The organism is Lentzea sp. NPDC059081 (genome assembly GCF_042738015.1).
Classification (GTDB): domain Bacteria; phylum Actinomycetota; class Actinomycetes; order Mycobacteriales; family Pseudonocardiaceae; genus Lentzea.
Window position 1 is genome coordinate 181,647 of sequence record NZ_JBHYGW010000001.1, and the last position, 55,871, is coordinate 237,517.

A 55,871-nucleotide genomic window follows, 5' to 3' on the forward strand; every position below is an offset into this window, starting at 1 on the left:
ACCACCTCCACTCAGATCCCCCGTGAGTTGGGCGGGTCCAACGAGTTTGGTTGGGCGCCGACCCGTTCCCTCCGGGTCCGCGACCGAGGAGCGGGTGCCGGGGCGACCGCCCGGCTGTCACCTGGGCGGGGCGGGCGATCACGGCAGCTGGGGTGCTGCCGGGTCCCCGGTGCTCCTCGGCGGGACGTCCCGTGCGGCGTCCGGCCATCCCCCCAGGGAAGGCCGGACGGTGCACGGGTGTCCACTGCCGCCGGCGGGCTTCGTCGCCCCCGTTCCTGTGGTGGCCACGAGTTGCTCCGCCGGCGCGACGGCCCGTCCTCCCGTTGGTCTCCCCTTGGGCCGTCTGCCGCTACGGTGCACGGCCGTTCGTGCGCATTCCTTGCAAGGTTTCTGCATTGCGCTGGTCAAGCCGATATTCGTGTCGCCTGTGGTTCCGCCCGTGCCGGGGCGGAGCGAGGGGGGCGGGGCTATGACGGTCGAGCTGGGTGTGCTCGGTGAGGTGACCGCGCACGTGGACGGGCGGGTCGTGGACCTGGGGCCCGCGCGGCAGCGGTGCGTGCTGGCGGCGCTGGCGGTGGACGCGGGCCGGGTGGTGCCGGCGGACCAGCTGGTGGAACGGGTGTGGGGTGCGGACACCCCGAGACGGGGCCGGGCGACGTTGCAGAGCTACGTCTCGCGGTTGCGCGGCGCCCTGCCGGTGGACGGCCCCGGGATCGTCCTGCGGTCCGGGGGCTACGCGCTGGTGCTGGACGGTGCGGACCACGTGGTGGACCTGCACCGGTTCCGCGAGCTGCGTGCCACGGCCCGCGGTGCGACCGGCGGGCAGGCGGTGGCGTTGCTGACCGAGGCCGTGGCCTTGCGGCGAGGAGAACCGCTGACCGGCCTGACGGGGGAGTGGGCCGAGGCCGTGCGCGACGAGCTGCTGCAGGAGCTGCTCGCCGCGGACCAGGACCTGGTCGACGCCCGGTTGCGGGCCGGCGACGGCGAGGACCTGCTGGCGGAGCTCGCGGCCCGCGCCGCGCGGCACCCGCTGGACGAGCGCACGGCCGGGCAGTACCTGCTCGCCCTGCACCGCAGCGGGCGGACCGCCGACGCACTGCGGCACTACCAGCGGCTGCGCGGGAGGCTGGTCGAGGAGCTGGGCGCCGACCCCGGCCCGCGGCTGCGGGAGCTGCACCAGCGGATCCTGGCCGCGGACTCGACGTTGTCCGTCGCGCCTCCCGCGGCGCCCCCGGCGGTCGTGCCGCGGCAGCTGCCCGCCACCCCGGCGCACTTCACCGGCCGCGCCGACGAGCTCGCGTCGCTGACCGCCACGCTCGACGAGTCCGGGCCCGACCGGACGGTGGTGATCTCCGCGATCGGCGGCACCGGCGGCATCGGCAAGACCTGGCTCGCCGTGCACTGGGCCCACCAGCGGCTGGACCGGTTCCCGGACGGCCAGCTCTTCGTCGACCTGCGCGGGTTCAGCCCGGCGGGCGCGCCGATGGCGTCGGCCGCCGCGGTGCGGGGGTTCCTCGACGCGCTGGGCGCGGACCCCGGCAGGATCCCGGTCGACCCGCACGCGCAGACGGCGTTGTTCCGCAGCCTGGTCGCGGGCAGGCGGATGCTGATCGTGCTGGACAACGCCGCCGGTACCGAGCAGGTGCTGCCCCTGCTGCCGGGCGGCAGCTCGTGCACCGTGCTGATCACCAGCCGCGCGACGCTCACCGGTGTGCTCACCCGGCACAGCGCGCACCACCTGGCCCTCGGGACGATGACCGACGACGAGGCCCGCGCCGTGCTGGTCCGCCGGCTCGGCGCGGACCGGGTCGCCGCCGAACCGGACGCCGTGGCGGAGCTGATCGGGTTCTGCGACGGGTTGCCGCTGGCGCTGGGCATCATCGCCGCCCGCGCGCACACGCACCCGAGCGTGCCGCTGGCCGAGTTCGCCGCGGACCTGCGGGAGCTGGGCATGGCCGTGCTGGAGGAACCCTCCACCGGGGTGCCCACGGTGCTGTCGTGGTCATACCGCGTGCTGACTCCTGAGCAGCAGCGGGTGTTCTGCCTGCTCGGCGTCGCGCCCGGCCCGGACATCGGCCTGCCCGCCGTCGCCGCGCTGACCGGTCTGCCGGCGACCCGTGCCGCGCGGGTCCTGCGCGACCTCCAGGACGCGTCCCTGCTGAACCGCGGGCCGAACGGGCGGTTCTCGATGCACGACCTGATCCGCCGCTACGCCACCGAGGTCGCCGAGGAGCAGCCGCGGGAGGACGCGTTGCGCCGCGTCGTCGGCTTCTACCTGCACACGGCCAACGCCGCCGACCAGCTCCTCGACCCGCGCCGTGAGCCCCTGGAGCTCGACCCGCTCGACGCCGGCTGCCTCCCGCAGCCGGTGCCGGGCTTCGCGGCGGCCGTGGCCTGGTTCGACACCGAGCACCTGAACCTGCAGGCCGCCCAGCAGACCGCCGCCGCCCACCTCTGGCACCGGCAGGTGTGGCAGCTGGCCTGGACCCTCGGCATCTACCAGCTGCGCCGCGGGCACCGCCGCGACCGGGTCGCCGTCTGGCAGGCGGGCCTCACCGCCGCCGGCCACCTCCGCGACCCGGCGACCGACCTCCTCGTCCACCGCCAGCTCGGCAACGCCTACACCGAGCTGGGCTGGCACGACGAGGCGGTGGACCACCTGAACCGCGCCCTCGCCCTGGCCCGGCGGCAGGACGACCCGGCCGGAGAGGCCCACACCCACCGCATGCTCGCGTGGGCGTGGGGCCTGGCCCACGACGACGAGCGGGCACTCGACCACTCCACCAGCGCACTGGAGCTGTACCGCGCCATCGGCAACCCCACCTGGGAAGCCCACATGCTCAACTCGGCCAGCTGGTACATCGCCCGGCTCGGCGACCACGACCGGGCCCGCGACCACTGCCACACCGCGCTGAAGCTCTACCACCTCAACCCCGACCCCGACGGCGAGGCGGCCACCTGGGACACCCTGGGCTACATCGACCACAGCAGCGGCCTGCACGCCGAGGCCGTCGGCCACTACCGCCGGGCCCAGGCCCTGCTCCGCGACTTGGGCGCGCTCGTCCAGGTGGCCGGCACCCTGGAACGGCTGGGCGAACCGCACGCGGCACTGGGCCAGCACGCCGAGGCCCGCGCGGTGTGGCGCGAGGCGCTGGAGCTGTACCGGGACCAGGGCCGCGACGACGACGCCGCCCGCGTGCAGCGCCTGCTCGACGGCGCCGACCCGTCCGGCGAGACGCAACCACCGGCGTGACAGCCGTTTCTGTGCCTACTATCCGACGTGGACAGTCGACGTCACCGGGAGGTCGGACCTTGGCGCGCCACACGTTCACCACGCTGATCGAGCTCAACGGCAAGACGGCGACCGGCTTCCGCGTGCCCGCGGCCGTCGTCGAGGCGCTGGGCCAGGGCAGGAAGCCGAAGGTGCTGGTGACCATCGGCGCCCACACCTACCGCAGCACGGTGGCGGTGTACGACGGCGACTTCATGCTGGGGGTGAGCGCCGCCAACCGGGAGGCGGCGGGCGTCAGCGCCGGCGACACCGTCGAGGTCGCGCTGGAACCCGACCTCGCGGAACGCACGGTCGAGGTGCCGGACGACCTGGCGGCGGCGCTCGACCGCCGTCCCGGCGCCCGTGCCGCGTTCACCGCCCTGTCGTACAGCAACCAGCGGCAGCGGGCGGAGGCGGTGGCGGCGGCCAAGCAGCCGGAGACCCGTGCGCGGCGGATCGAGAAGATCGTCGCCGAGCTCTCCTGACACGCCTCGGGCGGTGGCCCCCGGACGAACCGAGGACCACCGCCCGAGACCGTCAGCCCACCCTCACCTGCGAGGTGCGGCCGCCATCAACGCCATCGCACCCTTGGCGAGCGCGATTCCCGTTGCCGCGACACGGCTTTCGTTCAGCGGTGCCGCCGGGTCCGACACCATGACGCTGACGACCAGCGAGCGGCCGTCGGCCGTGCGCGCCAGGTAGTTCAGCGTCAGCACGCCGGGTTCGCTGCCGCCCTTGAACCAGACCTCCGGGAACGCCGTCCGGTCGAGGCGCAGACCGCCGTCGTTGAGCGACAGCGCGTGCGCGATCTCCGGCTGGTTCTGCGCGCGCAGGCCGGAGTAGGCGCGGCAGATGTCGTCCGGCGAGCCGAACCACTCGATCCTGTCGATCTCGCGCGGCTGCGTCCAGGCGGTCAGGCCCGTGAGCGGCAGCCGTTCGAGGCCCGCGACCGCCGCCGGACGCGCCCAGCGGGGGAGCGCCAGGTAGGCGTCCATCCTGGAGGTGTCCTTCGTGGCCTTGAGCTCGAACATCGCCTTGGTCGTCAGGAACGGGACGTTCGCCGACGGCCGCTGGTTGCCGAACGCGACGAGCTGCCGCTCGACGGCGCCGCGGCCCAGCCGGTGGATCAGGTGGTCGGTCGCCGTGTTGTCGCTGATCGAGATCATCTTGTCGGCGTACTCGGTCAGCGGCAACGGCGTGCCGGCCGGCTGGTTCTGCAGCTCGCCGGACGGCAGGCTCTTCCAGTCGTCGCGGATCGCGAGCGTGTCGGTCCACGACGCCCGGTGCTCGGCGACGGCCTTGCCCAGCGCGCCCAGGACGTAGAGCTTGAAGCCCGAGCCGAGCGGCCGTTGCACGGTGTCGTCGACCCCGTGCACGTCCCGGCACCGGCCGTCCGGCTGGATCTCCGAGGCACCGAACGAGACCCTGCTCCCGAGCGCCGCGAGGCGGCTGTCCAGCTCCGCCCACGACGTCGGCACCGGGGCGTCCGGCGTCGCGCGCAGGCCGTCGACCAGACCGGCCTGGTCGACGTGGAGGTCCAGGAGGTAGTCGTTCACCGGGCTGCTGACCGCCGCCTGGACGTGCTCGGGCGTCTCGGTGACGACCCGCTTCACCTGCAGCCTGCCGAGTCCGGTGAGCGCGGCGTTGACTCCCGCCGGGCCACCGGCCGCGTCGAGCAGGACCTGTGCCACGTGCTGGCGCACCTCGTCCTCGGCCACCGGCACGCGTCCGGTGGCGTCGACGACCCATCCCAGCTGTTCCCCCGCCGTGGGCACCTCGGCGGCGTGGGCGGCCGGAGCCACCAACGCCGCGAGGAGCACGGCAACACCCACTACTGCTGTTCTCATCGTTCCCCCGTTTCCAGAGCTCACACTGCTTCGGGTGGGCGGATCAACAGCCCCGCCACCCGTCCGTCGGCGCGGTAGGTCACCTGCACGACCCGTTCGCCGGCCTCGAACGCCAGTGGCACGTGGACGAGCGTGTACTCACCCGCGGACCACGCGTACGGCGTTCCCGACCTCTCGAAACTCCCGACCGACCCGGCCACCTGGGCCCACGCGACGCTCAGCTTCTCCTCGTCGATCTCGGCGCGCATGGGCTCGTCGAAGTCCTGCATCACCTCATGCCACCGGCACGCGACGACGTCGGCGACGAGCCCTTCTGCGCGCTGGACCGCGTCGGGCAGCTGCAGCACCGCCAGCGACGCTCCCGTCGTCGGGTCGGTCGGCCGGCCGAACCGCTGGAACGCGGCCTGCCGGCTGGTGCCCAGCAGGTCGCCGATCTCCTGCCAGGTGTGCCCGGCCTCCCTGGCCGCCTCGACCGCCTCGCGCAGTGTCGCCTCCGCGTCGCGGACTCTCCGCAACGCCTCGCTCACCGCGGCCAACGGCCCGTCGGGCACGGTGTCAACAATGGATTGACGCGGACGAGTTGTCAAGTCATCGTTTACGTGCGCCCGCTGCCGGCGGGCGGCGCTCCGGCAGGTGGCGTTGCAGTACCGGCGGTTTCGGCCAGCGCCAACGCGAGGAGGAAGCGGCGAGCCGCAGGCTTCGCAGTTCATGAGCGTGAGTCTAGCGCACGGAATTCCAAAGCGTGCCGGAGTGTGTGGCACGAAATAGTGCTGGCTGGTGCCGCGGCCACGAGAGCAGGGCTGAACTGCGCGACGAGGCTGGGCGTATCCCTCGATGAGCGGCGCGCACCGCCGCACCGGTGCACCCGACCGAGGAGAGCGGATGAGTCCCTCAGCCCAGATCGCGTTCCGCATCGCCATCGCGTTCCTGGTGGTCGGCGTGACCGGTGCGTCGGTGGCCGCGGTGGTCGGTCTGGTGCTGTCCAACGCCGTGTCCTCGGCCGTCGCGAAGGTGTCGCTGTGCGCCAGGGACGGCGTGGCTCCGGCCGGTGGTGACGACTACCTCGCGCAGAACAACGTGTGGAACGCGGAGACGTCGCAGTGCGTCACGGTCGGGGACCAGTCGTTGCGGATCGACAGCGCCGCGCACGACCTCAAGCCGGGTGGTGCGCCCGCTTCCTCGCCGTCGTTGTTCCGGGGCTGCCACTGGCAGGAGTGCACCGACGTCGGCGACCTGCCGGTCCAGGTGTCGGCGATGCCGCGCATCACCAGCGACTGGGCCAGCACGCAGGTCGACAGCGGAATCTACAACGCCGCCTATGTCGTGTGGTTCCACAGCGGGCCCGTCGCCGACGGCACGCCCGACGGCGCGGAGATGGTGATCTGGCTCCGCAGCCGCGGCGGTGTCCGGCCGGGAGGGTCCCTGCTGGCCGGCGAGGTGCCGATCTCGGGCGCCCGCTGGAACGTGTGGCTCGCCCGCGACCAGGACCGCGTCCGCATCACCTACGAACGCGTCGGCGAGGTCACCGAGGTCAGCGGCCTCGACATCAGCGCGTTCACCGAGGACTCCGTCGGCAGGGGACAGGTCTCGCTGGACTGGTACCTGGTCGCGGTCGAGGCCGGCTTCAACCTGTGGAGCGGGGGAGCCGGCAACGCCGTCGAGAAGTTCTCCGTCTCCGTCGACGGCCGGCCGTGATCACTCCAGCACGAACGTCGCGTCCGTTCTGGCCTGCGCGTCGCTCGCTGCCTGGAGGTTGAGCAGCCCGTTGGCGTTGCGCAGGTAGAGGCCGGGGAAGTTGACCGACTCGAACGACACCGCCGAGCTCGCGGCGAGCCCAGCGCGTTGCAGGAAGCTGGCGTCGTTGCGGAACAGAGTGCTGCCGTCGTTGCGCTCGACCCACAGCTCGTTGTTGCGGTGCCGCAGGTAGTAGCCGGGGAAGTTCGTCGACTCCAGCGACACCGTGCCGGAGCCCGTCAGCCCCGTGACGACCTTGAACTGCGAGTCCGCCAACGGGGACACGGTCGCCTCCACCCGTGCCCGGTACTCCCAGTGCCGCACGAAGCGGTCCGCCGCGGCGTACGAGCGGAGCCGGACCGGGGTGGCGCCGTCGGGCACCGGGATGCCGAAGTCCGGTGTGCCGTCGGACTTGTAGTAGACCTTCTGCACGCGGGTGCGGCGGTTGGGGTCGTTGAGCGGGTCGCCGCTGATGTCGCGGTAGTTGCGGTCGTGGTAGACCATGACGTCGCTGCTGCCGTCCTCGGACACCGTGAACGAGTTGTGGCCGGGCCCGTACTGCCCGGTCGCGTCGTTGGTCGTGAACACCGGGTTCGCGCTCTTGGTCCACGACGCGGGGTTGAGCAGGTCCGCGGACGCCGGCGCGGTCAGCATGCCGAGGCAGTAGTTCGCGTCGGTGGCGCTGGCCGAGTAGGTGAGGAACACCTTCCCGTTGCGCTGCAACACGGTCGGGCCCTCCGCCACCTTGTAGCCGCGGGTCTCCCACGAGAGCGTCGGCACCGTCAGCCGGGTCACCGTGCCGGTGATCGTCCACGGCGTCGAGCCCGTCCTGGCCAGGTAGACGTTGGAGTTCGTCGAGATGCCCGGCTCCTGCTGCGCCCACGTCAGGTAGCGGATGCCGTTGTGCACGAACGTCGACGCGTCCAGCGAGAAGGTGTCCCAGGGCGTCGTGATGCGGCCGCGCTCGGTCCACGTGCCCGACAACGGGTTGGAGCCCGAGCTCTCCAGCACGTACATCCGGATGCGCCAGATGTCGTCGCTGCGCCCCGCGGCGAAGTAGACGTACCACTTCCCGTCGATGAAGTGGATCTCCGGAGCCCAGATGTGGGCGGCCATCTCGCCGCTGGGGTGCTTGCGCCAGATGACGGTCTCGGCCGCCGAGGCCAGTCCCTGGATCGTGGTCGCGCGGCGCAGGACGATCCGGTCGTACTCCGGCACGGTCGCGGTGAAGTAGTAGAAGCCGTCGGTGTGCTTGAAGACGTGCGGATCGGCGCGCCGTTCCGCGATCGGGTTGGTGTAGCGGGCCGCGGGCGTCGCACTCGCTTGAGGCATGGGCATCCACGTCAGGACGAGCACCAGCACGGCCAAGCGCAGGAGAGCGTTCCTCATCGACTGTCCTTTCAGGCCAGTGGTGCGGTGACGGTGAAGGACGCGTCCCCGGCGAACGCGGCGTCGGAGGTGCGCCAGTCGACCCGCAGCTCGTAGTTCTGGTGGCGGAGGAACCGGCCGGGGTGGGAGTAGGACTCGAACGACGTGCTGCCGCCTCCGGCGAGTCCGGCCCGGCCGCAGAACGTGGCGTCGCGGGCGAAGGTGGCGTCACCGGTGCCCGTGTCGAGCCGGACGCGGAACCCGTAGTGCCTCAGGTAGCGGTCCGGGTAGTTGACCGACCGGAGCGAGTAGCAGCTCGCGTTCGCCAGTCCGGCCACCACGGTGAAGGTCGCGTCCTGGCGGGTGGTGAGGGCACTGGATGCGCTCACGGACTCCAGGTAGCCGAGGTTGTCGCGGTGGCGGACGTACCGGTCGGGGACGTTGACCGACCGCAGCGACCGCGTGCCCGTCGGCACCGCCGTGCCGTCACCGGAGTCCTCGCGCAGCACGGTGAAGTGCCGCGCGGTGCCGGAGAGCCCGGTCAGCTCGACCTTGCCGCCGAAGCTCGTGAGGTCCGTGCTGTCGGCGTGGAAGTACCGTCGCTGGCCGTATTGGTCGAAGTAGATCCGCCACCGGCCGTCCGGCAGCCGCACGAGCGCGGGTCCTTCGAGCCCGGCGCCCCAGCCCGCCCAGTCGCCCGTGCCGACGAACGTCCACGGCCCGGTCAGCGACGGGGCGGTGGCGTGCTCGACGTACTTCGTCGTCTCGTTCTTGAGGAAGTTGTGGTAGGTGCCGCCGGCCTTGACCAGGAAGCTGTCGATGTAGTTGGCCGGGATGCCGAGCGCCACCGGGCTGGTCCACGACGACAGGTCCGCGTTCGTCGCGGTGATCCGGTAGGGGCGGAACTGCCCGGCCGTCCCGGTGGTGGACGCGGAGAAGACCACGTGCACGCTGCCGTCGGAGTCCCTGAACCACTCCGGTGCCCACGTGCTGCCGGTGGTCCCGTTCAGACCCACCCGCACGGTGCGCAGGAACGTCCAGTTCACGTAGTCCGCACTGCGGGCGAAGCCGATCGTGTCGCCCGTCCAGTTCGTGGTGTGGACGATGTAGTAGTAGCCGTCGGTGTGCCGCAGGACGCTGGGATCGCGGATCAGGCCCGACGGCGGGGTGTAGGCGTTGGCTCTGACTTGGGTGAAGCCGGTCGCGTTCGCCGAGTCGTAGACGTACATGTTCGACTCGCTGCTGTTCGTGAACGCGGTCATCAGGTAGTGCGGCACGGGTCCGGCGGCCGACGCGGCGGGACTGGCCGCCACGACGAACGCGGTCACAACGGCGATCGACGCGAGCCTTTTCGGTACACCGAAGGCACGCGGCAGGGAGAAACGCATGGGACTCCTTGCGCCAGTGAGAGGGGTCCGCAGGGTTAGCGTTAACACTATGTGGCACTGCTGTGCAGCAGGGCAATGCTGGCGCCACCAAAGAATCGAAGTGAGCGATAACACTCAGGAGCGCGCGTGAAATTCGCTGTCGAATTCGATTCGAACGCTATTCCTGGAGATCGGCGAGGCGTGCGGCACGGACGTCCGCCGGCAGTGCCTCCGCCAGTTCGCGCAGCAGTGGCAACGGGACCGCCGAGTAGGCCGCGAAGCGGTGGTACGGCTTGATCATCGGGTGGAAGCGCTCCGGCAGGCCGCCCGACCGGGCCAACGCCGTGAGCGCGGTGCCGATGCGCAGGGCCGGGACCTTGAACGCGAGATCGTAGCCGTCCACTTCGGACACTGCCCGCAGCCAGTCGTCGAGGAACGCCTCGGCCTGTGCGCGGTGACCGCCGAGCGCGTCGGCGAAGACCGAGCACAGCGTGAGCTCCACGGCGTCCTCGTGCGCCCGCCGGAGGGTGAGACTGGTCGACTCCTCCTTGCCGCCCGGCCGGCGGGGTGCGAACACCTCGCCGAGCGCGGACCAGGCGTCCACTTCGGACAGAGCGGCGAGCGCGGACTCCCGGTCGTCCGCGGCGAGCAGGCCGTCCTCCAGCACGAACCACAGCAGGCCCCGGGACGTCCGTCGGCTCAGTTCACCGGTCGCGATGCCGAGCAACCGCTGCACCGCGCCGATCGTTCCCGGGACGTCGACCCACAGGTAGCCGATGTCCGCGCCGGTGATCGTGTCGGGCGAGGAGCGAAGCGCCGTCTCCAAGGTCGTGCGCTGGGCCGCCGTCAGCTCCTCCGGTGCCAGCGGCCGGTAACCGTCGCCGCTGGGACGGAACTGCCGCGCCATCCGTTCGAGCAGGCGAACGTGCAGGTTCGGCCGCTGGTTCCCCTGCGCCGCCAACAGTTCGTCGTCCTCCGTGCCGAAACTCCAGGCCGCGGCGGCCAGGTCGGCGAGGTCCGGCGTCCACGCGTCGACCACGGGGTACTCGCCCTGCGCGAGGTGATGCAGCAGCGCCCGCGAGTAGTCGTCGGCGAATCCCGAGTAGACCACGCACGCGGCGGCAGCACCTCGCACGTGCAACGAAGGGCTGTTCATCATCAGATCCCGTGCCGTGGCAACGTGTTCCACCCTGGCGTCGGTCCGCCTCGCACCGCCCGGCGTGACACCGTTGTCCCGTGCGGCGAGGAACGCGTGCGCCAGGCAGAGGCCCGCGGTCGCGTCCGCCGTGAGCTCCGGCAGCTCCTCCGGCTCCCGGCCCAGCAACACCAGCAGCCGCAACGCCTCGTCGTCGCCGGTGCGCTTCCACATCGCCTCGACGTCGCCGGCGAACTCCGCGACCTCTCCCGCGTACTCGGTGCCGATCCTGGCGGCTTCGTCGGGCCGCGTCACGAAGTGCGTCTCACCGACCGCGATCCTGGCCAGGAACTGCAGTGCCGCCGGGTTGTCGCGGCGGACGAGCTCGGCCAGGAACGGGATCGCGGCCCGGGACGCCGTGTAGACCGAACCCTGGTGCGTGGTGGCGGAGTACAGACCGTAGGCGCCGAACATCTGGTCGCCCTCGTCGTCACTCGTGAGCGCCTCGATGAACAACGGCGTCTGGTCCGCCGTGTCGTACGCGTCCTCGAGGGCCGCCCAGTCGACGTCGGCCATCCCGGCGGGCGGAGCGGTGGCGCCGCGCAACGGCGGGCGCTCCTCGTCGCCCCAGTCCGGCTCCGCGTACTCCGGCAGCTCGAAGGCGGGCAGGTCATCGGCGTTGAACACGGTTACGTCCCACCAGGTCGAGGAGATCGGTGGAGGCTAGCAACCGCCCCGAACCGTCCGTGTGACCACGTTCCCGGACGCCGGTTCAGTCGCTAGGGTCAGGTAACTGATCAAGGGGGAATTGGCGTGAGGACCTGGAAGATCACGGCCGCGCTCGTCCTGGCGGCGGCGGCGGTGGCCGCGGGCCTGCCGGCGCAGGCAGGCGAGCTGGGTGCACTCGGCTTCGGGACGCAGGTCCCCGTGAGGGTGACCACCGGCATGTACGCGGCCCCCGGCCTCAGCACGCCCCGCGTCGGCACGGCCCAGGTCGGCGACAACGTGGCGGCGGTGTGCCGCCAGCAGGACAGCAACGGGCAGCTGATGGTGCTCGGCATCGACCGCACCGGCCGCACCGGCTCGCAGTGGTCCAACACCGCGGGCTTCATCTGGCCCTTCGACCTGGACAACGTCCCGACGAGCCTGCTCACCTGCACGGCCTTCCGGTCGTACCCCACGCTGCGGGACACCGGGCTGTACTCCGCTCCCGGCCTGAGCACGCCGAGGCCCGGCACGGTCTGGGCGGGCGAGAGGTTCTTCGCGATCTGCAAGATCCCCGACAGCAACGGCCGGCGCATGGTGCTGGGTGTCGCCGAGTCCGGGCGGGCCGGAGTCCAGTTCGCCAACACGGCGGGCTACGTCTGGGACGACGACATCAACAAGTCGGAGTTCGGCACCGATAGCCTGTCCGACTGCGGCGTGAGCTGATCCGTCGGCGGCACGCAGCCGATCGCTGGTGCTCACGCCGCGGCGCGAGCACCAGCACTGGGACGCGTCCGCGGTGAAGCCCCATGCGCCGCTGCCGACGGCGGACGTGCCGTCGCCGAGCTTCTCCTTGCCGACCTGCCAGGTGTCCACGACGTCGAAGAAGTCGTTGACGTCACGCACATCGGGATCAACGCCGCACCGCACCCGCGATACTCGGCAGGGTGAGTGCCTTGGTCAACGCGGTCACGGTGGCCACGGTCCCGGTGGGAGCGGTGATCGGCACCGCGCTGGCCGGCCTGATGGGGCTGACCTCGGCGATGCTGGTGCTCGCGGCGGTCGCGGCCGTCACGCCGGCCTTCTACTGGACGCGCGGGTTCCGCGCCGTCACCTGACACCCTCGCACTGACGCGGAGTGGGCACGGCGAGCTCTCCGCGCAAAGCCTCCAGAACGGGCTGCCGCACCACCAGAACGGGACACGGCGCGTGATCCATCGCCGCCCTCGCAACAGTTCCGCGAGTCTGACCGGAACCGACCACGACCAGATCGGTGTCGGTGCACCGGGCGATCACCTCGAGAGGATGCTCGGGAACCACCATCGCACGGTGTGCGAACCCGCCCAGCACGGCCGCGGCGCGGTCCAGCACGTGGTCGATCCCGGGGACGGCCGCGTGCAGGACGAGGAGCCGGGCGCCACGTCGCCGGGCGAAGTCGGCGGCGTGGCGCAGCACCCGGCCGTCGCCCGGTCCGCCGCTGACCAGTGCGGTCACGTGGCGGTGCCGGGCGTCGATGGCTGCCGTGGTGCCTCGTACGACCACGGTGTCGCACTGCGTCGTGAGCTGCCCGGTGCCGCGGTGGCCGACCACCACGAGCTGGGCGCGGAAGTCGTCGTGCGGGCGGTGGATCTCGAAGCCGGTGCCGATCGACTGGGCGTGGGCGGCCGCCCACCTCAGCGCGTTCTCGTCACGTCTGGCGCCGTCCTGGATGATCACGACTGGGTGCATGCGTAGACGATGCGTGCTTGCCCCCGTTCGGAGCAGAGCGGGAAGGGACGTCTGTGCCGGGACCAAAGTCCTGTCGCGACGAGGCTGGTCGGCCGAAAACAGTGCGGGCGTGACCGATGGCCGGCGAGCCCGTGCAGGTGAACGCTCACTGCTGAGCGGCGAGGGCATCACCGAGCGGCGTGCGGCGGTAGAGCACCGACCGGCCGGACCGCGCTTTGCTCAACAACCCCGCCCGGCGCAGGACGGTCAGGTGGTCACCGACGGCGCTGGGCGCCATGCCGAGGCTCCTGGCGAGCTGCGTGGTGCTGGCCGGGTCGTCCAGCTCGGCCAGCAGCTGGGCGCGGGAGCGGCCGATCAGGTCGCCGATCGCGCCGGGGTCGGCCGGTGTGGTCGGCTCCCACAGCGCCGAGATGCCGCGGGCCGGGTAGACCAGCGCCTTCGGCCAGGGGCGTTCGGTGTAGGCGGAGACGTTCGGCCACACGAACACGGACGGGATGAGCAGCAGGCCGGCGCCTTTCAGGTCGATGGTGGCGCTCGCGTACCGGAGCTGGATCTCGATCGCGCCGTCGTGCCAGCGCGTGCGCGGGTCGAGGCCGGCGATCGCGGCCGCCCAGCCCTCGCGGCTCAGCAGGCCGGCGCGGTGCACGACGTCGCGTTCGCAGATCGCCCGCAGCCGCGGCCAGTCGTCGGCGAGCAGCTCGTGCCAGGCGATCTCCAGCACGTCCGCGATCCTGGCGACGACGTGGCGGCCGCGCAGGACCGAGAGGACCCGCTGGTCGTCGGTGGGCCGGTGGCGCAGGCATTCTGCGATTTCCTCGCGGGCCAACGACAACGGGGTGGCGCGCACCCTGGCCAGGTCGTCGTCGACGGTCTGGGCGAGGCCCTGCGGGGGTGGTGCGACGAAGTCGGCGCCGTACTGCGGCGCGCAGAGCGCCAGCACGGCGTCCAGCTCGGTCTCCGCGCGCAGCCGCCGGTAGACCGGGCGCAGCCGCTCGGACCAGTCGCGCGGCAGCGGCCTGCCCGCGCGGCCGGAGAGCCTGCGCAGCAGCTTGTCCAGCTCCAGCAGGGGAGCGATGGCGAACCTGCTCGCCAGCAGGTCGCCGGCACCGGCGGTGAACCTCAGCACGGACCGACCTTACGTCCAGGAACGGATCTGTGGCGGTCGGGAGGACCGGCGTGGACGCTGGGGGCATGTCCGTCCACGACACTCGCGCGACCTTCGCCCACGTGCTGACCCGCCCGGTCTTCCGGGAGCTGCTGGCCACCCGCGTGATCGCCATCGCCGCCGACGTGCTGCGCACCGTGGCCCTGTCGACCACGATCTTCACGACCACCGGGTCACCGCTGCTGGCGGCGCTGGCGTTCGGGCTGGCGTTCGTGCCGCAGGCGTTCACCGGGGTGCTGTTCGGGGCTCTCACGGACCGCGTCCGCCCGCGCACGCTGATCGTGGGCTCGTACCTGGTCTCCGGCACGGCCACCGGCCTGCTCGGCCTGGTCACGCCGCCCACCTGGGTCGTGCTGACCGTCATCACGCTGATCGGCTGTCTCGGACCGGCGCTGAACGGCACCTCGGGCCGGCTCGTGGCCGACGTGCTCGACGGGGACGCGTACGTCCTCGGCCGCTCGGTGATGTCGATGGCGATGTCGTTCGCACAGCTCGGCGGGCTGGCGGTCGGCGGGCTCGCGGTGGCCGCGTTCGGGGTGCCGGACGCGCTGATGATCAGTGCCGCCGCCGTGCTGGGGTCGGGGGTCGTGGCGAGGCTGCTGCTGCCGGACCTGCCTGCCGCCCCCGGCGACGGGAACGTGGTGCGCCAGGGCCTGACGGGGACGCGGCAACTGCTGGCGGACCGGACGACGCGGACGTTGCTGCTCGCCCAGTGGCTGCCACCCGCGTTCGTCGTCGGCGCCGAGAGCCTGCTCGTCTCCTACGCCCTCGACCGCGGCTTCACGACCGGCGCTGCGGGCCTCATGCTCGCCGCCCTGCCGGTCGGCATGATCGTCGGGGAGTTCCTGGTCGCGCGCTTCCTCGCCCCCGCGACCCGCCAACGGGTCGTGCCCGCGCTGATCGCGTTGCTCGGCCTCCCGTTGCCGGGACTCGCGTTCGACCTGCCCGTCGCCGCCTGCTGCGCGTTGCTCGTCGTCAGCGGGGCGGGGTTCGCCTACGGCCTGGGCATCGCGGCGCCCTTCCGCGACGCCGTGCCCGAGGAACGGCGCGGCCAGTCGTTCACCGTGCTGTCGGCCGGGCTGATGACCGCGCAGGGCCTGGGCCCGGCCGTCTGGGGAGCGGTCGCCGAGGTCGTCCCGATCGGTCACGCCATCGCGGCCGCGGGTGTCGTCACGGTGCTGACCGCGGTCGTGTTCCGCTCGGTGCCGGCGGGACCGCGCGTCAGTCCGCCTCCTGGTCGGCCAGGGCCTTCTCCAGCCACTCGAGGATGATCTCGACCGCCTGGTCCGGCGGCGCCATCGCCGGGCCGACCGTGAACGAGCGGCGCCACAGCTCGTAGATCTGCCTCTCCTCCGGGTCGACCACGACGTGCCCGTCCGCCCGCAGGCTCTCCACGTGCCGCCGGGTCGGCGCCTTCGCCCACATCGCCGGGTTCAGCTGCGGGAAGAACAGCGACGGGCCGGACGCGGCCAGCAGCGCCGTCTGGCCGGGGGTGGCGGCCAGGCCGAGCGCGGCCGACGCGAGCATGTTGGCCGTCGCGGGCAGCACCACGATGCCGATGGACCGCTGGGCGAGCTCGGTCGGGTTGAGGGACGGGTCGTCGCTCGTGAACACCTCGTCCGCGTGCCACGCGACCACCTGGGGTGACACGAAGCGCTGGGCGCTGTGCGTGAGCAGCACGCGCAGGCCGAGGTCGAGCTCGTTGCCCAGCCGCATGAGGTACGCGGGCAGGCCGATGGCGGCGTTCGAGCCGCACGCGATGATCGTGAGTGCGTCGTCTCGCATGCCCTCAGCGTGCCGCCGGGCCAATGGGTCGTCATGCGTGTGAAGCCCCCATTCCACGTCGTCGGTGGCGGGCAAGTTGCGGACCGCGCCCCCATGTCCCCGGCCGCCGCGGGTGACAGCGTCGACACCGGAAAGCCCATCGACACAACGGTTGGGAGGTGCCGGCAATGAAGAAGATCTCGGTTCGCAAGGCGGATGCCATCAAGTTGACCTCCGCTGCCATCTGCGACTACAGCCCCGGCTGCTGCTGAGCCGGCTGGCACGAGGGAAGTGAGGCCCGCGCACGGTGTCGCACCGTGCGCGGGCTGTGCCCCACCGGTTGCCCGACCACCCAGGGAGAGTCCGAAATGGACGAACCGTCCATCGCGTTCCACCCGCTGTCGTTCGTGCCCCAGCGCGACGGCGTCATGGTGGGCCGCGCCGACACGAACACGTTCGTCGCGCTTCCCGACGACGGCGCGGAACTGTTGCGCCGCATGGTGGACGGCGAGTCTCCGGAACAGGCAGCCGGGTGGTACCGGTCCACGTTCGGCGAGACCGTCGACCTGGACGACTTCGTCGGCACGCTCACGGAGCTGGGGTTCGTCCGGGCCCCCGGCGAACCGGCCGCCGAACGGCCCTCCGTGCGCTACCGCAGGCTCGGCCGGGCGATGTTCAGCCCCGCCGCGTGGATCGCCTACGCCTGCCTGGTGGCCGCCACGGGGGTCGCGATGGTGCGGCAGCCCGAGCTGCGCCCGAACCCGGACCACGTGTTCTTCCTGCCGTCGTTGATCGCCGTGCAGGTCATCCTGGTGCTGAGCCAGATCCCCGGACTGCTCGCGCACGAGTGGTTCCACGTCATGGCGGGCCGCCGGCACAACCTGCCGACCAGGCTGCGGGTCGGCAGGCGGTTGTTCTTCGCCGTGTTCGAGACCGAGCTCAACGGCCTGCTGAGCCTGCCGCGGTCGCAGCGCCACGTGGCGTTCCTCGCCGGGATGCTCGGCGACGTCCTCATCGCGGCGGCACTGACGCTGGCGGCGGCCGTCGAACCCGGCCACTGGCTGGCGCAGCTCGCACTGGCCGTCGCGTACCTGACCCTGATCCGGCTGGCCTGGCAGCTGCTGATCTTCCTGCGCACCGACCTGTACTACGTGCTGACCACGGCCCTCGGCTGCACGAACCTGACTGGCGCCGCGAAGGCCTGGCTGCGCGACCGGGTGCGGCGGCTTCGAGGGGTGCCGCCGGTTCCGGCCGACGCCGACGAGTGGTCCGACCGCGACCGCCGGTACGCGCCGTGGTTCGCGCTGCTGACCGTGGTGGGCACCGCGGCACTGCTGGGGGTGCTCGCCATCGCCGCCGTCCCCGTGTTCGCGGGGTTCGCGGTGCGGCTGCGCGACGGGCTGGAACACGGCCTCGCCGACCCGGTCAAGTTCTGGGACTCCGCCGCCTCACTGGCCGTGCTGTCCGTCCAGTTCGGCGTGTTCCCCCTGGTCGCGGGCCTGCTGTCCCGCGCGGGCAAGCCCGCCCCGAACCAGGAATCCGTTACCGCCCAAGGAGTGTCGTGATGTCCACCCATGAATGGCACGTCGGCGCGCGCCCCCGGACCGGGGCGGCGCTGGAGGTCGACTGCCACCGCCTGCTGCGCGGCCCGTACACCGGTGTCGGCACCCTGCTGCGCCGGTTCGTGCCCGAGGCCCACGAGCGGTTCCGCGACCTGGTGCACCGCCACGCCATCGAGATCCTGTCCATCGCACCGGAGCTGCGCGCGACCGTCGACGCACCACCGGAGACCCTCGCCTCGGTGTCCGCACCGGAGGAGCAGACCCGGATCTACCCGGCACTGCGCACCCGGCGGCTCTCCCACGGCATCGTGGACTTCCTGGCCGCCTGCGGCGCACCGGAGCGGTTCGGCCGGCTGGAGCTCGTGTTCACGAACCTCGACGAGGCCGACCACACCGACCAGGAGTGCCTGAGCCTGCTGCTGCGCCGGATCCCGTCCGACCGCGCCAGGATCACCGTGCACACCCGCGGCGACAGCGGACTGACCGAGGAGCTCACGACCGTGCTGTCCCGGCACGCCCGCCGCCTCGACGTCCCCGTGCCGACCGTGCCACCGGACGACCGCGACGCGGAAACGTTGCTGCAGGCGTACATCGACGCCGACGGGACGTCCGCCGACCCCGCCGAGCTGGCCGCCTACACCGCCGCCGACCCGGTCCACCGGGCCGCTCTGCACGACAAACGCGCCGCCGAACTGCGCGAGCGCGACGAGATCACGTTGACGCTGGGCGCCATCCCGTACCACGTGGAGCACGGCAGCGACCCGGCCGGCGCCGGCGGTGACGCGTTGCTGGAAGCCTTGCAGTACGCGGTTTCCATGGGCTTCCACCACGCCGTCATCGACTACGGCGCGCGCGGCCGGGCCATCGTCGACCCGAAGACCCAGATGGACGTGTACTGGCCGCTGACCGGCCGGTCGGCGACGGCGCTGGCCGCGACCGGGCGGCCGGAGATGGCGGAACCGCTGTACATGGACGTGCGCCGCCGGTACGCGGTGCCGATGGTGCACCTGGTCAACAGCTACGCGATCGCCATGCTCTACACCCGGCACTACGGGCCGGAACGCCGCGACTACGTCAAGGCCCGCACGTACGTGAACACCGCCATCGCGATCGCCACCCTGCTGCCCGACCCGGTGCAGCGGGCGTTCCTGACCGCGTTCAACAGCAACGGGCTGGCGCTCATCGAGATGCGCGAGGGCAACCTGGAGGAGTCGCTGCGCATCGTCGCCGAGGGGCTCGAGCTGGTGAGCACCGCGGTGCCGGAGGACACCCACCGCCTGCACAGGTCGGTGCTGGTCTACAACATGGCCAGCCTGCAGTCGCGGATGGGCAGGCTGGAGGAGGCGCTCGACGGGTACACCGCGGTGCTGGTCGCCGACCCGAACTGGCAGGACTACTACTTCGAACGCGCCGACGTGCGCCGCCGGCTCGGCGACCTGACCGGTGCGCTCGCCGACTACGACGCGGCCGAGCTGGTCACCCCGCCGTTCTGGGAGCTGCACTTCAACCGGGGCGGGCTGCGCGCGGAGGTCGGGGACTTCGCCGGCGCCGTCGCCGACCTGGAACGCGTGGTCGACCTCGAACCGGGTGAGGTGCAGGCGTGGGCGAACCTGCTCGCGGTGCTGCTGGAGTCCGGTGACGTGGCCGGAGCGCTGCGCCGGGCCGACGACGCGCTGCACGTGCACCCGGACGAGCCCTGGCTGCTGTGCCTGAGCGGTCAGATCGCGCTGGAGGCGGGCGCGGTGGAACGGGCCGCGCGCGACGTCGACGCGGCGCTCGTGCTGGACGGCGACCTGGTGGAGGCACTGGCCTGCCGCGCGGGGATCGCGTTCGACCGCGGCGACGCCGAGGCCGCGGTCCGCGACCTGAGCAGGGCGATCGAGCTCAGCCGGACCGACCCCGACCTGTACTTCAACCGGGCGGAGGCGTTGCGGTCGGAGGGCCGCTGGGACGCCGCGATCGGCGACTACACGCGGGCGCTGGAGCTGCCCGGTGCCGACCGCGGCGCGATCCTGGCGAAGCGCGCCGACTGCTACGGCGCGGCGGGCGACCCCGGGCGCTCGCGGGCGGACCTGGCCGCCGCGCAGCTGGTGCGCACAGCCGAACCGGCGCTGTCGTGACCACTGTGGACGATGCGGCCGACACCGGCCCGGCCCTGCGGCGCTTCATGCGGCGGTGGCCGGGCGGTGTCGCCGTGGTGACGAGCGCGGCGGGCACCGAACCGGTGGGCTGCACCGTGAGCGCGTTCCTCTCGGTGTCACTGCGCCCGCCGCTCGTGCTCGTCTCGCTGGCGGAGGGCAGCCGCACGCTCGCCGCCGTCGAGCGCCAGGGCCGGTTCGGCGTGAACGTGCTCGCCGCGGCCCAGAGCGACCTCGCCACCAGGTTCGCCGCGCCGACCTGCGACCGGTTCTCGGACGTGCCGTACCACTGGGAGCACGGGGTGCCGGTGCTGGAGGACACGGTGGCGGGCGCGGTGTGCCTGGTGGACCGGATCGTCGCCGCCGCGGACCACGCGCTCGTGCTCGGCGCGGTGCACCACTGCCGTCAGGACGACACGACGCGCCCGGTCGTGTTCTTCGCCGGCTCGTACTACGGCCTGTCGCCGTGAGCGTCGGGGCCGACGGCGAGCAGCGCCTCGGCGCGGTGGTTGAGCGCGTCCCGGTTGGGCAGGCCGAGCTTCATCAGCAGGTTGGCCACGTGCTTCTCCACCGTGCGCGGGGAGATGTGCAGGAGCTGGGCGATCGTGCGGTTGCCGGGGTGGCTGATCACCAGCCGCAGCACCTCGTACTCCCGGACGGTCACCCCGCGCCTGCGCACCGCGGCGGGGATCTCGGCGGCGCCATCCCGCCTGCGCGGCACCGGGACGCCCCACCGGCGCAGCAACGCCCGTGCCGCACCGGCGACGGCCGTGACACCGGCGGTGTGGAAGAACGTCTCGGCCTCGCGCAGCCAGTCGACCGGCTGTCCCCAGCCGTCCCGGTGCGCGGCCTCGGCGACCAGTCGCAGGGCCAGCTGCCGGGCCACCGGGAAGGGTGCCGCGGCTTCTTCGGCCTCGGTGAACGCCGCCATGGCCTCGGCGGCACGCTGGTTCCTGCCCAGCACCACCGCCCGCGCGAACAACGCGAACTGCCGGTCCCACCGCGCCCACGGCAGGTCCGGCGCACCGGGACGGCCGGCCACCGCGTCGACGAGTGACCTCAGCCCACTGCCGCCGGGACATCGGCTCCGGTCTTCCGCCAGCAACGCGCCGAACGCCTCCACCAGGCGGAAGGTGAACGGGGACAACGGAGATCCGTTCTCGGCAGCCGGGTGCGGCCGCACCTGCCGGCCCTGGTGCGCCGCGAGCACCGCGCCGACGAGGTCCAGCGCGTCGAGGGTCTCGCCCAGCCCGAGTGCCTCCGCGTCGGTGCGACATCGGCCGGCGGCCCGCTCGGCCTCCGCGTGATGCCCGCGCAGCACCAGGTCCAGTGCCAGCACCGCGGTCGCGGAGCACCTGACCGCCGCGGCACCCTGCCGGGCCGCGGCGCGCACGACCTGGTCGAGACGGGCCGTGATGCCCTCGGCGAGCCAGTCGCCGGTGCCCAGCCGGAGCTGGGCGACCAGTGCCCAGTGGTCGAGCCGGTGCCGCCCGGCCAGCTCCGCCATCCGCTGGTGGTGCCAAGTGGCCTGCTCGCGCGCCGGGGCCAGTGAGCCCAGGACGTCGAGCGCCTGGCAGGCGGCGTCCGGGAAGCCCTGGCGCAGCGCGGCTTCCAGTGTCCTGGCGGCGAGGTCAGCGCCGTCGTGCGGCGTCAGCCGGGCCGCGAGGGCGTCGACGGCGATCCCGTCGTCGTCCGGCTGCGTCCCGAGCACCTCGCGGGCAGTCGTCAGCTGCGCCGCGGCTTCCGCGTGCAGCCCCGCGTCGACGGCGGATCGCGCCAGCGCCAGCCGCAACCGGGCGACGACGGTGCCCGGCAGACCGGCGCACGCCAGGTCGTCGACCTGACCGCCGAGCCGCAGGGCGTCCGCCGGTCTGCCCGCCCGGAACAGTGCCGTGAGCAGGCTTTCCAGCAGCACGGCCGCGGTCTCCGCGTCCTGCGCCGGAACGTCGTCGGTCTCCAGCAACCGGTACGCCCGCGCCAGCAGGTCGGCGGCCCGGCCGGGACGGTTCGACGCCAGGCACCGGTCGCCGGCCCGCGCGAGCAGTCCGACGGCCCGGTCCAGCAGATGGCGGGCCCGCAGCAGATCGGTGAGAACGTCAGCACCGTCGGGCAGATCGATCATTGGACGCCCCTCAGCTCCCACGGCGCTCCCCACGCCGCGAGGCCACGTTCTCAGCCGCCGTCGACAATCCGTCGACAGTCCGTCGAGAACGCCTCTGTCACCGAGACGTCCGGTCCCCTGACCGGCTACCTGTCCTCGCCCTGCACGAGCATCGGTCCGACCTCGAGATCGGACTGCAGCAGCCCGTACGTCTTCATCAGGTTGGCGACGCGCTGCAGCCGGGTGGCGTCGAGCGAGGTGGGGAACTGGCCGAGGTGCACGAGCTTGGCGGTGTCGCGGTCGACCCCGGCGTAGTCGGGGAGCAGGGCCAGGACCGTGGCGCGGTCGGAGCCGGCGCGCTGACCCTTGGCCATCGCGCGCTGGAACGCCGCGACCGTGTTCGGGTACTCCTTCGCGAACTTGCCGGTCGTGCCGTAGCCCGCGATCGGGATGCCCTCGGTGGGGCCCGACGCCGCGTCGAGGATCGTGACCTGGCCGGAGTTGCGCTGGGCCTTGGTGATGAACGGCTCGCTCATGAACCCGGCGTCGACGGTGTTGCGCTCGATCGCCCCCTCCATGTCGGGCATCGGCATCGGCTTGAGCGTGACCTTCCTCGGGTCGATGTTGTTCGCCTCCAGCACCGCCTTCGTGGTCAGCTCGGAAATGTTGTTCAGCGTGTTGATGGCGATCGTCTTGCCCACCAGATCGTCCATCGTCTTGATGGGACCGTTGCCCTTCACGAGGACCATGAACATTCCCGGCTTCGCCTGGTAGGCGTCCGAGATCAGTTTCAGGCCGCCGACGCCTTTCGCGGTCTCGCCCGCCTGCGTCGCGATGAACGAGACCCAGTTGCCGAAGGTGATGTCGAGTCCACCCTGGATCAGGCTGGGGATGGCGGCCGCGCCGCCCTGGACGGTGACCGTCTCGATTTCGAGACCCTCGTCCCGGAAGTACCCGTTCTTGATGGCGATGTGCAGGGGAGCGACGTCGACGACCGGCAGCACCCCGATCTTGATCCTGGATTTCTCGACCGGCTTCGGTGAATTGCTCGCGACCGGTTGTCCGGCGCCGGGCGAACCACAGCCCGAGATCGCCGCGAAGAGGGTGAGAGTGGACAGGAGCCCGGCGGTGCGGCGCCTACTGATCATGTCAGCTTCTCCAGGTGGAGTGCATTCGTCGATCAATTCGGGGCTTTCACCAGCATCCTTGCACGACAGTCAAGAAGGGTTTGCCGAAGCATTTACCGGGTGTTATCAATTCCGCACAACGCCGAAGCTGTTTATTCCACATTGGAGGTAAATGTGGCCTGAGCGGAAATGTGTGCGGCCCTTTGTCAGAACGGGTCGTTGCCGAACCGCGCCTGGACGTCCACGGTGCTGCGCGGCGAGTCCCCGAGCGTCAGCCGCGACACGATCCGGTACCGGTCGCCGCGGTAGATCGAGTGCACGTACTCCACGTACCGGCCCTCGGCGTCGGTGGTCAGCCGTTCGAACAGCAGCGCGGGCGCCAGTTCCGGCACGCCGAGGATCGTCGCCTCGGACTCGTTGGTCACGGTCGGCTCGATCGACTGCACGGCCTCGCTGACGTGCACGCCGTGCTCGCGCAGCCGGTCGTAGAAGTCGCCGGACTCCATGTCGTGCAACGTCAGCGAGGGCGCCACGAACGCCGGGACGTGCAGGTGCTCGACGGCCATCGGCTCGCCGTCGACGAGGCGCAGCCGGGCGATGTAGTGGATCTCGGCGGCGGGGGAGAGGTGCAGGCGGCGGCCGACCCTGGCGCCGGCCGGGATGCGGGCGTGTTCGAGCACGCGGGACGACCACGTGCCGCCGGCCCTGGGCAGCGACATGGCGCCGGTGGCGGACACCATCTCCTGGGTGATCTTGGCCCTGGCGACGAACGTGCCGCGGCCGTGCTGGCGCACCAGCAGGCCGGTGTTGACCAGTTCGTCCACGGCGGACCGGACGGTGGGGCGGGACACCGAGAGTTGCTGGCACAGCACGCGTTCGGCGGGGATCGGCGCCCCCGCCGGGTGGGTCTCGATGAGTTCGAGCAGGTAGTCGCGGACCTGCTCGCGCTTGAGGATCGCCTCGCCCATGCCACTCCGCTTCGTCGGCGCCCAGTATGGCATACCACTGGTAAGTAACCAGTCTGTTGAAGATCGGGAGCGCTCTCGTGCGTCCAACCTGGGTATTGACCTGACAAGTGGTCTATGCCACTTTCTACCTCACCCAACGGACCTGACCAATTGGTCATATCCCAGCGAGAGGTGAGTCGTGTCGCGCTCCGCTGCCTTACTCGTCCTGGCGCTCGCGCTGTCCGCCTGCGGCACCTCCGCGGGAGGGGGTGATGAGAAGCAGGAGATCACCGTGTGGCTGATGAAGGACACGGCCACCGACGACTTCGTCCAGAAGTTCGAGAGCGAGTTCGAACGCGAGCACGCGAACCTCGACGTCAAGATCCAGATCCAGGAGTGGAACGGAATCACGCAGAAGGTCACCAGCGCGCTGGCCAGCACCGACCCGCCCGACGTGATCGAGGTCGGCAACACCCAGGTCGCCCAGTACGTGGCCAGCAAGGGCGTCACGGACCTGTCCGGGAAGAAGTCCGAGCTGCAGGGCGACGACTGGATCCCCGGCCTGTCCGAGCCCGGCGCGGTGGACGGCAAGCAGTTCGGCGTCCCGTTCTACGCGGCCAACCGGGTCGTGATCTACCGCAAGGACCTGTTCGAGGCAGCGCAGGTCACCCCGCCCAAGACGCGTGACGAGTGGATCACCGCCACGACCAAGCTCGACCAGGGCGACCAGCAGGGCATCTACCTGCCCGGCCAGAACTGGTACACGCTCTCCGGCTTCGTCTGGGACGAGGGCGGTGACCTCGCGAAGCAGGACGGCGGCAGCTGGAAGGGCTCGCTGAACACGCCTCAGGCGTTGGCGGGTATGGACTTCTACAAGAAGCTGCAGGCGCTCGGCGACGGCCCCAAGGACTCCGACGAGGCCAAGCCCCAGCAGACCGACGTGGTCGCGGGCGGCAAGGTCGCGCAGTTCATCGCGGTGCCCGGCGCGGCCAAGCTCGTCGAGAAGGCCAACCCGGAGCTGGCCGGCAAGATCGGCTTCTTCCCGATCCCCGGCAAGACCGCGGACAAGCCCGGCGCGGTGTTCACCGGCGGGTCCGACCTGATCATCCCGCTGTCGTCGAGCCGGCAGGAGGGCGCCTACGAGGTCGTCAAGGCGCTGGCGGGCGAGAAGTGGCAGGTGGAGCTCGCGAAGGCGATGAACTACGTGCCGAACCGCAAGGGGCTCGCCGCCTCGGTCGGCGGTGACCCCGGCACGGCCGCGATGGCGACCGGAGCCGCCAACGGGCACGCCACCCCGAACTCGCCGAACTGGGGCGCGGTCGAGGCGCGCAACCCGATCAAGGAGTTCCAGACCGCCGTGCTGACCGGAACCGACCCGAAGGCGGCGGCCGAGAAGGCCGACGCCGTCATCACCCAAGCGTTGAACTCCGGCAAATGACGCTCGTGGCCGAACGGCCGGTGCGGGAGACCGCGCCGGCCGCCCCGAAACGCCGCCGGCGGCCGGTGCTGCCGTACCTGCTGATCGCGCCCACGATGGTCGCCACCGCGTACCTGCTGCTGTACCCGCTGGTGCGCAACGTGATCATCTCGCTGCAGGAGTTCGGGCTGCCGCAGCTCGTCCGCGGCGACGCGAGGTTCGTCGGGTTCGCGAACTACCTCCGCGTGCTGTCCGACCCGGAGTTCTGGTCCGTGGTCCGCAGGACGCTGTGGTTCACCGCGGTCAACGTCGTGCTGATCATGGTGCTGTCCACCCTCGTCGCGCTGCTGCTCGTCCGGCTCGGGAAGTGGTTGCGGTTCCTCGTGATGGGCGGGCTGGTGCTCGTCTGGGCGACGCCGATCATCGCCGCCACCACGGTGTTCCAGTGGCTGTTCCAGTCACGCCTGGGGGTTGTGAACTGGGCGCTCGTGGCACTGGGGTTCGAGGAGTACCGCGACTACACGTGGTTCGCCGACGGCGACGCGACGTTCGGCATCCTCGTGACGCTGATCGTGTGGCAGTCGATCCCGTTCGCGGCGCTGTCGCTGTACGCGGCGATGATCACCGTGCCGCAGGAGCTGTACGAGGCCGCGCGCATCGACGGCGCGGGGGCGTGGCGGGTGTTCTCCACCATCACGTTCCCCATGCTGCGCGCCATGTTCGGCCTGATCACGTGTCTCGAGGTGATCTGGGTCGTCAAGGCGTTCGTGCAGATCTGGGTGATCAGCCAGGGCGGTCCGGGGCAGGCCACGACGACGTTGCCGGTCTACGCGTTCCAGGTCGCGCAGTCGTTGCAGCGCTACGACCTGGGCGCCGCGGTGTCGATGCTCATGGTGCTGCTGCTCGTGCTCGCGCTGCTGGCGTACTTCCGCCAGCTCTACCGGCAGGAGCAGGAAGCATGATCGGCCGGATCTCCCGCACCACGGCGGCGCTCGTCATCTTCGTGGTCTCGGTGTTCCCCGTGTACTGGATGCTGCTCACGGCGTTCAAGCCCACGAAGGACATCCAGAGCGCGACGCCGACGTTCTTCCCGGCCTCGGTCACGTTCGAGCACTTCGGCACGGCGGTCGCGGCCAAGGGGTTCTTCTCCTTCTGGCGCAACAGCCTGCTGGTCGCGGGCGGCGCGGTGCTGCTCGCGCTGCTCGTGGCGCTGCTGGCCGCGTTCGCGGTCGCGCGGCTGCAGTGGAAGGGGCGCAAGGCCTTCATGCTCATGGTGTTCGTCGCGCAGATGACGCCGTGGGAGGCGCTGCTGATCCCGATCTACGTGATCGCCAGGGACACCGGCATGCTCGACACGCTCTGGATGCTCACGCTGGTCTACTTCATGATGACGCTGCCGTTCACGATCGTGACGCTGCGCGGGTTCCTCGCGGCGATCCCGGTCGACCTGGAGGAGGCGGCGCAGGTCGACGGCTGCTCGCGCGGCCAGGCGTTCCGCAAGGTCGTGTTCCCGCTGCTCGCGCCGGGCCTGCTGGCGACGTCGCTCTTCGGGTTCATCACGGCCTGGAACGAGTTCGCCTTCGCCAACGTGCTGATCATCAAGAACCAGGACGACCGCACGCTGCCGGTGTGGCTGTCGTCGTTCAACAACACGTTCGGCACCGACTGGGGCGCCACGATGGCCGCCTCGACGCTGTTCATGCTGCCGGTGCTGCTGATCTTCGTCGTGCTGCAGGGCCGGGTGACGACCGGCATCGTCGGAGGGGCGGTGAAGGGATGATCGTTCCGCTGCCGAGCAGGGTCGTGCGGCGCAGCAGGGGGTTCACGCTCGACGCGGACACGTCCGTGCGGGTCACACCCGGCGCGGAGAAGGCGGCGCGGCTGCTGAGGAGCCTGCTGCGGCCGGCCACCGGGCTGCCGTTGCCGATCAACGACCAGGGCCAGGTCCTGATGGCCCTCGACGCCAAGCTCGTCGGGCTCGGCGCGGAGGGCTACGCGCTCACCGTCAACGAGCACGGCGTCATGCTCCGCGCGGGAACGGCGACCGGTCTGGCGCACGGCGTGCAGACCATCCGCCAGCTCCTGCCGGCGCAGGCCCTGCGGTCGAGCCGGGTGTCCGATGTGGACTGGACGCTGCCGGGCGTCGACATCAGGGACGTGCCGCGCCTGCCGTGGCGCGGGTTCATGCTCGACGTGGTGCGGCACTTCCAGCCCGTGCCCGTGGTGCGGCGGTTCATCGACCTGATGGCCCTGCACAAGCTCAACGTCCTGCACCTGCACCTCACCGACGACCAGGGCTGGCGCATCCCGGTGCCGAGGCACCCGTTGCTGACCACGGTCGGCGGCTGGCGCACCGAGACCAACGGCGACGGCACCCCGCACGGCGGCACCTACACCCGCGGCGAGCTGGAGGGCCTCGTCGCGTACGGGGCCGAGCGCGGCGTCCGGGTCATGCCGGAGATCGAGATGCCCGGCCACGCCCGTGCGGCCCTCGCCGCCTACCCGGACCTCGGCATCACCCCGGAACCGCTGCCCGTCTGGACGACCTGGGGCATCAGCGATGCCGCGTTCGGCCTGCACGCGCTCGGTTTCATCCGCGAGGTGCTGGACGAGGTGCTGGAGATCTTCCCCGACGAGCACGTCCACCTCGGCGGCGACGAGTGCCTGCTGCCACCGGACGTGCACGGCAAGTTCCTCCGCCAGGCGGGCGAGCACCTGCTCGGCCGCGGGCGGATCCCGGTGGCGTGGGAACCGACGGGCGACCTCCGCTCCGTCGTGATGCCGTGGAAGGACGAGACCCAGGCCGCCGCGGCGCTCGACCGGGGCCAGCCGGTGGTGATGGCCCCGCACACCTCCACCTACCTCGACTACCCGCGTTCGGACGGCCCGCACGAACCACCCGGCCAGCCCGGGTTCGTCGTGACCACCCGCGACGTCTACGACGTGCCGCTGCCCGACGGCGTGCTCGGTGCCCAGTGCCAGCTGTGGACCGAGCACATCAGCACCAGAGAACACCTGGAGTACATGGCTTTCCCCCGTCTCATCGCGCTGGCCGACACCCTCTGGTCCCAGCGTCCCGAGTGGGAGGGCTTCACCACCCGGATGCGCCTCCACTCGTCCAGGCTCGCCGAACTGTCCGTCCCTGCAGATTTGAGGAGAGAATCTTGCGAGCGCTCATAGCCGCGTCGTGCGCGGCGGTCTCCGTGATCGCGCTGGCGGTCGCCCCCAGTGCCTTCGCCGCCGACGCCATCACCGCCCAGTACCGGACCAGCGCGTCCGGTGCGACGGCCGACCAGGTCGAGCCGTGGCTCAAGCTGGTCAACAACGGCACCACCAGCGTGCCGCTGTCCGACCTCAAGGTCCGCTACTACTTCAAGAGCGAGACCCCGGACGTGGGGTACCGCTTCGCCTGCTCGTGGGCGGTCCTGAACTGCGGCAACGTGACCGGCCAGTTCGGCACGCTGACCGGCGGCCCCGCCGACCGCTACCTGGAGGTCGGCTTCACCGCCGGCGCCGGCACCCTGAACCCCGGCGCCGACACCGGTGACCTCCAGCTGCGCTTCTACCGCACGAACTGGAGCACGATCACCCAGTCCGACGACTACTCGTTCCGCACCGACACCAGCTACTCGGCGTGGAACAAGATCACCGTCTACCGCGGCGGCACGCTGCTGTGGGGCACCGCGCCCGGCGGCACCGGCCCGACCACCACGACGACCTCGTCGACGCCGCCGAACCCCAACGGCCCCAAGATGTTCGACGACTTCGCGTACACCAGCTCGAGCGACTCGCGGATCAGCCAGCGCGGCTGGACCGTCCGCTCGGGAGGCGGCGGCCCCGGCGTCGGCGGCGCCGTGTGGGACCCGTCGCGCGTGACGTTCCCGACCGTCGACGGCCAGAAGGTCCTGCGCCTCGACTCGTGGAACAACGGCTCCGCGGCCAAGCAGACCGAGCTGTTCCACCAGCGCAAGTTCTTCGAGGGCACCTACGCGGCCAGGGTGAAGTTCGCCGACACCCCGGTCTTCGGCCCGGACGGCGACCACGTCGTGGAGACGTTCTTCACGATCACCCCGCTCGACGCGCCGATGGACCCGAACTACGGCGAGATCGACTTCGAGTACCTGCCCAACGGCGGCTGGGGCGAGACGTCGAACATCATGTACGAGACCACGTGGGAGACCTACCAGAACGAGCCCTGGGTCGCCGACAACATCCACGGTGAGCAGCGCCAGAGCTACAACGGCTGGCACGACCTGGTCTTCCAGGTGGCCAACGGCCGCGTGAAGTACTACATCGACGGCACGCTCGTGGCGGACCACGGGGACAAGTACTACCCCGAGACGCCGATGTCGATCAACTTCAACCTGTGGTTCATCTCCGGTGGGCTGCAGGGGTCGTCGGCCGAGCGGGCTTACCAGCAGGACGTCGACTACGTGTACTACGCCAAGGACCAGGTGCTGAGCCCGGCCCAGGTGAAGACCGCCGTGCAGGACTACCGCACGGCCGGTGTCACGCACGTCGACAACGTGTGAGTCGTTTGCGTTGAGGTGACCGCGCGGGCGCCCCGGGAGCTTCCGGGGCGTCCGTTCGTCGTGCTGTCAGCAGGGGATCCAGCTGAGCTTGTCCCGGTTGAGGTAACTGGCGTATGTGAAGCCCGCCCGATACCCGTTGGAACGGTCCACCACGAGCTCCCATCGGGTGGAGGACTCGCTGACCCGGTAGTAGCAGAGCGCGTAGAGGTTGCTGCTGCGGTACACCGGTTCGTACGCCCAGTCCTCGTGCGGGGCGAGGTGCACCCAGGCGACGTCCAGGGTCAGGTCGGTCTCCGTGCCCACCTGGTCGCAGTGGTCGAAGGCCGTGTAGGTGAGGTTGTAGGCGTGCGTCCAGCCCGCGAACTTCTGCCAGCCGTCGTACACCAGTTCCCAGCGCTCGTCGTCGGTGCCTCCGGCGTAGCAGTACGTCCGGTGCCCGTTGCCGGGGTAGGTGTTGAGATGCTCGCCGTTGTACGGGTTGGGCCGGAAGCGGATCCAGGTCGGGTCGTACTTGACGTCGGTGTGTCTCTCCATGGCGAGGCCGACCGGCTCGTCCTGCGCGGGGCTGGGCCGTGCGGTGACGAGCAGCGTCGCGGCCGCGGCCATGAGGGCCAGCGCGGATCTCAGTGTTCTTCTCACCAGAGTCCCCCCAAGTTGTTTGAGTCCAACAGTAGGGCGAAACGTCCTGGTATGTCGGCAGTTCGCCAGATCCACCAGAACGGACCAGGTGCCGGCGATCCCGTGTCACGGGGACTGGCAGGATTGCGCGGGTGCGCGTGCTCATGCCCCTGCCCGACCGCGACTTCGACGTCACCGAGGTGGCCGTCCCCTGGCGCCTGCTGACCGACGCCGGCCACCAGGTCGTCTTCGCGACCGAACACGGCGGCGACCGGGCCGAGGCGGACCCGTTGCTGCTCACCGGTGTCCTCTTCGGACAGCTGGGCGCGGAGGACGAACCGAAGCGGTTCTACGCGCAGCTCCTGGAATCGGCCGAGTACCGCGCGCCGATCGCATGGGAGGCCATCGAGCCGACCGACTACGACGGGCTCGTCCTGCCCGGTGGCCACGCACCGGGCATGCGGCAGTACCTGGGCTCGACGCTCCTGCAAGGCAAGGTGGCCGAGTTCTGGGCGCTGGACCGTCCGGTCGGCGCCATCTGCCACGGGCCGCTGGTGCTGGCACGGGCGGGTGTGCTGGAAGGACGCCGCACCACCTGTCTGCCGAAGTACATGGAGCGCTCGGCCTTCTACCTCACGGCGTGGCGGCGTGGCCGGTACTACCGCACGTATCCCGACTACGTGCAGGACGAGGTGGAGGCGGCCGGGGCGGTGGTCGAGCGCGGGCCGGTCGAGTTGTCGCGTCGTGGCACGGCGGATGACGACACGCCGGCGTTCGTGGTGACCGACGGGAAGTACGTGTCGGGGCGCTGGCCCGGTGACGCTTACCTGTTCGCCCGGACGTTCGCGGGCCTGCTCGGCTGACCTGACTCCGCTCGGCTGAGCCAGGCCTGCCGTCCCACCGCGCGCCGCAGTGGCTAGCTTGCGGCATGTCGTTTAGACCGTCTGGGTTCTTCCCCTCGTACACGCAGGCCGACGCGCCTACGTGAAGCGGCTGGCTGGTGTGCCGGTTCGGCTAAGACCAGGACATGTCCGGGCTGGGCGACGTGCAGAGCCCCGCACCCGTGCAGCGGTTCGTCGAACGCGAGCGACTCGTCTGTGGCGAACGGGGCGCCGCCGCCCAGGAGATGATCAACCGGACGCTGGCGGGGATGCCGGCGGACGAACCACCGCAGCTCGAACCCGGTGCGGAGCAGGAGTGACGGTCAGCGGTTGGTGACGACCTCGCAGCCGACCTGCTGACCAGGGCCCGCCGTCGCACTGGTCAGCTCTTTGACGCCGTCGAGCAGGATCCGGCACGTCAGCGCCTGGTCACCCCGGGGCGTGGCGGTGACCTGCGCCTTCTCGCCGGCGTTGATGACGACCTCCACCTGCCACGGCACCGGGTTCGTGGTCGTCACGGTCCGCGGCCTCTCGTAGCGGTCGCGGTCGGGCGACTCGGCGTAGGACAGGTCGGCCGACGTCTCGGCGGGCTGTGCCGACACCTCGTAGGTGATGGCCCAGGCCTTGCCGATGAGCGTCGACCAGCCTCCCATGCTGTTCACCAGGACGACGGTGCCACCGCCGACCACGGCCACCACGGCGACGATGACGAGGAGCGTCTTCACGGGACCGACGCTATTGCAGGGACCAGTGCGCCTGCGTCATTCGGCGGAGTGACGCGCGGGTCATTCCCCGGAACGACGGCGGCGTCACTTGAGCAGCAGGCGCACCGTCAGCTCGAGCCGGTTCGCCACGTCGGTCGCCGTCGCGCGCCGCGTCACCCACGCGACCAGGTTGGACAGCCACACGTCGCCGATCACGCGGGCGATGGCCTTCTGCTCGTCGGTCGGCGGCTCGCTGCTCATCGCCTTCGTGAACATGCTCTCCATCAGCCACGAGACGCGGTCGATCTCGGCGCCCGCGGAGGCGTCGGCGAAGGTGAACGCGCGCGTCATCGCCTCGGTGAGGTGCGGGTTGCGCTGCAGGCCGCGGGTGATGCGGCCGAGGACGAACAGGACGCGCTCGTAGGAGCTGTCGCCGGGGACCGTGGTGCGGTCCATCTTCTCCTGGGCGCGTTCGAGCTCCACGGCGAGGCTCGACACGAGCAGGTGGACCTTCGACGGGAAGTAGCGGTACAACGTGCCCAGCGCGACGTCGGCGCGGTCGGCGACGGCGCGCATCTGGACGGCGTCGAAGCCGCCCTTGGACGCCAGCGCGATGGTCGCGTCGACGATCCGCTTGCGCCGCTCGCGCTGGGCAGCGGAGCTGAGTTCCTCGCCCGCCATCAGCGCGTCCGTGCGCGACTTCGAAGGTGACACGGAGTTGATCCTCCTGAAACGTGTTACAGCAGCCTTCCCATAGTACTCGATCGGTTTCTCGGGCATGATCTGTTGCTGGAAATAGAACACGTTCTATAAACTTCTTCATGTACTGGAGGAGGCAGCGTGCCGATCGCCACGACCGGGGAACAGCGAGCGTTGCGGGACAGCGTGGACGCGGCCAAGGGCGAGTGGGCGGATCTCGTCCGGGTCGGGTTCTTCGAGGTGACGCGGGAGGGCGGCACGGTCGCCGATCTCGCGGTGATGCTGGAGAGAGCGGCCGAGAACCTGGTGCCGGGACCGGTGCTGCCCACGGCGCTGGTGTCCGTGCTGGACCCCGGGTTCGAGGGCGTGGCGGGGTTCGGGTTCTCGTCGCGGCACGTGGTCGGCGCCGCCGAGGCCACGCACGTGCTGGTGAACGCGGACGGGTGGCGGCTCGCGCCGGTCGGTGAGGTGACCGAACTGGACTCCGTCGACCTGTCGCGGTCGCTGGGATCGGTGCAGGTCGGCGCGGGACGGGAGGTCGCCGATCCGACGGACCTCGCGGTCACGCTGATGGCCGCCGAGGCGAGCGGGGTGGCGACCTGGTGCCTGAACACCGCCGTGGAGTACGCGAGACAGCGCCGGCAGTTCGGGCGTGTCATCGGGTCGTTCCAGGCCGTGAAGCACCTGTGCGTGGAGATGCTGTGCCGGGCGGAGCTCGCCGGTTCGGTCGTGTGGGACGCGGCGCGATCGGTCGGCGAGGACGAACATCCGCTGGCCGCGGCGGTCGCGGCGGCGATCGGGTTCGACGCGGCCGTCCGCAACGCCAAGGACTGCATCCAGGTGCTCGGGGGCATCGGGTTCACCTGGGAGCACGACGCGCACCGCTACCTGCGGCGGGCGTTGGCGTTGCAGCAGCTCGCGGGTGGTGTCGCGCGGTGGCGCCGGCGGGTGGCGGAACTGGCGCTGGCCGGGGCGCGGCGGTCGCTGCACGTCCAGGTCGAGTCCGACGCCGAGGTGAGGGCGTTCGCGGAGGAGATCGCCGGGCTCGACCCAGTTGCCCAACGGGAACGCCTGGCGGACGCCGGTTTCCTCGTGCCGCACTGGCCGAAGCCGTACGGGCAGGACGCCGACGCCAAGCGGCAGATGGTGATCGACAGCGAGTTCGCGCGAGCCGGGGTGCGCAGGCCCGATCTGATCATCGGCGGCTGGGCGGGGCCGACGATCCTCCGGCACGGCACTGCCGAGCAACAGGAACGGTTCGTGCGCCCGACGCTCAGCGGTGAGCTGACCTGGTGCCAGCTCTTCAGCGAACCGGAGGCGGGCTCGGACCTGGCGTCGTTGCGCACCAAAGCCGTCCAGGTCGAGGGAGGCTGGCGGCTCACCGGCCAGAAGGTGTGGACGTCGCTCGCCCACCAGGCCGACTGGGCGATCTGCCTGGCCCGCACCGACACGACCGTCCCCAAGCACAAGGGCATCACGTACTTCCTGGTCGACATGCGGTCCCAGGGCGTCGACGTGCGGCCGTTGCGGGAGATCACCGGCGACGCGCGGTTCAACGAGGTCTTCCTCGACGACGTGTTCGTGCCCGACGAGTGCGTGGTCGGCGAGGTGAACGACGGCTGGCGGCTCGCGCGCACGACCCTGGCCAACGAGCGCGTCGCGATGGGGTCGTCGCTCGGCGAGGCCCTGGAACGGGTCCTGGACTCCCCGGCCGCCGCCGACCACGACGAACGGCTGGGCGCGCTGGTGGCCCAGGGGATCGCCGTGTCCCTGCTGGACCTGCGGGCCAACCTGCGGGTGCTGGACGGGCAGGAGCCGGGCGCGGAGTCGAGCGTGCGCAAGCTGGTCGGCGTGCGGCAACGGCAGGACGTCGCGGAGCTCGCCGTCGACCTGCTCGGCCCGGACGCGGCCGTGAGCAACGACCTGGTGCACGAGTTCCTGCTGACCCGGTGCCTGAGCATCGCGGGCGGTACGACCCAGGTGCTGATGAACCTCGCCGGCGAACGGATTCTCGGTCTACCGAGGGAGCCCTGATGGATTTCGAGCTCGACGAGACCCAGCGGGAGATCGCCGCGCTGGCGGCGGACGTGCTGGGCAGGGAGGGCGACGCGCCCTGGAAGGCACTGGGGGAGGCGGGGTTGCTGGCCCTGGCCGTTCCGGAACGGCTCGGGGGCGACGGGCTCGGCGTGCTGGAGACGGCCGTGCTGCTCACCGAGGTCGGGCGGCGCGCGGCGGACGTGCCGGCGCTCGCGACTCTCGCGCTGGGAGTGCTGCCGGTCGTGCGGCACGGGACACCGGAGCAGCAGGACGCGGTGCTGCCGCTGGTGACCGAGCAGCACGGCGTGCTGACCGCCGCGTTGAGCGAACCGTCGCGGCCGCTGCCCGCGGAGCCGCAGACCACGGCGGGGCCGGACGGCGTCGTCGGCGTGAAGATCAACGTGCCGTACGCCGCGGAGGCGCTGCGGATGCTCGTGAGCACCGACAGCGGTGTCTTCCTCGTCGACCCGGCGCAACCCGGTGTGTCCATTGCGGACGGAACCGTCCGGTTCGAGGGCGCCCGCGGTGAACTGCTGGCAGGGGCTGACGAGGACATCCGCCGGCTGGCCCTCGCCGGGGCCTGCGCGGTCGCGGACGGCGTGCTGGCCGGCGCTCTCGACCTGACCGTGAAGCACGTCGGCACCCGGCACCAGTTCGGCAAACCGCTGGCGACCTTCCAGACGGCGGCGGCGCTGGTCGCGGACGTCTACATCGCCTCCCGCACGCTGCACCTGGCCGCGTTGACGGCCTGCTGGAGCCTGCAGGACGACGACCTCGACACGGCCGCGTACTGGCTCGCCGCAGAAGCCCTCCCGGCCGTCCACACGTGCCACCACCTGCACGGCGGCCTCGGTCTCGACATCACCTACCCGATGCACCGGTACTACGGCACGGCCAAGGAGCTGACGCGGTTCGTCGGCGGAGTGGAGCACCGCTTGGGGGCCATCGATGTTCATTGACCTGACGGCAGAACAGCGCGAGCTGCGGGACGAGCTGCGCGAGTACTTCGCCGGCGTCATGACCGACGACGAACGCGAGGCCATGCTCACCGAACGCCACGGCGAGACCTACCGCGCGCTGGTCCGCAGGCTCGGCCGCGACGGACGGCTCGGCGTCGGCTGGCCGAAGGAGTACGGCGGGCACGGGTTCGGGCAGGTCGAGCAGCAGATCTTCGTCAACGAGGCCGCACGGGCGGACGTGCCGCTGCCGTACGTGACGCTGCAGACCGTCGGGCCGACGTTGCAGACGTACGGAACCCAGGAGCAGAAGGACTTCTTCCTGCCGAAGATCCTCAGCGGCGACCTCCACTTCGCCATCGGCTACACCGAGCCGGAGGCGGGCACCGACCTGGCTGCATTGCGCACCAAGGCGGTGCTCGACGGCGACCACTACGTCGTCAACGGCCAGAAGATCTTCACCACCGGCGGGCACGACGCGGACTACGTCTGGCTGGCCTGCCGCACGGGCGCGCCGGACTCGCGGCACAAGGGCATCACGATCCTGATCGTCGACACGACCGACCCCGGCTACTCGTGGACGCCGATCATCACGTGCGACGGCGCGCACCACGTGAACGCCACCTACTACAACGACGTGCGGGTGCCCACGTCCCGCCTCGTCGGCGAGGAGAACAGGGGCTGGCGCCTGATCACCACCCAGCTCAACCACGAACGCGTGATGCTCGGCCCGTCCGGACGCATCGGCGCACTGGTGGAACGCGTGCACAGCTGGGCCGCCGAGCGGAAGCTGCTCGACGAACCGGACGTGCGTCGCGCGCTGGCGGAGGCACGGGCCGTGGTGCGGGTGAACGAGCTGCTCAACTGGCAGGTCTCGAGCGGGGAGCTGGAGGTCGCGGACGCCAGTGCCACCAAGGTGTTCGCCGCCGACCGCACCCAGCGCGTCGGCAGGCTGCTGGAGGAGCTGGTCGGCCGGCACGGCGCGCCGGAGGAGCTCGTGCACTGGCTCGACGTGCAGGCACGGCGCAACCTCGTGCTGACGTTCGGCGGTGGCGTGCAGGAGATCCAGCGCGAGCTGATCGCGAACATCGGCCTCGGTCTGCCCAGGGTGGTGCGATGACCGACATCGAGAAGGAGGCCGCGCGCGTCGCCGAACAGGGCGAGTCGGCACCGCGGCTGGCCAGGGACCCGGTCAACCAGCCGATGATCAACAACTGGCTGGAGGCGATCGGCGACGAGCACCCCGGCTACGACGGGGTCGCGCCACCGGCGATGGTGCAGGTGTGGACGATGGCCGGCCTGCACGGCCAGCGCACGCTCGACGACCCGCTCGGGCAGATGATGAAGATCCTCGACGAGGCCGGGTACACCTCCGTCGTCGCGACCAACAGCGACCAGACCTACCACCGGTACCTCAAGGTGGGCGAGCAGCTGTCGGTGACGACGAGCCTGGAGGACGTGACCGGGCCGAAGAGGACGGGACTGGGCGAGGGCTGGTTCGTCACGACCAGGAGCACCTGGTACGTCGGCGACGAGCCGGTGGCGGAGATGCGGTTCCGGGTGCTGAAGTTCCGCCCGGCGCAGCAGAAGGCCGAACCGGAGCCCGAAGCGCCGAAGGCGCAGGCCATCCGCCCGTCGGTCAACCGCGACACCGAGTACTTCTGGGAAGGCACCCGGCAGGGCGAGCTGCGCATCCAGCGCTGCGGCGGCTGCGGCCTGCTGCGCCACCCGCCAGGCCCGATGTGCCCGGAATGCGGTGCCACCAAGCCGAAGTACCTCGTCTCGGACGGCAACGGCGTGGTCTACAGCTACGTCGTGCACCACCACCCGCAGGTGCCGGGCAGGCAGACGCCGTTCGTCATCGCCCTGGTCGAGCTGGACGAGGGCGTGCGGATGCTCGGCGAACTGGACGGGGAGCCCGCCGTCGGGCAACGGGTCGAGGTCGTGTTCACGAAGGTCGACGAGGAGTTGACGATGTTCAGCTGGAGGCCCCGTGCGGATCGGTGACTCCCTGCCCGAGTGGCACGTCGAGGCGACGCCCACGTTCGTGATCAGCACCGCGCTGGCCACGCGCGACTTCCAGGACGTCCACCACGACCGCGATCTCGCGGTCCAGCGCGGGTCCAAGGACATCTTCATCAACATCCTCACCACGACCGGGCTCGTGCAGCGGTACGTGACGGACTGGGCGGGACCGGAGGCGTTGGTGCGGCAGATCAACGTCCGGCTCGGCGCGCCCTGCTTCGCCTACGACACGCTGAAGTTCTTCGGCCAGGTCGTCGAACGCGAGGAGCAGGACCTGACCATCGAGGTCGTCGGCAGGACCGACCACGGCGACCACGTCACCGGAACCGTGAAGATCGAGGTGCCCGCGTGAACGCCGCCATCGTCGGGATCGGCGCCACCGACTTCTCCAAGGACTCCGGGCGCAGCGAGCTGCAGCTGGCCGCCGAGGCCGTGCGGGCGGCACTGGACGATGCCGGGCTCGCACCGTCCGACGTGGACGGACTGGTCAGCTTCACGATGGACACCAACGCCGAGATCGCGGTCGCACGCGAGCTGGGCATCCCGGAGCTGACGTTCTTCAGCCGCGTCCACTACGGCGGCGGCGCGGCGTGCGCGACCGTGCAGCAGGCGGCGATGGCCGTCGAGACCGGCGCGGCGAAGGTGGTGGTCTGCTACCGGGCGTTCAACGAACGGTCCGGGCACCGGTTCGGCCAGGTGCAGACGGCGGCCGCCGCGAACATCGACAACAGCTGGTCCTATCCGATGGGGCTGGGCACGCCGGCGGCGATGGTCGCGATGTTCGCCCGCCGGTACATGCACGAGTACGGCGCGACGTCCGAGGACTTCGGCCGGATCGCCGTGATCGACCGCAAGCACGCGGCGACGAACCCGCACGCGTGGTTCCACGACCGGCCGATCACCCTCGACGACCACCAGGCGTCGCGGTGGATCGCCGAGCCGCTGCGACTCCTCGACTGCTGCCAGGAGAGCGACGGGGGAGTGGCGCTGGTCGTCACCTCGGCCGAACGCGCCCGCGACCTGCCCCGCAAGCCCGCGCACGTCAAGGCGGCGACGCAGGGCAGCAGCGTCGACCAGTTCACGATGACCAGCTACTACCGCGACGACCTCACCGGCCTGCCCGAGATGGGCGTGGTGGCACGGGGACTGTGGGGGAGGTCAGGCATCGGACCGTCCGATGTGGACGTGGCCGTGCTCTACGACCACTTCACGCCGTTCGTGCTGGTCCAGCTGGAGGAGCTGGGGTTCTGCGGCAAGGGCGAGGCCAAGGACTTCGTCGCGTCCGGCGCGCTCGAACTGGGCGGGTCGCTGCCGCTCAACCCGCACGGCGGTCAGCTCGGCGAGGCCTACCTGCACGGCATGAACGGCATCGCCGAGGGCGTCCGGCAGATCCGCGGCACCGCGGTGAACCAGGTCGCGGACGTCGAGCACGTCCTGGTCACCGCCGGCACCGGTGTCCCGACCAGCGGACTAGTGCTCGGCCAGGGATAGCACCGCGTCCGCGAGAACGGGACGGTCCCCGGCGGAAGTCGTCACCAGCAGCCGGGAACCGTCCCGCCACACCCGTGAGGTCAGGGTCTCGCCGGGGAACACCACACCGGCGAACTTCGCCCCGAACGAGGCCACCTGCTCCGGCCCGTCCAGCACCGCGTCGATCACGGCCTTGCACACCACGCCGTACGTGCACAGCCCGTGCAGGATCGGGCGGTCGAACCCCGCGCGGAGAGCGAACTCCGGATCCGCGTGCAACGGGTTCCGGTCCCCGCACAACCGGTACAGGTAGGCCTGCTGCGGCAGGGTCGGCGTCTCGATCACGAAGTCCGGCTCGCGGTCCGGCACCTCGACCTTGCCCGACGGCCCGCGATCGCCGCCGAACCCGCCCTCACCGCGGGCGAAGATGCTGGACCGGGTCGCGAACAGCGCGGTCCCGTCCGGGGTCACGGCCGTCGCCTCCTGGACGATCACCGCCGCCTTCCCCTTGTCCCACACGTCCGAGATCCGCGTCCGCAGCACCGCCTCTCCCTCGGCGGGCAACGGCGCGTGCACGGTGATCTCCTGCGTTCCGTGGAGCACGCGAGCGAGGTCGATGTCGACGCCGGGGAACGACACGGCAGGCGGCGCGGTCTCGTGGAACCGCGGCGCGACGACACCGAACGTCGGCAGCACCCGCAGACCGTCCTCGTAGACGTACCGGAGCTCCGTGGCGCCCAACGCCAGGTGGTAGAGCAGCACGTCGGACTGCGACCAGGAGAACTTGACCTCGGGCAGCTCCGCCCCGATCGCGACGGACGGGTCGATCGGCATCCAGCACCCCTCACTCGTAAGTGATCTTCACCGTGTCGGTGACCGGGACCGACTGGCAGGCCAGCACGATGCCGTCGGCGATGTCCTCGGAGTCGAGCACGTCGTTGTTCAGCATCTTGACCTCGCCCTCGACCAGCCGGCACGCGCACGCGCTGCACGCGCCCTCCCGGCACGAGTACGGCGCGTCGAGCCCCTTGTCCAGCAACAGGTCGAGCAACTTGGTCCTGGCCGGCCACGGGAAGCGGTGCTCCTCCCCGTCCAGCGAGACCTCGACCACCGCGTCCGGCCGGTCGTCGACCGCCGGTTCGACTGCCGGTTCGACGGCGGCGAACGGATCGCTCGACAGCGACACGAACTTCTCGATGTGCACGACCGGAACATCGTGCAGCACCTTGCGCACGGCCTCCATGAACGGTGCCGGTCCGCACACGAAGGCCTCGTCGCAGGGGTGGACGAATGCCCGCAACCCGTGCGGCAACCCCTGCACCGACTCCAGCCAGTGCACGACCGTCAACCGGTCCGGGTACGAGCGTGCCAGGGAGTCCAGCTCGCGCGCGAAGATCACCGAAGCCTCGTCCCGGTTGGCGTAGAACAGGAACACCCGCCCGGAACCCTCGGCCAGCACCGTCCGGATGATCGACATGACCGGGGTGATGCCGCTGCCCGCGGCGAAGGCGAGCAGCGACCCGTCGAGTGACGACGGCGTGAACACCCCGGCCGGCGCCAGCACGTCGAGCTCCATGCCGGCCCGCACCTCGGAACACATCCACAGCGACCCGTACCCGTCCGGCGTGCGCTTGACGGTGATCTTCAACGGCTCGCCCGGCGCGCTGGACAGCGAGTAGCAGCGTGCCACCTCGCCAGCCCGCACGGTCAGGAACTGGCCTGGTCGCGGGGAGAAGTCCGCACCCGACAACACGAACGAGCGCGCGTCGGCGGTCTCCTCGATCACCTCGTCGACCCGCAGCCGGTGCACCTCAGCCATCGGCGACCTCCAGCGTCCCGTCGCGCACGGCCTTCTCGATGCTGTCGCGCAACCTCAGGCAGGTCCGCACGAGCGCCGCGCCGCGCCCGCACAGCTCGGGGCAGTCGCGGGTGTCGGAGAGCCACTGCACGCTCGTGTGCTGCGGGCTGTTCTTCTTGACCAGCACCCGGTTCCCGCAGTCGCACCCGACAGGCATCATCCCGCCGCTCAGGAACTCGTCGCGCTCGTTCACGGCAGAGCCGATTCCTGGGACTCCCGCCGGGCGAGATTCTCCGCGACCTCCTTCTCCCACACCTCGACCGCGCGGCTCGTGTCGACCTCGAACTCGAAGCGCCGCACCATGTCGTCGCTCACGTCCTCGACGTCCACGTAGAACTGCTCGTACCAGCGCCGCAGCTGGTAGACGGGCCCGTCCTCCTCGCACAGCAACGGGTTGTCGATGCGCGACTTGTTCTGCCAGATCTCCACGTCCTGCAGGAACCCGACGCCGATGCCGCGCGCGAACTTCGCCGCGATCTTGTCGGCGTGCACGTCGTCGACACCGGGCAGCTTCTTCACGATCGCGCCCCACTGCAGCCGGAACGAGTTCGGCGAGATCGGGTAGTGGCAGTTGATCAGGACGGTCTCGATCTCCAGGCCCTTGTAGTCGTTCCACAGGTAGTCGATCATGTACGACGGCCCGTGGTACGCGGCCTCCGACCGCACTTCGACGTCACCGGTGTAGTTCGAGCCCATCGCGACGTCCGGGCGTCCGCGCGTGGTGAGGAACTGCGACGCGACGTGACCTTCCATGACGTTCTTGAAGTACGTCGGGAAGGCGAAGTGGATGTAGAAGAAGTGGGCCATGTCGACGACGTTGTCGATGATCTCGCGGCAGTTCGCGCCGTCGATCACCACCGAGTCCCAGGTCCAGTTGCTCCACTCGGTGGAGAACGCCGCGTCGATGCGCGGGATCGTGACGTTCTCGGGTGGTGGGTTGCCTTGGGGGTCGTTCCACACGAAGAGCTGCTTGTTCTCTTCGAGGGTGACCCACGACCGAGTGCGCGCCCGCAGCGGAACCCGCTTGGCGTAGGGGATGTCGACGCACTTGCCGTTGCCCGACCAGCGCCAGTCGTGGAACGGGCAGGCGATGGTGTCGCCCTTGATCGTGCCCTGGGTGAGGTCGCCGCCCATGTGCCGGCAGTAGCCGTCGAGGACGTTGAGCTTGCCGTCCTCCGACGCGAACACCACGAGCTTGGTGCCGAACGCCTCGATGGCGTGCGGCTTGCCGTCGCGGAAGCTGGAGGCCAGACCGAGGCAGTGCCAGCCGCGCGCGAACCGCGCCGGGGGCGCGCCGGTGTCGATCGTGCGTACGGCGTCCTGCGTCATGACGTTCCTCCAGTGATGTCGAGTCCGGCGAGATATCCGAACGTCATCGCCGGTCCGAGGGTGGCGCCCGCGCCCGCGTAGGTGTGCCCCATGACGGACGCGCTGGTGTTGCCCGCGGCGTAGAGGCCTTCGATGACCGAGCCGTCCTCGCGCAGCACCCGCGCGCGGGCGTCGGTGCGCAGGCCGCCCTTGGTGCCGAGGTCGCCGGGCACGATCTTGACCGCGTAGAACGGCCCGGTGGTCAGCGGTGCGAGGTTGGGGTTCGGGTGGTTGCGCGGGTCGCCGTAGTAGCGGTCGTACGCGCTGTCGCCGCGGTGGAAGTCGACGTCCTTGCCGTCCACAGTCATGGTGTTGAAGTGCCGGACGGTCTCGATGAGCTCCGGCAGGTCGGCCTCCTGGGCGAGTTCCTCGAGGCTGGGGGCGGTGAGCACCGCGTCCTTCCAGCGGCGGGGGAGAGGGCGGCGGGGCGGGATGCCGCAGAACGGGTAGCGGCTGCGGTAGCCGTGGTCGAAGACCAGCCAGGTGTCGCCGGTCATCGCGTTGACCACGTCGATGTAGGGCGCGGCCTCGTTGACGAACCGGCGGCCGGTCTTGTCGACGAGCACGCAGCCGGGCAGCGACCGTTCCGCGAGCAGGAAGTACGGTCCGAGCGGCAGCGGCACGGACGGGCCCCACCAGGCCTCGTCCATCAACCCCACGGCCGCGCCCGCCTTGACACCGGCCTCGATGCCGTCACCGGTGTTGGCCTTCGCACCGACCGTCCACTCGGTACCGATGTCCTGGTGCTGTTTGCGCATCTGTTCGTTGTTCTCGAACCCGCCCGCGGCCAGGACCACGTGGTTCGCGGTGATCACCTCGCCGTCGACGAGCACTCCCGCGACCCGGCCGTTCTCGACGTGGAGATCGGTCATCGCGGTGTTGAGCCGGACCTCGACGTTCAGCGCTTTCAGCCCGGCCCGCATGCCCGCGACCAGGGCCTGGCCCATGGTCAGCCGCCGGCCCGGCAGGAACCGGCGGGCGAAGACCTTGGCGGCGGTGAACAGGCCGCGCGGGTGACGGCCGATCAGCGTCAGCCAGCGGTAGTCGGTCTGGGTGATCACGATGCCGGCCGGGGTGGGCACGTACGGCGGTTCGAGGTCCGCGATCTCCTCGCCGAGCAGCTTCGTGGTGAACGGCAGCGGTTCGACCGACCGGCCGCGCGGCTGCCCGCCCGGTGCCTCCGGGTAGTAGTCGGCGTAGTCGGTGACCCAGCGGAACCTCAGCGGCGTGTGCGCGACCACGAAGGCGAGCATCGCCGGTCCCGCGTCGAGGAACGCCTCCCGCAGCTCGGCCGGCACCTCGGGGGCGATGTGCGCCAGGTAGGTGCTCGCCCGCTCCGCCGAGTCGGGCACGCCGTTCGCCGCGACGACTGCGTTGTTCGGCACCCAGATGCCGCCGCCGGACCGCGCCGTCGACCCGCCGTAGTGCGCGGCCTTCTCGACGACCAGGGTCCGCAGGCCGTGCTGAGCGGTGCAGAGTGCGGCTGTCATGCCTGCCGCGCCACTGCCGACGACGATCACGTCGTACATCGCACCTCCCCGATGCTCGGACTAGAACAGGTTATAGTTTCGGGCGGGTTTGGCGCTATGGTGTAGGAGTTCCAGGCAAGTCGAACCGTCAATAACCTGTTCTGGCATAGAACCTGTTTCTGGCCATGACCGTGTTCCAGGAGGGGTGCGTGGAGGTCACCGCTGACGTGGTCGTCGTCGGCTTCGGCGCGGCCGGTGCGTGCGCCGCGGTCGAGGCCGCGGCGGCCGGTGCGTCCGTGGTCGTCCTGGACCGGTTCGCCGGTGGTGGCGCGACCGCGTTGTCCGGTGGCGTCGTCTACGCGGGCGGCGGGACGCGGCAGCAGGTCGAGGCCGGTGTCGCCGACTCGGTCGACGCGATGGAGGCCTACCTGCGCACGGAGGTGCGGGACGCGGTGTCGGCGGCGACGCTGCGCCGGTTCTGCGAGGACAGCGCGACGATGCTGGCCTGGCTGGAGGACCAGGGCGTGCCGTTCGACGCGCGCCTGGCGCCGTTCAAGACCTCGTACCCGACCGACGACTTCTACCTCTACCAGTCCGGCAGCGAGGACGCGTGGCCCGACCCGGCGCCGCGCGGGCACCGGACCAGGGCGAAGGGCACCTCGGGCAAGGTCTTCTTCGCCCGGCTCGCGGACGCCACCCGGCGTGCCGGCGTGCGGGTCCTGACGCAGACGCGCGCCGACCGGCTGCTCACGACGGACGGCCGGGTCACCGGCGTCCGGTGCCGCACGCTGACCGGGCTGCCCAAGACGCTGCACGGACTGCTGTCCAGGGCCGGCGCGAAGCCGTGGCTCTACTACCCGCCGCTCGGCAGGAGGCTGTTCGGGCTGGCGGCGTGGTTGGAGCGGTTCAGCCGCCCGCTCACGGTGACCGCGCGGAAGGGTGTGGTCATCGCCGCCGGCGGGTTCATCGCGAACCGGCCGCTGGTGCACGAGAACGCCCCGCTGCACCGCGGCGGCCTCGCCCTGGGCACGCCCGGTGACGACGGAGGCGGGATCCAGCTCGGCGTTGCCGCAGGTGGTCAGGCCGCCCGGATGGACAAGATCTCGGTGTGGCGGTTCGTGACGCCGCCCAGCGCGTTGCAACGCGGCGTCCTGGTCGACGCCGACGGGCAGCGGTTCGGTGACGCCACCCGGTACGGCGCGGCCATCGGCGACGAGATCGTCCGGCACGGCGGCAAGGCATGGCTGCTCATTGACGACGACGTCCTGCGGGTCGCCCGCGCGCAGGTGAAGACGCAGACGGCGCCGTTCCAGCGCTGGCAGGTCCGCTACCTGCTGGACCGCGGTCTGGTCACCGCGCCGACCGTCGAGGAGGTCGCGGCGAAGGCAGGAATCGGCGTGCCGGAACCCGTGGGCGTGCCGCCCTATTCGCTGATCGACGTGTCGGTGCGCGCCGGGTTCGGTTATCCCTGCCCGATGCTGACGCTCGGCGGGCTCGTCGTCGACGAGGACACCGGTCAGGTGCGCGGGGTCGAGGGCCTCTACGCCGCCGGCCGGTCGGCGGTCGGGGTGTGCTCCGAGTCCTACGTCAGCGGTCTGGCGCTCGCCGACTGCGTGTTCTCCGGCCGCCGGGCAGGACAGCACGTCGCTCAACCGACAAGCACAGGGGAGGCCAGGTGCTGACCACGCAGAACCGGGAAGTGGCCGCCGAGCTGCTGAGGACTGCGGAACGCGACCGCGTGCCGATCAAGCCGCTCGTCGAGCTCTACCCGGAGATCGACGTCGTGGACGCCTACGAGATCCAGCTGCTCAACGTCCGCCACCGCAACCGCGACGTGATCGGCCACAAGGTCGGCCTGTCGTCGTTGGCGATGCAGAAGATGATGGGCGTCGACGAACCCGACTACGGCCACCTCCTCGACGACATGCAGCTGCACGGCACCGCGGACGCGTCGGCGTACCTGTACCCGCGGGTCGAGGTGGAGATCGCGTTCCTGCTGGCCCGCGACCTGCCGGGGGAGGGCTGCACGGTCGAGGACGTGCTGGCCGCCACCGAGTTCGTCGCGCCGGCCATCGAGCTGATCGACAGCCGGATCGAGAACTGGCGGATCGGGCTGCAGGACACCATCGCGGACAACGCGTCGTCGGCCGGGTTCGTGCTGGGTCACGAGCGCGTCCGTCCGTCCGAACTGGACATCGGCGCGGTGGCGGCCACGTTGCGCCGCAACGGCGAGGTGGTCGCCGAGGGACGTGGCGACGCGGTGCTGGGCGACCCGGCGGTCGCGGTGGCCTGGCTCGCGGAGAAGGTCGCGGGCTTCGGCGTCCGGCTGCTCGCCGGCGACATCGTGCTGCCGGGGTCGTGCACGCGCGCCATCGACGCCAGACCTGGCGACGAGTTCCACGCCGAGTTCGCCGGACTCGGTGTCGTCGACCTGAAGTTCGAATAGGGGTGACTGCGTGAAGGCGGCCATCGTCGGCTCCGGCAACATCGGCACCGACCTGCTCCACAAGCTCCTGCGCTCGTCCGTGCTGGAACCGCGCTGGATGGTGGGCATCGACCCGGCCAGCGAGGGGCTGAAGCGGGCGGCGTCACTGGGCTTGGAGGTCTCGGTCGAGGGCGCGGAGTGGTTGCTGCGCCAGGACGAGCTGCCGGACGTTGTGTTCGAGGCGACGTCCGCGGCGGTGCACCGGGCCAACGCCCCGCGCTACGCGGAGGCGGGCATCCGGGCGATCGACCTGACCCCGGCGGCGGTCGGGCCGTACGTCGTCCCGCCGGTGAACCTCGGCGAGCACGCGGACGCGCCCAACATCAACCTGATCACGTGCGGCGGCCAGGCCACGATCCCGATGGTGCACGCCGTGTCGCGGGTCGTTCCCGTGTCGTACGCGGAGATCGTCGCGAGCGTCGCGTCGGTGTCGGCGGGACCGGGCACCCGAGCCAACATCGACGAGTTCACCCGCACCACGAGCCACGGCATCGAGGCGATCGGCGGAGCGGGACGCGGCAAGGCGATCATCGTGCTCAACCCGGCCGACCCGCCGATGATCATGCGCGACACGATCTTCTGCGCGATCCCCGAGGACATCGACCCGGACCCGGTCACCGACTCGATCGCCCGGATGGAGACCGAGATCCAGACCTACGTGCCGGGGTTCCGGCTGTTGCGGGAACCGCAGTTCGACCCGGGCCGGGTGGCGATCTTCGTCGAGGTCGCGGGAGCGGGTGACTTCCTGCCGGAGTACGCGGGGAACCTCGACATCATGACGGCCGCCGCGACCAAGGTGGGGGAGGAGATCGCCCGTGCAGCTCAGGTTGACCGACACGTCACTGCGTGACGGCTCGCACCACAAGCGGCACCAGTTCACGTCCGACGACGTGCGCTCGATCGTCGCCGCACTCGACGGCGCCGGCGTGCCGGTGATCGAGGTGACGCACGGCGACGGGCTCGGCGGGTCGTCGTTCAACTACGGCTTCAGCCACACGCCCGAGCAGGAACTGATCAAGGTCGCGGTGGAGACGGCCTCGCAGGCCAAGATCGCCGTGCTCATGCTGCCGGGCGTCGGGGTGAAGGACGACATCCTGGTATCGCAGGACAACGGCGCCTCGATCGTCCGGATCGCCACGCACTGCACCGAGGCTGACGTGTCGGTGCAGCACTTCCAGCTGGCGCGCGAACGCGGGCTGGAGACCGTCGGGTTCCTGATGATGGCGCACTCGCAGCCACCGGAGGTGCTGGCGAAGCAGGCGCGGATCATGGCCGACGCCGGGTGCCAGTGCGTCTACGTCGTCGATTCGGCGGGAGCCCTGGTGCTGGAACAGGTGTCCGAGCGGGTCGAAGCGCTGGTGGCGGAGCTCGGTGACGACGCCCAGGTCGGGTTCCACGGGCACGAGAACCTCGGGCTGAGCGTCGCGAACTCCGTGGCCGCGGCGCGTGCCGGTGCGAAGCAGATCGACGGCAGCGTGCGCGGGTTCGGCGCGGGCGCCGGGAACACGCCCCTCGAAGCGTTCGTCGGTGTCTGCGACAAGCTCGGTTTCGAGACCGGCGTCGACTTCTTCAAGATCGTGGACGCGGCCGAGGACGTCGTCCGGCCCGTGATGCCCGACGAGTGCCTGCTCGACCGGATGGCGCTGATGATGGGCTACGCGGGCGTCTACTCCAGCTTCCTCAAACACGCGTACACGCAGGCGAAGCGCTACGGCGTGTCCGGCGCCGAGATCCTCGTCCGCGCGGGCGAGCGCAAGCTCGTCGGCGGCCAGGAGGACCAGCTGATCGACATCGCACTGGAGCTGAGCAGGGAGGAAGTCCGATGAGCGAGGAGATCCTCGGCAAGGTGCGGGAACTGCTGCCTGCTCTGGCCGACCGCGCGGCCGAGGCGGAGGAGCAGCGCAAGGTGCCGCCGGAGTCGGTGAAGGCGTTGCAGGAGACCGGCTTCTTCCGCATGCTCCAGCCGGAGCGGTACGGCGGCTTCGAGTCGCACCCGCTCGACTTCTACACCGCGGTCAGGATGATCGCGAGCGCGTGCGGCTCGACGGGCTGGGCCGCGTCCGTGCTGGGCGTGCACCCGTGGCACGTCGGGCTGTTCGACGTGAAGGCGCAGGACGAGGTGTTCGGCGAGGACCAGGACACCCGGATCTCGTCCTCCTACGCGCCGACCGGCCGCGCGACCCCGGTCGAGGGCGGGTTCCGGTTCACCGGCAAGTGGAGCTTCTCGTCCGGCTGCGACCATGCCACGTGGGTGCTGCTCGGCGGCCTGGTGATGAACGACGAGGGCAAGCCCATCGACTTCCGCACGTTCCTGCTGCCGATCGCCGACTACACGATCGACGACGTGTGGGACACGGTCGGCCTGCGCGGCACGGGCAGCAACGACATCGTGGTGCAGGACGTGTTCGTGCCGGAGCACCGGACGTTGAGCATGGCGCACACCGCGCGGTGCAGGTGCCCCGGCCAGGAGGTCAACCCCGGCCCGTTGTTCCGCATGCCGTACGGCACGGTCCACCCGTACGCCGTCACCGCGCCGATCATCGGCATGGCGACCGGCGCGTACGACCTGCACGTCGGCGCCACCCGCGAGCGCGTGCGGGCCGCGTACCTGGGCGAGAAGTCGGTCGAGGACCCGTTCGCCCAGGTCAGGATCGCGACGGCGGCCGCCGACGTCGACGTCGCGTGGTGGATGCTGGAGAAGGACATCACCGAGGAGTGGGCGCACGCCGTGGCCGGGACGAAGATCCCGATCGACCTGCGTCTGCGGGCCCGGCGCAACCAGGTCCTCGGCAGCGGGCGGGCGCTCGGGGCGATCGACCGGCTCTTCGAGAGCGCCGGTGGCAAGGCCATCAACCAGGGCCTGCCGCTGCCCCGGTTCTGGCGCGACGCGCACGCCGCACGGGTGCACGCGGCCAACGACCCGGAGCGAGTGCTCGTGCTGTACGGCAAGAACGAGCTCGGCATCCAGGTCCGCGACGGGCTGTTCTGAGGGGAGTGCTGTGAAGGTCCGGTTGCACTACCACGAGGCGGGGGCGGACAACGCCGAGACCCTGGTCATGCTGCACGGCGGCGGGCCCGGCGCGTCGGCGATGAGCAACTTCCGCGCGAACGTCCCGGTGTTCGCGAAGTCGTTCCGCGTGCTCGCCGTCGACCTGCCCGGCTACGGCCAGTCCGACAAGCCCGCCGAGCACGACCAGTACTTCACCTTCGCCGCCAGGGCGGTGAACGACCTGCTCGACGAGCTCGGGGTCGAGCAGGCGCACATCCTCGGCAACTCGCTCGGCGGCGGCACCGCCGTGCGGTTCGCGCTGGACTACGGCAAACGCGCGGGCCGGCTCGTGCTGATGGGGCCGGGCGGGTTGTCGTTGAACGTCTTCTCGCCCGACCCGACCGAGGGCGTGCGCAAGCTCAGCGCGTTCGCCAGGACACCCACGCGGGAGAAGATCGAGGAGTTCCTCCGGATCATGGTCTTCGACCAGTCGCTGATCACCGAGGAGCTGATCGACGAACGGTTCGAGGCCGCGTCGAAGCCGGAGTCGTTGCGCGCCATGGCCGCCCTGGGCAGGTCGTTCTCCGGCGCCGACTTCGAGCAGGGCATGCTCTGGCGCGAGGCGTACAAGCTGCGCCAGCGCGTGTTGCTCGTGTGGGGCCGGGAGGACCGGGTCAATCCCCTGGACGGCGCGCTGATCGCCACCAAACTGATCCCGCGCGCCCAGCTGCACGTGTTCGGCGGCTGCGGGCACTGGGCGCAGCTGGAGAAGTTCGACGAGTTCAACAGGCTGGCGCTCGACTTCCTCGGGGAGGCGTGATGGGCATCCGATCGCTGGGCTACCTCAGGATCGAGGCCACCGACATGGCCCGGTGGCGCGAGTTCGGGCTGAAGGTCCTCGGCATGGTCGAGGGCAAGGGTTCCACCGAAGGTGCTCTGTACCTGCGGATGGACGACTTCCCGGCGCGGCTCGTGATCGTGCCGGGGGACACCGACCGCCTGCAGGCCTCCGGCTGGGAGGCCGCGACCGAGGCCGAGCTGGAGGAGGTGGCCAAGCGGCTGGCGTCCGCGGGTGTCACCTACGTCGAGGGCACCGCCGAGGAGCTGGCCGAGCGGCGGGTGACCGGGCTGATCAAGTTCGACGACCCGTCCGGCAACACCCTGGAGGTGTTCCACGGCGCGGCTTTGGAACACCGGCGGGTCGTGTCGCCGTACGGGCACAGGTTCGTGACGGAGGAGCAGGGGCTCGGGCACGTCGTGCTGTCCACTTCGGACGACGAGGCCGCGCTGCACTTCTACCGCGACGTGCTGGGCTTCCGGCTGCGCGACTCGATGCGCCTGCCCCCGCAGATGCTCGGCAGGCCGGCCGACGGACCGCCCGCGTGGCTGCGGTTCTTCGGCTGCAACCCCCGCCACCACAGCCTGGCGTTCCTGCCGATGCCGACGCCGAGCGGGATCGTGCACCTGATGGTCGAGGTGGAGAACACCGACGACGTGGGCCTCACGCTGGACCGCGCGCTGCGCCGGAAGGTGCCGATGTCCGCGACGCTCGGCAGGCACGTCAACGACCTGATGCTGTCGTTCTACATGAAGACGCCCGGCGGGTTCGACGTGGAGTTCGGCTGCGAGGGCCGGCAGGTGGACGACGAGGACTGGATCGCACGGGAGAGCACGGCGGTGAGCCTGTGGGGACACGACTTCAGCGTGGGCTTCAAGAAGTAGGGGATCGCTACCGTTCCGTTCTCGGTCACTTCTGCACAGGCGTGACCGTGGTGACGGGCATGTCGCCGGACGGCCCGGTCGGGTTCGCCTGCCAGGCGTTCGCGGCACTGTCACTGGACCCGCCGCTGGTGCTGTTCTGTCCACAACGGACCTCGCGCAGCTGGGCCGCGATGGCGGGCGCCGGCGCGTTCTGCGTGAACGTGCTGGCCGACGACCAGCGCGAGGTGTCGACGGTGTTCGGGAAGGCCGGTGCCGACAAGTTCGCGGGTGTGTCGTGGACGCCGTCGGCCACCGGTGCCCCGGTGCTCGACGGCGCCCTCACGTGGGTGGACTGCCAGGTCTCGGTGGTGCACGACGCCGGCGACCACCACGTGGTGATCGGCTCGGTCGTGGAGCTCGGACCGGTGCGCGACGCGCAGCCGCTGCTGTTCTACCGCGGCCGCTACGCCGTGCACGCCGAACTGGACCCGCGCGGCTGGTCCGGTGAGGTGCTGGACAACCTGATGACCTGGCAGCGGCAGTCAGAGTGGAGCTGACGCCGTGACCCGCCAGACCCCGCCGGGGATCCGCATCTCCCCGTCGTGCGCGAACCCGTCGAACGCACCCCGGACGGACTCGACCAGCCCGGCGCGCTCGGACTCGGGTGCCGCGGCGAGCGCGCGGGCGACCGGTCCCATGTTGCTCAGGTACGGGATCAGCAGGTCCTCCGGCATGCGGCAGACCCGGTCCACCGCCTCGACCCCGACCTCCGTCCAGCCGGCCGTCTCGAGCATCCGGCGGGTCTTGCCGGCGTCCGCGAGGGAGAACGGCCCCGGCCCGTCCGGGTCCGGTGCGGGCGCGCCGGGTGCCAACGAGGCGGCGACCTGGGACGCGGTCGTCATGAACGGGTTGTCGTCGGCCGTCCGCCAGGTGACGAAGCACAGGTCACCGCCCGGAATGGTGGTGCGCAACAGATTGTGGAAGGCGGCGGCCGGGTCGTCGAAGAACATCACCCCGAACCGCGACACGACCAGGTCGAAGGGCTCGTCGAACGTGTGCACCTGTGCGTCGGCGCGGACGAACTCGGCTCCGCCGTGCTCCCGTGCCGCGGCCAGCATCGACTCCGAGATGTCGACGCCGACGCAGTCGGCGCCCGTCGCCTCGGCGAGCGCCCTGGTCGTGCCGCCGGTGCCGCACCCGACGTCGAGAACCCTGCGGCGCGGCCCGGTCAGCGCCGTCTCGACGAGCAGGTCCTGGTATGGCCGCAGGATCAGGCCGACGATGTCCTGGACCCGCGCCCACCCGTGGCCCGCGGTGTCCCACCAGGCCGCCTGCTCGGTGTTGACCTCTGATGTCATGCTCCTACCGTCCTACTTCAAGTCGGCTTGAGGTCAAGTGTCGTGGACGAGATCGGGATCGGCGAGGTGGTGCGCCGTTCGGGCGTGCCCGCCTCCACGTTGCGCTACTACGAGGAACGCGGCCTGATCGCACCCGTGCGGCGGCAGGGTCTGGCGCGCGTGTACGACCCGGCCGTGTTGCAGCAGCTGGCGCTGGTGGCCGTCTGCCGCACCGCCGGGTTCTCGCTGGACGAGATCACGCTGATGTTCGACCCGGACGGCCGCCCGCGCCTCGACCGCGCGATGCTCGCGGCCAAGGCCGACGAGCTGGACGCGACGATCGGCAAGCTCGTGCTGATGCGCGACGATCTGCGGCACGCGGCGGCATGCCCGGCACCGTCGCACATGGAGTGCCCCACGTTTCGTCGCATTCTTGGCGCTTAGGGGGAGTGAGCGTTTTCCTCGTGGGGAGCTGTGGGGTCGGCTTCGGCGTTTCGTTGTGGGTTGCGTTTTGCGTTGCGGGTTCCTGTTTCAAGAGCGGGGCTCTGCCCCGGACCCCGCCAATTGATCAAAGACCCCTCCGCGCCCTCGGCGGGTTGATGGCACGCCTGTTTGTGCTGGGCGGCTTGCTGTTGCGTAGGTGGTGCGGTTCGGGTGGGGTGGGTCCCGTCACGAGCCGCAGCAGAGCGAGCCACGACCAGGCAGGGGTGTCAACTCGACGAAAAGCGTGTCGAGTTGACACCCCTGCCTGGTCGCAGCGAGAGCTGGGCACGGCTCGTGACGGGACCCACCCCACCGGAACCTTCTGTTTCAAGCCAAAGCCACAAGCCAAGGCAGCTCGGCTTCGCCGTCGCCTTGCTCGCCTTCGGCATCGCGCCGAATCTGCGTGCTGCACCGTTGCTGGGGTGTCTCGGCTGAGGTGAGCTCGCCCATGGACTTCGTGTCGGCGGCCATCCTGTCCAGCCGGCCCTTCCACGCGGCCAGGCGTTCGAGCGACGCGTCCGGGTCGAGCAGGGGTTCGTCCACGAGATCGGAGTCCAGGCAGGAAAGCGGTTTCCTAAGAGAGCGAACGACCGAGTCGCTCCAGGTGGACCTGCGGGCTGCCGAACAACTGGCGGCTTCCGTGCGCCCGCTTGAAGTAGAGATGCGCGTCGTGCTCCCAAGTGATCGCGATCCCGCCGTGCAGCTGGATCATCTCCGCCGCCACCGTGAAGAACGCCTCGGAGCAGTACACCTTCGCGACCGACGCGGACACCTCGTCCGTGACGGCACCGGCGGCGGACCTGGCGGTCTCGACGAGCACGTGCAGGTCGGCCATCCGGTGTTTCAACGCCTGGAACGAGCCGATCGGCTTGCCGAACTGGACCCTGGTCTTCGTGTACTCGACGGTCAGCTCGAGGGCCCGTGCGGCGGCGCCGACCTGTTCGGCGGCCAGGAAGGCGATGGCGGTGTCCCTGCCCGACCACGGGCCGAGGTGGGTCTTCGCGGCGTTGGCGAGGTGGACGGTGGCCAGCCGGCGGGTCGCGTCCATCGTGGGTGTGTGTTCGCGGGTGATGCCGGACAGGTCGATCTCGTGGAGGCCGGTGTCGTCCGCGAGGAGGAGGATCTCGGCGAGGTCGCCGTCCACGACGTAGCGCGCCGGGTCGCCGATCTCGCCGCCGTCCCAGGACCAGATGAGCGCGGCCACCGTCCCCTCGGCGATGCGGGGCAGCAGCCGTGCGCACGCCTCGTCGTTCTCAGTGTCCAGCAGGGCTTGTGCGGCCAACGCCGACGACAGCAACGGCGCGGGCGTGAGGGTGCGGCCGAGTTCCGCGAGCGCGACCCGTGCTTCCGCCTGGGTGGCGCCCGACCCGCCGAACCGCTCGGGCACCGGCACCACCCCGATCTCGCACAGCCGCGCCCACACGTCCTTGTCGTACCCGTGCGGGGTCTCGATGGCCGCGCGCACGTCGGAGTGCCGGTCGAGCAGGCTGCGGACGGCGTCCCTGAGTGCGAGCAGTTCCGGTGTCACAACGCCTCCAACACGCGCGCGCGGTGCATCGACGGACTGCCCCACGCGGTGCGCAGGGCACGGGCTTGCAGCAGGAACCGGCCCAGTTCGTGCTCGGCGGTGTACCCGATGGCACCGTGGACCTGCAGTGCGGTGCGGGCGGCGGCCCAGGCGGCGTCGGAAGCCGCGACCTTGGCGGCTGAGACATCCCTGGCGGTCAGCGTGACCGCGGCGCCGTAGATCAGCGGGCGCGCCATCTCCAGGCCGATCAGGACGTTCGCCAGGTGGTGCTTGACCGCCTGGAACTGGCCGACGGGCTTGCCGAACTGGGTGCGCGCCCCGGCGTGCGCGGTGGTCATCTCCAGCATCGCCCTGCCCAGGCCGAGGAGCTGGGCGGAGCAGGTGAGAACGCCCAGGTCGAAGGCGCGTTCGGCGGGGACGCCGGTGGCGACGACCTGGCCGGCGGTGAGCTCGACCAGGCGCCGGGCGGGGTCCACTGAGGACAGTTCGGCGGTGGGGGAGGCCTCGTGGAGGGTGTCGCCGTCGACGAGGAAGTAGTGGTCCGCCTCGACCGCGTGCGGCACCACCGGGGGGAACGCGACGGAACCCGGTCCGGCTCCCAGCGCGGGCAGCACCGCCAGCGACTCGATCAGCGGTCCTTCCACCGCGTGGTGCCCCAGCTCCTCGAACACCACGACCAGGTCGACCGGGTCGGTCACCTCGTCGACCCCGAGCGCGGCGAGGTCGCGCTTCCCGGCTCCCAGGTACTCGTGCAGCACCCCGCCGAAGTCCGTCTGCTCGGCGGACAGCGTGAACATCATCGCGGCAGCCCCAGGAGTCGTTCGGCGATCACGTTGCGCTGGATCTCGTTGGTGCCGGCGTAGATCGGTCCGGACAGCGAGAACAGGAACCCGTCCCGCCAGCCGCCGCAGACCTCGCCGAGCAGGTCGAGCGCCGTCTCGTGGATCGACACGTCCAGCTCCGACCAGAACACCTTGGTGACGCTGGCCGCCGGTCCCGACAACGGCGCGGCCAGCGCCCCGAACGTGTGCAGCCGGTAGGCCTGAGCCCCGATCCACGCGTCCACCACCCGGTCGCGCAGTGCCGGGTCCGGGTTCTTCCGGTACAGCTCGACCAGACGTGCCGCGGCGGCGACGAACCGGCCAGGGCTGCGCAACGTGAGCCCGCGCTCGTTGCCCGCGGTGCTCATCGCCACGCGCCAGCCGTCGCCCGGCGCGCCGACCACGTCCTCGTCCGGCACGAACACGTCGTCCAGGAAGATCTCGGCGAACCCCGGCTCACCGTCGAGCTGGTCGATCGGGCGCACCGTCACGCCGTCCGCCCTCAGGTCGAACAGCAGGTACGTCAGACCGCGG

At 70.8% G+C, this 55,871-nt stretch carries 55 protein-coding genes (1 of these 55 only partly in view); 31 read left to right on the forward strand and 24 right to left on the reverse strand.

Features of this window, described 5'->3' with window-relative positions; translation table 11 throughout:
• Window positions 1-469: 469 nt before the first annotated feature.
• Complete coding sequence (locus ACFWV3_RS00880; RefSeq protein ID WP_382406746.1) at window positions 470-3,253, forward strand: BTAD domain-containing putative transcriptional regulator; 2,784 nt, start codon at window positions 470-472, stop codon at window positions 3,251-3,253.
• Window positions 3,254-3,312: 59 nt separating this feature from the next.
• The gene (locus ACFWV3_RS00885) at window positions 3,313-3,756 is read left to right on the forward strand and encodes a YdeI/OmpD-associated family protein (protein WP_382406748.1); all 444 of its coding nucleotides are present in this window, start codon (window positions 3,313-3,315) and stop codon (window positions 3,754-3,756) included.
• A 63-nt stretch (window positions 3,757-3,819) separates the two neighbouring features.
• Here the strand turns inward: ACFWV3_RS00885 and ACFWV3_RS00890 are convergent, their stop codons facing one another.
• Window positions 3,820-5,118 carry a serine hydrolase gene (locus ACFWV3_RS00890; RefSeq protein ID WP_382406750.1) on the reverse strand — a complete coding sequence of 433 codons (1,299 nt, stop codon included), beginning with the start codon at window positions 5,116-5,118 and terminating at the stop codon, window positions 3,820-3,822.
• Between the two features lie 20 nt (window positions 5,119-5,138).
• Window positions 5,139-5,669 carry a DUF3887 domain-containing protein gene (locus ACFWV3_RS00895; protein ID WP_382406752.1) on the reverse strand — a complete coding sequence of 177 codons (531 nt, stop codon included), beginning with the start codon at window positions 5,667-5,669 and terminating at the stop codon, window positions 5,139-5,141.
• A gap of 331 nt (window positions 5,670-6,000) precedes the next feature.
• Between ACFWV3_RS00895 and ACFWV3_RS00900 the strand changes: the two genes are divergently transcribed.
• The gene (locus ACFWV3_RS00900) at window positions 6,001-6,813 is read left to right on the forward strand and encodes a hypothetical protein (RefSeq protein WP_382406754.1); all 813 of its coding nucleotides are present in this window, start codon (window positions 6,001-6,003) and stop codon (window positions 6,811-6,813) included.
• On the opposite strand, the gene ACFWV3_RS00905 is transcribed toward ACFWV3_RS00900, so the two are convergent.
• The 3 genes from ACFWV3_RS00905 to ACFWV3_RS00915 form a co-directional block, all read right to left on the reverse strand.
• The gene (locus tag ACFWV3_RS00905; RefSeq protein WP_382406756.1) at window positions 6,814-8,241 is read right to left on the reverse strand and encodes a family 43 glycosylhydrolase; all 1,428 of its coding nucleotides are present in this window, start codon (window positions 8,239-8,241) and stop codon (window positions 6,814-6,816) included.
• Between the two features lie 11 nt (window positions 8,242-8,252).
• Window positions 8,253-9,608, reverse strand: a complete 1,356-nt coding sequence (locus ACFWV3_RS00910; protein ID WP_382406758.1) for a glycoside hydrolase family 43 protein — start codon at window positions 9,606-9,608, stop codon at window positions 8,253-8,255.
• A gap of 157 nt (window positions 9,609-9,765) precedes the next feature.
• Window positions 9,766-11,409, reverse strand: a complete 1,644-nt coding sequence (locus tag ACFWV3_RS00915; protein ID WP_382406760.1) for a hypothetical protein — start codon at window positions 11,407-11,409, stop codon at window positions 9,766-9,768.
• A 126-nt stretch (window positions 11,410-11,535) separates the two neighbouring features.
• Between ACFWV3_RS00915 and ACFWV3_RS00920 the strand changes: the two genes are divergently transcribed.
• Together ACFWV3_RS00920 and ACFWV3_RS00925 are read left to right on the forward strand one after the other, a co-directional pair.
• Window positions 11,536-12,153 carry a hypothetical protein gene (locus ACFWV3_RS00920; protein ID WP_382406762.1) on the forward strand — a complete coding sequence of 206 codons (618 nt, stop codon included), beginning with the start codon at window positions 11,536-11,538 and terminating at the stop codon, window positions 12,151-12,153.
• 221 nt (window positions 12,154-12,374) lie between these two features.
• Window positions 12,375-12,545, forward strand: a complete 171-nt coding sequence (locus ACFWV3_RS00925) for a hypothetical protein (RefSeq protein WP_382406764.1) — start codon at window positions 12,375-12,377, stop codon at window positions 12,543-12,545.
• Here the strand turns inward: ACFWV3_RS00925 and ACFWV3_RS00930 are convergent.
• Window positions 12,538-13,155, reverse strand: coding sequence for a universal stress protein (locus ACFWV3_RS00930; RefSeq protein WP_382406766.1), 618 nt, complete (start codon window positions 13,153-13,155; stop codon window positions 12,538-12,540). The genes ACFWV3_RS00925 and ACFWV3_RS00930 overlap by 8 nt on opposite strands.
• Window positions 13,156-13,300: 145 nt before the next feature.
• Window positions 13,301-14,281: a DUF5937 family protein gene (locus ACFWV3_RS00935; RefSeq protein ID WP_382406768.1), complete on the reverse strand. Its 981-nt coding sequence runs from the start codon at window positions 14,279-14,281 to the stop codon at window positions 13,301-13,303.
• Window positions 14,282-14,346: 65 nt separating this feature from the next.
• Here ACFWV3_RS00935 and ACFWV3_RS00940 point away from each other — a divergent pair, with 65 nt between their 5' ends.
• Window positions 14,347-15,591 (forward strand): MFS transporter, encoded by a 1,245-nt coding sequence (locus ACFWV3_RS00940; protein ID WP_382406770.1) that lies wholly within the window; start codon window positions 14,347-14,349, stop codon window positions 15,589-15,591.
• Here ACFWV3_RS00940 and ACFWV3_RS00945 read toward each other — a convergent pair.
• A complete protein-coding gene (locus ACFWV3_RS00945) occupies window positions 15,542-16,105 on the reverse strand; it encodes a flavoprotein (RefSeq protein WP_382406772.1) in 564 nt (187 codons plus the stop codon). The two genes, ACFWV3_RS00940 and ACFWV3_RS00945, sit on opposite strands and share 50 nt — an antisense overlap.
• Before the next feature lie 347 nt (window positions 16,106-16,452).
• Here ACFWV3_RS00945 and ACFWV3_RS00950 point away from each other — a divergent pair, with 347 nt between their 5' ends.
• Genes ACFWV3_RS00950 through ACFWV3_RS00960 form a run of 3 tightly spaced genes read left to right on the forward strand, consistent with a single transcriptional unit; the run spans window position 16,453 to window position 20,254 of the window.
• Window positions 16,453-17,649, forward strand: coding sequence for a hypothetical protein (locus ACFWV3_RS00950; protein ID WP_382406774.1), 1,197 nt, complete (start codon window positions 16,453-16,455; stop codon window positions 17,647-17,649).
• Window positions 17,649-19,766 (forward strand): tetratricopeptide repeat protein, encoded by a 2,118-nt coding sequence (locus ACFWV3_RS00955; RefSeq protein WP_382406776.1) that lies wholly within the window; start codon window positions 17,649-17,651, stop codon window positions 19,764-19,766. The genes ACFWV3_RS00950 and ACFWV3_RS00955 overlap by 1 nt, the downstream gene beginning before the upstream one ends.
• Window positions 19,763-20,254 carry a flavin reductase family protein gene (locus tag ACFWV3_RS00960; RefSeq protein WP_382406778.1) on the forward strand — a complete coding sequence of 164 codons (492 nt, stop codon included), beginning with the start codon at window positions 19,763-19,765 and terminating at the stop codon, window positions 20,252-20,254. Before ACFWV3_RS00955 ends, ACFWV3_RS00960 begins: the two co-directional genes overlap by 4 nt.
• Here ACFWV3_RS00960 and ACFWV3_RS00965 read toward each other — a convergent pair.
• The 3 genes from ACFWV3_RS00965 to ACFWV3_RS00975 all read right to left on the reverse strand — a co-directional run bounded on the left by ACFWV3_RS00965 (window position 20,236) and on the right by ACFWV3_RS00975 (window position 23,980).
• Window positions 20,236-21,906 carry a LuxR C-terminal-related transcriptional regulator gene (locus ACFWV3_RS00965; protein ID WP_382406780.1) on the reverse strand — a complete coding sequence of 557 codons (1,671 nt, stop codon included), beginning with the start codon at window positions 21,904-21,906 and terminating at the stop codon, window positions 20,236-20,238. The two genes, ACFWV3_RS00960 and ACFWV3_RS00965, sit on opposite strands and share 19 nt — an antisense overlap.
• 125 nt (window positions 21,907-22,031) lie before the next feature.
• Window positions 22,032-23,033: an ABC transporter substrate-binding protein gene (locus ACFWV3_RS00970; protein ID WP_382406782.1), complete on the reverse strand. Its 1,002-nt coding sequence runs from the start codon at window positions 23,031-23,033 to the stop codon at window positions 22,032-22,034.
• A gap of 185 nt (window positions 23,034-23,218) precedes the next feature.
• Window positions 23,219-23,980: a GntR family transcriptional regulator gene (locus ACFWV3_RS00975; protein ID WP_382406784.1), complete on the reverse strand. Its 762-nt coding sequence runs from the start codon at window positions 23,978-23,980 to the stop codon at window positions 23,219-23,221.
• A gap of 178 nt (window positions 23,981-24,158) precedes the next feature.
• On the opposite strand from ACFWV3_RS00975, the gene ACFWV3_RS00980 reads away from it, so the two are divergent.
• From ACFWV3_RS00980 to ACFWV3_RS01000, 5 genes are read left to right on the forward strand one after another with little or no spacing between them, the layout of a single operon-like run.
• Complete coding sequence (locus ACFWV3_RS00980) at window positions 24,159-25,397, forward strand: extracellular solute-binding protein (RefSeq protein WP_382406786.1); 1,239 nt, start codon at window positions 24,159-24,161, stop codon at window positions 25,395-25,397.
• On the forward strand, window positions 25,394-26,338 hold the full coding sequence (locus tag ACFWV3_RS00985; protein WP_382406788.1) for a carbohydrate ABC transporter permease: 945 nt from the start codon (window positions 25,394-25,396) through the stop codon (window positions 26,336-26,338). The genes ACFWV3_RS00980 and ACFWV3_RS00985 overlap by 4 nt, the downstream gene beginning before the upstream one ends.
• Window positions 26,335-27,156: a carbohydrate ABC transporter permease gene (locus tag ACFWV3_RS00990; protein WP_382406790.1), complete on the forward strand. Its 822-nt coding sequence runs from the start codon at window positions 26,335-26,337 to the stop codon at window positions 27,154-27,156. Before ACFWV3_RS00985 ends, ACFWV3_RS00990 begins: the two co-directional genes overlap by 4 nt.
• The gene (locus ACFWV3_RS00995; RefSeq protein ID WP_382406792.1) at window positions 27,153-28,556 is read left to right on the forward strand and encodes a beta-N-acetylhexosaminidase; all 1,404 of its coding nucleotides are present in this window, start codon (window positions 27,153-27,155) and stop codon (window positions 28,554-28,556) included. The genes ACFWV3_RS00990 and ACFWV3_RS00995 overlap by 4 nt, the downstream gene beginning before the upstream one ends.
• A complete protein-coding gene (locus tag ACFWV3_RS01000; protein ID WP_382406794.1) occupies window positions 28,541-29,908 on the forward strand; it encodes a cellulose binding domain-containing protein in 1,368 nt (455 codons plus the stop codon). Before ACFWV3_RS00995 ends, ACFWV3_RS01000 begins: the two co-directional genes overlap by 16 nt.
• Before the next feature lie 66 nt (window positions 29,909-29,974).
• Here ACFWV3_RS01000 and ACFWV3_RS01005 read toward each other — a convergent pair whose 3' ends face one another.
• On the reverse strand, window positions 29,975-30,547 hold the full coding sequence (locus ACFWV3_RS01005; RefSeq protein WP_382406796.1) for a hypothetical protein: 573 nt from the start codon (window positions 30,545-30,547) through the stop codon (window positions 29,975-29,977).
• A gap of 131 nt (window positions 30,548-30,678) precedes the next feature.
• On the opposite strand from ACFWV3_RS01005, the gene ACFWV3_RS01010 reads away from it, so the two are divergent.
• Complete coding sequence (locus ACFWV3_RS01010; protein ID WP_382406798.1) at window positions 30,679-31,389, forward strand: type 1 glutamine amidotransferase domain-containing protein; 711 nt, start codon at window positions 30,679-30,681, stop codon at window positions 31,387-31,389.
• 164 nt (window positions 31,390-31,553) lie between these two features.
• A complete protein-coding gene (locus ACFWV3_RS01015) occupies window positions 31,554-31,727 on the forward strand; it encodes a hypothetical protein (protein ID WP_382406800.1) in 174 nt (57 codons plus the stop codon).
• A gap of 3 nt (window positions 31,728-31,730) precedes the next feature.
• On the opposite strand, the gene ACFWV3_RS01020 is transcribed toward ACFWV3_RS01015, so the two are convergent.
• Window positions 31,731-32,132: a hypothetical protein gene (locus ACFWV3_RS01020; RefSeq protein ID WP_382406802.1), complete on the reverse strand. Its 402-nt coding sequence runs from the start codon at window positions 32,130-32,132 to the stop codon at window positions 31,731-31,733.
• Between the two features lie 84 nt (window positions 32,133-32,216).
• A complete protein-coding gene (gene kstR / locus ACFWV3_RS01025) occupies window positions 32,217-32,792 on the reverse strand; it encodes a cholesterol catabolism transcriptional regulator KstR (RefSeq protein ID WP_382408118.1) in 576 nt (191 codons plus the stop codon).
• Window positions 32,793-32,951: 159 nt separating this feature from the next.
• Here kstR and ACFWV3_RS01030 point away from each other — a divergent pair, with 159 nt between their 5' ends.
• From ACFWV3_RS01030 to ACFWV3_RS01055, 6 genes are read left to right on the forward strand one after another with little or no spacing between them, the layout of a single operon-like run.
• Window positions 32,952-34,844, forward strand: a complete 1,893-nt coding sequence (locus tag ACFWV3_RS01030) for an acyl-CoA dehydrogenase family protein (protein WP_382406804.1) — start codon at window positions 32,952-32,954, stop codon at window positions 34,842-34,844.
• Window positions 34,844-35,806, forward strand: coding sequence for an acyl-CoA dehydrogenase family protein (locus ACFWV3_RS01035; RefSeq protein ID WP_382406806.1), 963 nt, complete (start codon window positions 34,844-34,846; stop codon window positions 35,804-35,806). The genes ACFWV3_RS01030 and ACFWV3_RS01035 overlap by 1 nt, the downstream gene beginning before the upstream one ends.
• Window positions 35,796-36,923, forward strand: coding sequence for an acyl-CoA dehydrogenase family protein (locus ACFWV3_RS01040; RefSeq protein WP_382406808.1), 1,128 nt, complete (start codon window positions 35,796-35,798; stop codon window positions 36,921-36,923). Before ACFWV3_RS01035 ends, ACFWV3_RS01040 begins: the two co-directional genes overlap by 11 nt.
• Window positions 36,920-37,810 (forward strand): bifunctional MaoC family dehydratase N-terminal/OB-fold nucleic acid binding domain-containing protein, encoded by an 891-nt coding sequence (locus tag ACFWV3_RS01045; protein ID WP_382406810.1) that lies wholly within the window; start codon window positions 36,920-36,922, stop codon window positions 37,808-37,810. The genes ACFWV3_RS01040 and ACFWV3_RS01045 overlap by 4 nt, the downstream gene beginning before the upstream one ends.
• Window positions 37,797-38,180 (forward strand): MaoC family dehydratase, encoded by a 384-nt coding sequence (locus ACFWV3_RS01050; RefSeq protein WP_382406812.1) that lies wholly within the window; start codon window positions 37,797-37,799, stop codon window positions 38,178-38,180. Before ACFWV3_RS01045 ends, ACFWV3_RS01050 begins: the two co-directional genes overlap by 14 nt.
• Window positions 38,177-39,319, forward strand: coding sequence for a lipid-transfer protein (locus ACFWV3_RS01055; protein ID WP_382406814.1), 1,143 nt, complete (start codon window positions 38,177-38,179; stop codon window positions 39,317-39,319). The genes ACFWV3_RS01050 and ACFWV3_RS01055 overlap by 4 nt, the downstream gene beginning before the upstream one ends.
• Here the strand turns inward: ACFWV3_RS01055 and ACFWV3_RS01060 are convergent.
• From ACFWV3_RS01060 to ACFWV3_RS01080, 5 genes are read right to left on the reverse strand one after another with little or no spacing between them, the layout of a single operon-like run.
• Entirely contained in the window at window positions 39,299-40,132 is an 834-nt protein-coding gene (locus ACFWV3_RS01060; RefSeq protein ID WP_382406816.1) for a MaoC/PaaZ C-terminal domain-containing protein, read from the reverse strand. The genes ACFWV3_RS01055 and ACFWV3_RS01060 overlap by 21 nt on opposite strands.
• A gap of 10 nt (window positions 40,133-40,142) precedes the next feature.
• The gene (locus tag ACFWV3_RS01065; protein ID WP_382406818.1) at window positions 40,143-41,117 is read right to left on the reverse strand and encodes a 2Fe-2S iron-sulfur cluster-binding protein; all 975 of its coding nucleotides are present in this window, start codon (window positions 41,115-41,117) and stop codon (window positions 40,143-40,145) included.
• Window positions 41,110-41,316, reverse strand: coding sequence for a hypothetical protein (locus ACFWV3_RS01070; RefSeq protein ID WP_382408120.1), 207 nt, complete (start codon window positions 41,314-41,316; stop codon window positions 41,110-41,112). The genes ACFWV3_RS01065 and ACFWV3_RS01070 overlap by 8 nt, the downstream gene beginning before the upstream one ends.
• Window positions 41,317-41,345: 29 nt before the next feature.
• A complete protein-coding gene (locus ACFWV3_RS01075; RefSeq protein ID WP_382406820.1) occupies window positions 41,346-42,485 on the reverse strand; it encodes a Rieske 2Fe-2S domain-containing protein in 1,140 nt (379 codons plus the stop codon).
• Window positions 42,482-44,053, reverse strand: coding sequence for an FAD-dependent oxidoreductase (locus ACFWV3_RS01080; RefSeq protein ID WP_382406822.1), 1,572 nt, complete (start codon window positions 44,051-44,053; stop codon window positions 42,482-42,484). Before ACFWV3_RS01080 ends, ACFWV3_RS01075 begins: the two co-directional genes overlap by 4 nt.
• A gap of 125 nt (window positions 44,054-44,178) precedes the next feature.
• Between ACFWV3_RS01080 and ACFWV3_RS01085 the strand changes: the two genes are divergently transcribed.
• From ACFWV3_RS01085 to hsaB, 8 genes are read left to right on the forward strand one after another with little or no spacing between them, the layout of a single operon-like run.
• A complete protein-coding gene (locus ACFWV3_RS01085) occupies window positions 44,179-45,675 on the forward strand; it encodes an FAD-binding protein (RefSeq protein ID WP_382406824.1) in 1,497 nt (498 codons plus the stop codon).
• Window positions 45,669-46,439, forward strand: a complete 771-nt coding sequence (locus ACFWV3_RS01090) for a 2-keto-4-pentenoate hydratase (protein WP_382406826.1) — start codon at window positions 45,669-45,671, stop codon at window positions 46,437-46,439. The genes ACFWV3_RS01085 and ACFWV3_RS01090 overlap by 7 nt, the downstream gene beginning before the upstream one ends.
• Window positions 46,440-46,449: 10 nt before the next feature.
• The gene (locus tag ACFWV3_RS01095) at window positions 46,450-47,328 is read left to right on the forward strand and encodes an acetaldehyde dehydrogenase (acetylating) (RefSeq protein ID WP_382406828.1); all 879 of its coding nucleotides are present in this window, start codon (window positions 46,450-46,452) and stop codon (window positions 47,326-47,328) included.
• Window positions 47,294-48,304, forward strand: a complete 1,011-nt coding sequence (dmpG, locus tag ACFWV3_RS01100) for a 4-hydroxy-2-oxovalerate aldolase (RefSeq protein ID WP_382406830.1) — start codon at window positions 47,294-47,296, stop codon at window positions 48,302-48,304. Before ACFWV3_RS01095 ends, dmpG begins: the two co-directional genes overlap by 35 nt.
• Entirely contained in the window at window positions 48,301-49,467 is a 1,167-nt protein-coding gene (gene hsaA / locus ACFWV3_RS01105; protein WP_382406832.1) for a 3-hydroxy-9,10-secoandrosta-1,3,5(10)-triene-9,17-dione monooxygenase oxygenase subunit, read from the forward strand. The genes dmpG and hsaA overlap by 4 nt, the downstream gene beginning before the upstream one ends.
• A gap of 10 nt (window positions 49,468-49,477) precedes the next feature.
• On the forward strand, window positions 49,478-50,287 hold the full coding sequence (gene hsaD / locus ACFWV3_RS01110) for a 4,5:9,10-diseco-3-hydroxy-5,9,17-trioxoandrosta-1(10),2-diene-4-oate hydrolase (protein ID WP_382406834.1): 810 nt from the start codon (window positions 49,478-49,480) through the stop codon (window positions 50,285-50,287).
• On the forward strand, window positions 50,287-51,189 hold the full coding sequence (hsaC, locus tag ACFWV3_RS01115; protein WP_382406836.1) for an iron-dependent extradiol dioxygenase HsaC: 903 nt from the start codon (window positions 50,287-50,289) through the stop codon (window positions 51,187-51,189). Before hsaD ends, hsaC begins: the two co-directional genes overlap by 1 nt.
• Entirely contained in the window at window positions 51,153-51,725 is a 573-nt protein-coding gene (gene hsaB / locus ACFWV3_RS01120) for a 3-hydroxy-9,10-secoandrosta-1,3,5(10)-triene-9,17-dione monooxygenase reductase subunit (protein ID WP_382406839.1), read from the forward strand. Before hsaC ends, hsaB begins: the two co-directional genes overlap by 37 nt.
• Here hsaB and ACFWV3_RS01125 read toward each other — a convergent pair.
• Window positions 51,711-52,526: a class I SAM-dependent methyltransferase gene (locus ACFWV3_RS01125; RefSeq protein WP_382406841.1), complete on the reverse strand. Its 816-nt coding sequence runs from the start codon at window positions 52,524-52,526 to the stop codon at window positions 51,711-51,713. The genes hsaB and ACFWV3_RS01125 overlap by 15 nt on opposite strands.
• 42 nt (window positions 52,527-52,568) lie before the next feature.
• Here ACFWV3_RS01125 and ACFWV3_RS01130 point away from each other — a divergent pair, with 42 nt between their 5' ends.
• Window positions 52,569-52,949, forward strand: coding sequence for a helix-turn-helix domain-containing protein (locus ACFWV3_RS01130; protein ID WP_382406843.1), 381 nt, complete (start codon window positions 52,569-52,571; stop codon window positions 52,947-52,949).
• 366 nt (window positions 52,950-53,315) lie between these two features.
• Here the strand turns inward: ACFWV3_RS01130 and ACFWV3_RS01135 are convergent, their stop codons facing one another.
• The 4 genes in view from ACFWV3_RS01135 to ACFWV3_RS01150 are tightly spaced (at most 31 nt apart) and all read right to left on the reverse strand, a layout consistent with a single transcriptional unit that may run on beyond the window.
• Window positions 53,316-53,531: a hypothetical protein gene (locus ACFWV3_RS01135; protein WP_382406845.1), complete on the reverse strand. Its 216-nt coding sequence runs from the start codon at window positions 53,529-53,531 to the stop codon at window positions 53,316-53,318.
• A gap of 31 nt (window positions 53,532-53,562) precedes the next feature.
• Window positions 53,563-54,516 carry an acyl-CoA dehydrogenase family protein gene (locus ACFWV3_RS01140; protein WP_382406847.1) on the reverse strand — a complete coding sequence of 318 codons (954 nt, stop codon included), beginning with the start codon at window positions 54,514-54,516 and terminating at the stop codon, window positions 53,563-53,565.
• The gene (locus ACFWV3_RS01145; protein WP_382406849.1) at window positions 54,513-55,316 is read right to left on the reverse strand and encodes an acyl-CoA dehydrogenase family protein; all 804 of its coding nucleotides are present in this window, start codon (window positions 55,314-55,316) and stop codon (window positions 54,513-54,515) included. The genes ACFWV3_RS01140 and ACFWV3_RS01145 overlap by 4 nt, the downstream gene beginning before the upstream one ends.
• A protein-coding gene (locus ACFWV3_RS01150; protein WP_382406852.1) for an acyl-CoA dehydrogenase family protein crosses the window boundary here: on the reverse strand, window positions 55,313-55,871 show its 3' portion. It continues 533 nt past the right edge of the window; only the last 559 of its 1,092 coding nucleotides appear in the window; the start codon falls outside the window, past its right edge; its stop codon occupies window positions 55,313-55,315. Before ACFWV3_RS01150 ends, ACFWV3_RS01145 begins: the two co-directional genes overlap by 4 nt.

Coding starts and splice junctions, on each gene's coding strand:
- ACFWV3_RS00880 (WP_382406746.1), top strand. CDS start 470: ATGACGGTCGAGCTGGGTGTGCTCGGTGAGGTGACCGCGCACGTGGAC.
- ACFWV3_RS00890 (WP_382406750.1), bottom strand. CDS start 5,118: ATGAGAACAGCAGTAGTGGGTGTTGCCGTGCTCCTCGCGGCGTTGGTG.
- ACFWV3_RS00900 (WP_382406754.1), top strand. CDS start 6,001: ATGAGTCCCTCAGCCCAGATCGCGTTCCGCATCGCCATCGCGTTCCTG.
- ACFWV3_RS00905 (WP_382406756.1), bottom strand. CDS start 8,241: ATGAGGAACGCTCTCCTGCGCTTGGCCGTGCTGGTGCTCGTCCTGACG.
- ACFWV3_RS00910 (WP_382406758.1), bottom strand. CDS start 9,608: ATGCGTTTCTCCCTGCCGCGTGCCTTCGGTGTACCGAAAAGGCTCGCG.
- ACFWV3_RS00930 (WP_382406766.1), bottom strand. CDS start 13,155: ATGCACCCAGTCGTGATCATCCAGGACGGCGCCAGACGTGACGAGAAC.
- ACFWV3_RS00940 (WP_382406770.1), top strand. CDS start 14,347: ATGTCCGTCCACGACACTCGCGCGACCTTCGCCCACGTGCTGACCCGC.
- ACFWV3_RS00945 (WP_382406772.1), bottom strand. CDS start 16,105: ATGCGAGACGACGCACTCACGATCATCGCGTGCGGCTCGAACGCCGCC.
- ACFWV3_RS00950 (WP_382406774.1), top strand. CDS start 16,453: ATGGACGAACCGTCCATCGCGTTCCACCCGCTGTCGTTCGTGCCCCAG.
- ACFWV3_RS00955 (WP_382406776.1), top strand. CDS start 17,649: ATGTCCACCCATGAATGGCACGTCGGCGCGCGCCCCCGGACCGGGGCG.
- ACFWV3_RS00965 (WP_382406780.1), bottom strand. CDS start 21,906: ATGATCGATCTGCCCGACGGTGCTGACGTTCTCACCGATCTGCTGCGG.
- ACFWV3_RS00970 (WP_382406782.1), bottom strand. CDS start 23,033: ATGATCAGTAGGCGCCGCACCGCCGGGCTCCTGTCCACTCTCACCCTC.
- ACFWV3_RS00975 (WP_382406784.1), bottom strand. CDS start 23,980: ATGGGCGAGGCGATCCTCAAGCGCGAGCAGGTCCGCGACTACCTGCTC.
- ACFWV3_RS00985 (WP_382406788.1), top strand. CDS start 25,394: ATGACGCTCGTGGCCGAACGGCCGGTGCGGGAGACCGCGCCGGCCGCC.
- ACFWV3_RS00990 (WP_382406790.1), top strand. CDS start 26,335: ATGATCGGCCGGATCTCCCGCACCACGGCGGCGCTCGTCATCTTCGTG.
- ACFWV3_RS00995 (WP_382406792.1), top strand. CDS start 27,153: ATGATCGTTCCGCTGCCGAGCAGGGTCGTGCGGCGCAGCAGGGGGTTC.
- ACFWV3_RS01015 (WP_382406800.1), top strand. CDS start 31,554: ATGTCCGGGCTGGGCGACGTGCAGAGCCCCGCACCCGTGCAGCGGTTC.
- kstR (WP_382408118.1), bottom strand. CDS start 32,792: ATGGCGGGCGAGGAACTCAGCTCCGCTGCCCAGCGCGAGCGGCGCAAG.
- ACFWV3_RS01035 (WP_382406806.1), top strand. CDS start 34,844: ATGGATTTCGAGCTCGACGAGACCCAGCGGGAGATCGCCGCGCTGGCG.
- ACFWV3_RS01040 (WP_382406808.1), top strand. CDS start 35,796: ATGTTCATTGACCTGACGGCAGAACAGCGCGAGCTGCGGGACGAGCTG.
- ACFWV3_RS01045 (WP_382406810.1), top strand. CDS start 36,920: ATGACCGACATCGAGAAGGAGGCCGCGCGCGTCGCCGAACAGGGCGAG.
- ACFWV3_RS01060 (WP_382406816.1), bottom strand. CDS start 40,132: ATGCCGATCGACCCGTCCGTCGCGATCGGGGCGGAGCTGCCCGAGGTC.
- ACFWV3_RS01065 (WP_382406818.1), bottom strand. CDS start 41,117: ATGGCTGAGGTGCACCGGCTGCGGGTCGACGAGGTGATCGAGGAGACC.
- ACFWV3_RS01070 (WP_382408120.1), bottom strand. CDS start 41,316: ATGATGCCTGTCGGGTGCGACTGCGGGAACCGGGTGCTGGTCAAGAAG.
- ACFWV3_RS01075 (WP_382406820.1), bottom strand. CDS start 42,485: ATGACGCAGGACGCCGTACGCACGATCGACACCGGCGCGCCCCCGGCG.
- ACFWV3_RS01080 (WP_382406822.1), bottom strand. CDS start 44,053: ATGTACGACGTGATCGTCGTCGGCAGTGGCGCGGCAGGCATGACAGCC.
- ACFWV3_RS01085 (WP_382406824.1), top strand. CDS start 44,179: ATGACCGTGTTCCAGGAGGGGTGCGTGGAGGTCACCGCTGACGTGGTC.
- hsaA (WP_382406832.1), top strand. CDS start 48,301: ATGAGCGAGGAGATCCTCGGCAAGGTGCGGGAACTGCTGCCTGCTCTG.
- hsaC (WP_382406836.1), top strand. CDS start 50,287: ATGGGCATCCGATCGCTGGGCTACCTCAGGATCGAGGCCACCGACATG.
- ACFWV3_RS01125 (WP_382406841.1), bottom strand. CDS start 52,526: ATGACATCAGAGGTCAACACCGAGCAGGCGGCCTGGTGGGACACCGCG.
- ACFWV3_RS01145 (WP_382406849.1), bottom strand. CDS start 55,316: ATGATGTTCACGCTGTCCGCCGAGCAGACGGACTTCGGCGGGGTGCTG.